This is a genomic window from Reyranella sp. (assembly GCF_030651995.1).
Taxonomy (GTDB): domain Bacteria; phylum Pseudomonadota; class Alphaproteobacteria; order Reyranellales; family Reyranellaceae; genus Reyranella.
On record NZ_JAUSBN010000072.1, the window covers coordinates 1 to 54,227 of the forward strand.

Sequence of the window (54,227 nt, forward strand, 5' to 3'; positions counted from 1 at the left end):
GCGCGAGGCCGGCGCCGCCGGCCAGGATCGCGGCGGCGGCACCATGGCGATCATGCACGGCCGGGTATTCGAGAAGGTCGGCGTCAACGTCTCGGCCGTGTTCGGCGAGTTCAGCCCGGAGTTCCGGAGCCAGATCCCCGGCGCCTCCCAGGATCCGCGCTTCTTCGCCGCCGGCGTCTCGCTGGTGGCCCACCTGCGCTCGCCCAAGGTGCCGGCGGTGCACATGAACACCCGCTTCATCGCCACGACACGCGCCTGGTTCGGCGGCGGCGGCGACCTCACGCCCATGGTGCCGCACGAACCCGATACGCGTGATTTCCACGCCGCGTTCAAGGCAGCCTGCGACAGGTACGACGCCTCCTACTATCCGCGCTTCAAGGAATGGTGCGACGAGTACTTCTTCCTGCCGCATCGCGGCGAACCTCGGGGCGTGGGCGGCATCTTCTACGACTATCTCGACAGCGGCGATCACGGCCGCGATCTCGCCTTTACCCGCGGCATCGGCGAGACCTTCCTCGACATCTACCCGAAGCTGGTGCGTCGCCACATGAACGACCCTTGGACCGAAGCCGAGCGCGCGCACCAGCTCGCGCGCCGCGGCCGCTACGTCGAATTCAACCTGCTGCACGACCGCGGCACGCGGTTCGGCCTGATGACCGGCGGTAACGTCGAAGCGATCCTGATGTCGCTGCCGCCCGAGGTGCGCTGGCCCTGACAGGCCGCTGAAATGAGCGGGACTCCGGGCGGATAAGCGAAACAAACGAAATAACTGAAACAAACGAATAGGGAATGGCACCCCCTTGAAGTCTTTCAGATCGAGATAGAATCACGGCCACCACCAACCTCATGCTGAGGAGGCCCGAAGGGCCCTCTCGAAGCATGTGAACGAGCACTACGTTTGTCCCCACCCTTCGAGACGCATCGCTGCGCGATGCTCCTCAGGGTGAGGTTATCGGGGCTGTTCATAGCCTCTTGTTTTGGCTGCATTCATTTCCGGCCAGCCTCTTAGGATGAGGGTGGGTGTGGATGCACTTGACGCGGAAAGACCCTGAATCTGGTGCCGTGATGCCCGTGGACGGATCAGGATTGCTCGCCCGTCCTTTTGAAAAAACCCGCTCCAACGACACGACGGAGCCTGCCCCGAGGGTTTCCGAGGGGGTGCTCCGGTCGGGACGACGGACTTAGATTCTACCGCGCCGGCCAGTTCCACATCGGGCGATCCTCGCCCTCGGCGACGGTCTCGCCCAGTTCCTTGGCCAGCGTGATCCGTCGCCCGCCCGCCGTGGTGAGGGCGGAGACGAGACGCTCAGCGTGCGAGACGACAATGATCTGCGAACGTTTCGCCGCGCCCGCGATGAGGCGGGCGAGCGGGGCCAGCAGGTCGGGGTGCAGGCTGGTCTCGGGCTCGTTCAGGATCATCAGCGACGGCGGCCGCGGCGACAGCAGCGCGGCCACCAGCAGGAGATAGCGCAGCGTGCCGTCGGACAGCTCGGTGGCTTTCAACGGCCGCAGCAGCCCGTGCTGCAGCATCTCGACTTCGAAGTAGCCGTCGCTCACGGCGACATCGACCGAGCCGCCGGGAAAGGCGTCGGCCACGGCGGCCTCAAGCTGACCTTCGATACCGATCTCCTGGATCGTCGCGATGGCGGCAGCGAGATCGGCGCCATCGCCCGCGAGCACGGGGGTGCGCGTGCCGATCTGGCGGCGGCGGGCCGGCGCCTCGCTGTCGGTGCGGAAGTGATCGTAGAAGCGCCAGTCGCGCAGCTGCTCGCGCAATGACAGCAGCTCGGCGCCGTCCTCGGGATTGGCGCAGTGGGTCAGCATGCTGTCGAAGGCCTGCAGGTGCGTATGGGCCTGACGGCGCTGTCCGTTGCGGTCGCGCAGCGTGACCGAAGGGCCGTGCCGTTCGGCGAAGGCGTTGGCGCGCTGCAGGACGAGCCCGGTCCACAGCGACTCGGTCTTGATCACCGGATCGCGGCCGAACAGTCCCCCCATCACCGGCAGGCCGAGATCGATCGCATACCCGTAGTCTTCGGAGGAGAAGCCCAGCTTCAGGCTGATCGATCCCTTGCGCACGGTCCCCTGCACCGCCTGCTCGCCGCGCTTCATGCCGCGCGAGAACTGCTCGGGACCGGCCCACAGAACGGAGGAGATTCCGCCTTCGATGGCCAGGGACTGGATGATCCGTCCCTGCGCGACGTCGGCCAGCAGCCGCAAGGCGCGATAGAGGCTCGACTTGCCGCTGCCGTTGGCACCGGTGACCACCGTGAGCGGCTCGACTTCGAGCCTGACGTCGCGCAGAGAGCGATAGCCCGAGATGCAGAGCCTCGAGACGATGCTCATGCCGGGCTCATCCTGGGCTCATCGACGCTTTGCCATCACCCAACCCGCCAGCAGCGGCGCCGCGAACAGCGCGAGCACCAGCAGCGGATAGGGCGCGCCCCACCAGAAGCCGAGACGATCGAAGAAGGCTTCGGCACCTTCCTCGTAGGTCACACGTGAGTAGGTGAAGCTCGCCAGCATCGTCGAGGTCGACCACAGCAGCGCCGCCAGCAACGCCGCCTCGAACCACTGGCTGCCGGTCGTGCGCCGCGCATGGATGATCGCCACCATCACGACATAGGGAATCGGCACCAGCGCCTTGTACCATTCGACCGCGCGCACCGAGAGGTTGGCCGCGATCCAGGTGTCGCCCACCAGGTCGTTCATCACGACGACGGCCGCAATCGCGCACCACAGCGCGAAGACGAGTCCCGGCCGAATCACGACGCGCGTACCTCCTTCTCGAGCTCGGCCAGGCAGGCCGCCCGATCCGCCGCGAAATCGCCGTCGATCCACCAGCGTTCGACCGCCTCGATCAAGGCGCCGACCTTGGGCCCGGGCTTCAGACCGAGCTTCAGCGCATCGCCGCCGCTCACCGGCAATTCGGGCGGCGCCCACGTGCGTGCCATCGCGAGCGCCGCGCGCCAGTCGCCCGGCGCGTTGATCGCGAGCAGCAGGCGATCGGCGTAGAGATTGCCGCCCAGCGCATAGATCTGCGCACGCCACGCTTTCGGACCGGCGGCCACGTCGATCGCCGGCTCGGCCGCCAGCATGACCTCGAGCCGCAGGGCTTCCTGTGTCGACAGCCTCAAGCGCTTGCCGATCACCGTCGCGTCCGCATCGGCCGTGAGGATCGATGCCAGACGCCGGACCGCATCGACCTTGTCTTCGCGCGCGATCAGCGCCCGCAGCCGCGCCGTGCCGTCGCATTCGGGCAGCCAGTGATCGAGGATGGCGGCTTCGCGCATCGCGGCGATCGTGTCGGCCGGCGCCGGCGCTTCGAGCAGACGCAGCAGCTCCTTGCGCACGCGCTCACCCGACAGGCCGCGCAGGCTGCCGGCATTGCGGCGACAGGCTTCGAAGCCCGCCGCATCGAACGGCGGCCGCCCGTACCAGGCATGGAAGCGGAAAAAACGCAGGATGCGCAGCCGGTCCTCGGCGATGCGCAGGTCGGGATCGCCGATGAAGCGCACGCGCGCTTCGGCGAGGTCGATCCGGCCATCGAACGGATCGTAGAGAGTGCCGTCGAGATCGGCATAGAGCGCGTTGAAGGTGAAGTCGCGGCGGCTCGCATCCTCCAGCCAGTCGTCGGTGAAAGCCACCACCGCATGACGTCCGTCGGTCTCGACGTCGCGGCGCAAGGTCGTTAGCTCCAGGGGCCGCCCGTCGATGACCGCCGTCACGGTGCCGTGCTTGAGGCCCGTCGGCACCACCTTGATCCGGGCCGCCTTGAGGGCGAGCATCACGGTTTCGGGCGACTTGTCGACGGCGAGGTCCGGTTCCTTGCTCAGGATCGTCACGCCCAGCACCGCATCGCGCACCCAGCCGCCCACGAAGCGCGCCGAAATGCCCGCACGGCCGAGGACATCGAACAACGTATCGACCGCCGCATCGGTCGACCACGGCGGCACCTCCAGACGCCCGACGGGCTTCATGAGGCGAAGAGTCCGCCGTAGCCCTGATCCTGGGTGAAGAACATGACCAGGAAGCCCACGATCGCGCAGGCGAAGCCCGCGATGCCGAGCCAGGTCATCGGCATGTCCTGCCACGTTGGCAGGGTGCCGGCGATCTTGCGCTCCTGCTTGATCTTCAACGCCCACGCCCAGAGGAAGAAGGCGCAGAAGGGCGCCAGTACGAGAATCAGGATCAGAAGGACGACGCGCATGGAGGCTCCCGGCCCGCGTCAGTCGCCGGCGGTCAGAATGAAGTGAAGGTTCTTCAGCATACCCGCCGTGGCGCCCCAGATGTAGCGCTCGCCGTACGGCATGGCGTAATAGCGCCGTTCGCGCCCCTGCCAGACCCTGCTGTCGATGCGGTGATTGCGCTCGTCGAGGAAATGATCCAGCGGCACCTCGAAGACATCGGCGACCTCGCGCGGATCCGCACGCATCGTGAATCCGGGCGTGACAATGCCCACAATGGGCGTGATCTGGTAGCCGGTACCCGTCCTGTAAAGGTCGAGCGATCCCACGACGTCGATGAAGTCGCGGGTCAGGCCGACCTCTTCCTCGGTTTCACGCAGCGCCGTCGCCGTCGCGTCGATGTCCTCGACTTGCCGACGGCCCCCGGGAAAGGCGATCTGACCCGCATGGCTCGGCATGTCCTCGGTGCGCTGCGTCAGCAGGACCGTGATTCCCGTCTCGCGCCGGATCAACGGCATGAGCACGGACGCAGGACGCCATACTTCGGGCATGGCCCCGACACCGTTCAGTGAGAAGTCGCTGCCGATCGGCGGCGATGCCACGCGCAATCCGGATGCCAAACGCCTGCTGCGCTCGGCCACCCTCCGCACAATTTCGTCAACCGTCATGCCCTTGTTCCGGCCTCAATTCTGGGCTTCCCTCAAACATATTCCCTCGACGACAGGAGCGCCCTGGTGGCCCCCGATACATCGACCGCAACCGACGCCGACGCGCAGGCCGCCCTCGCCGACATCGAAAGGCTGGGAGGGCAACTTCGCGCCGCCCGCACTTCCATCGGCAAGGTCATATATGGCCAGCAGGACGTGATCGATCAAACGCTGGTTGCCCTCCTGTCCGGCGGCCATCTTCTCCTGATCGGCGTTCCGGGTCTCGCCAAGACCAAACTGGTCGACACGCTGGGCGTCGTGCTCGGGATGGAAGCCAAGCGCATCCAGTTCACGCCCGACCTGATGCCGGCCGACATCCTGGGATCGGAAATCCTCGAGGAGGGCGAAGGCGGGCGCCGCTCCTTCCGCTTCCTGCAGGGCCCGGTCTTCGCCCAGCTGCTGATGGCCGACGAAATCAACCGCGCCAGCCCGCGCACCCAGTCCGCCCTGCTGCAGTCGATGCAGGAGCGGCATGTGACGGTGGCCGGCAAGCGCTACGACCTGCCGACTCCGTTCCACGTGCTGGCGACCCAGAATCCGCTGGAGCAGGAAGGCACCTACCCGCTGCCGGAAGCGCAGCTCGACCGCTTCCTGCTGCAGGTCGATGTCGGCTATCCCGACGAGGCGGCCGAACGCCAGATCATGATCGGCACGACCGGCGCCGATCAGGCCGTCGCCACGCAGGCCCTTTCGCCCGGCGACCTGATGGCCGCCCAAGCCCTGGTCCGTCGCCTGCCGATCGGCGAGAGCGTCGTCGACGCCATCCTGAAGCTGGTGCGCGCCGGCCGTCCCGAGCACACCGACCTCGACGTCGTGCGCCAGCGCGTCGCCTGGGGTCCCGGCCCGCGCGCCAGCCAGGCCTTCATGCTGGCCTGCCGCGCCCGCGCCATCATCCAGGGCCGGCTCGCGCCGTCGGTCGACGATGTCGTGGCGCTCGCGGGTCCGATCCTGCGTCACCGCATGGCCGTCAACTTCTCCGCCCGCGCCGAAGGCGTAACCGTCGAGTCCGTCATCGCCCAGATGTGCGCCCGCCTTGGGTAATCGTCTGGCCTAGGCATTGCACTGCGGGAATTCATGGCTGCGCCTTCAACCCTTCATCGGTCGCTCGAACTCGCCGGCACGCTGCCCGCCCTGATGGTGGCTGCCGATCGCGTGGCCGCGACCGTCATCCAGGGCGTGCACGGCCGTCGACGCGTCGGCCAGGGCGATGCCTTCTGGCAGTACCGGCCCTATCGCGACGGCGACAGCGCGAGCCAGATCGACTGGCGCCAGAGCGCGCGCAGCCGCAATCTCTTCGTGCGCGAGACGGAATGGGAGGCCGCGGCCAGTATCTGGCTGTGGCGCGACGCCTCGCCCTCCATGCAGTACGCCTCGCTCAAGAACGCCGACACCAAGGCGTTGCGCGCCGAATTGATCACGCTGGCGGTGGCCAGCCTGCTGGCCGATGCCGGCGAGCGCGTCGCCATCCTGGGCGGCGGCATGCGCCCCGCCTCCGGCCGGGTCGCCGTGCGCCGCGTCGCCGAGACCCTGCTCGACGAGTCGCGCGACACGACCCGCACACCCGCCAGCCTGCCGCCGATGGTGCCGCTACCCGCGCATGGCACGATCGTGCTCGTGTCCGACTGGCTCGATCCGCTGGAGAAGATCGGGGAGATCGTCCGCTACTACGCCAGCGTCGGCGTGCGCGGCCACCTCGTGCAGGTCCTCGATCCCGCCGAGGAAGAGCTGCCGTTCGACGGTCATGTGAAGTTCGAGGGCCTCGAATCCGAGGGCCAGCACACGATCCGCCGCGTCGAAGCCGTCCGCTCGGCCTACGGCGCTCGTCTCGCGGCCCAGAAGGAAGGGCTGCAGCGTCTCGCGCGGCCCGCGAACTGGACCGTGCATCTCCATCGCACCGACCGGTCGCCCCAGACCGTGCTCTTGTCGCTTTACCTCGCCATGGCCGACATGGGCCGGCTGAACCTGGCCTGACCGCATGCTGAGTCTCGGCGCATTCGCCTTCGCTGCCCCCGGCATGCTGGCCCTGCTGGTGGCCCTGCCGGCGATCTATTTCCTGCTGCGGCTGATCCCGCCGCTGCCCAAACTCGTGCGCTTCCCGGCGATCCGCCTGCTGGTCGGGCTGGAGCCGCCCGAGCAGACTCCGATGAAGATGCCGTGGTGGCTGCTGCTGCTGCGGCTCCTGCTGGCGACGGCGCTGATCCTGGCGGTCGCGCGCCCGCTCCTGAACCCGCAGGCCGAGCTGCCGGGCCGCGGTCCGCTTCTGCTGGTGATCGACGATGGCTGGTCGAGTGCCCCGGGCTGGGCGACGCGTACAGCCCATGCCGAGCGGCTGATCCAGCGCGCCGAACGCGCGAATCGCCCGGTCGTGCTGGTCGGCACCGCGCCGGCGCCGCTCGATGCGCCAGCAACCCGTCGCGGCGCGATACGTCCCGACGAGGCGCGCACCCTGCTGCGCGCCTTCCGGCCCAAGCCCTGGCCGACCGATCGCGCGGCGGCGGCAGCCGCCATCGACCAGATGCAACTCGACGCCGGCGCCTATGCGGTCTGGCTGAGCGACGGTCTCGACGACGAGGGCGCCACGCGTCTTGCCGAGCGCCTGCGCCGCTTCGACGGGTTGCAGGTGTTGCTGCCCGACCAGGCCACGACCCCGCTGCTGCTCCTGCCGCCGGCCGCCGAAGGCCGCGACCTCAAGGTGCGGGCGCTGCGTCCCGCCGCCGACGGTCCGCGCAAGGCCGCGATCCAGGCCTCCGACGAGCAGGGCCGCGTCGTGGCCCGGATCGATCTCGACTTCGCCGCGACCGCCACCCAGGGCGAAGGTGTGCTCTCCATTCCGGCCGAGCTGCGCAACCGCATGGCCCGCCTCGACATCGAGGCCCAGGGCGGGGCCGGCAGCACGATCCTGCTCGACGAGCGCCATCGCCGCCGCCCCGTGGCGATCCTCGGCGAGCGCGCCACGGCGGGCAACCAGCCGCTGCTGCAGGAAATCTACTTCCTCGAGCGCGCCCTCGATCCCTATGTCAGCCTGAGCATCGGCGACCGTGAAGCGGTGCTGACGCGCAACACTGCGGTGCTGCTGATCCCCGATGGTTCCACGCCGTCGGCCAACGACCGCGAGGAGATCGCGAAGTGGATCGAGCGCGGCGGCATTGCCGTGCGTTTCGCCGGCCCCAACCTCGCCGCCGGCGCTGACAATCTCGTGCCGACCCCGCTGCGCCTGGGCGACCGCGCGCTGGGCGGCATCATGAGCTGGGGCCAGCCGAGCGCGCTGGCCGAGTTCCCGCCCAACAGCCCCTTCCTCGGCATCCCGGTGCCGAAGGACGTGCGCATCTCCCAGCAGGTGCTGGCGGAACCGACGCCCGACCTCGCCGACAAGACCTGGGCGCGTCTGGCCGACGGCACGCCGCTGGTCACCGCCGAGAAGCGCGGTCAGGGTTATCTCGTGCTGATCCACACCACCGCCAATACCGGCTGGAGCAACCTGTCCCTGTCGGGCCTGTTCGTGAACATGCTGCAACGGCTGGTCACGCTTTCGCGCGGCGTCGCGGGCGACGGCGTCAACAAGGCGCTGAAGCCGTGGCGTACCCTCGACGGGTTCGGCCGCCTCGGCGCGCCGCCCGCCGGCATCCAGATGCTGCCAGCCGATGCCGCCGAAACCTTCCAGCCCCGGCCCTCTTCCCCGCCGGGCCTCTATGGCGACGAGAACGCCCAGGTGGCCTTCAACATCGGCGGCCGCATCGCGGCGCCCAAGCCGCTGGTGCTGCCGGGCGGCATCGCCACCGATCGGTTGTCCGAGGCCGGCGAGACCGACCTGTCACGCTGGTTTCTGCTGGCGGCGCTCCTCCTGCTGCTGGCCGACCTGCTGATCTCCCTGTGGCTGCGCGGCCTGCTGCCGAAGGCCGTCCGGTTCGGACGCGCCGCGCCGGCCGCTGTCCTGCTGGCTGCCCTGGCCTTCAGCGGCGCCCCCGACCTGCAGGCGCAGCAGCCCCCGCCGCCACAGCCCGGCACAGCGGCAACCGCGCCGGCCCGGCCAGGTCCGCCGCCGCTCACCGACGAGCAGGCGCTGAAGGGCTCGCTCGACATCCGCCTCGCCTACATCGTCACCGGCGACAAGGAAGTCGACGACATCAGCAAGGCCGGCCTCGAAGGGTTGAGCGAAATCCTGCGCAGCCGTACTTCGGTCGAGCCCGCCGATCCGGTCGGCCTCGATCTCGAGCGCGACGAGCCGCGCCTCTATGCGCTGATCTACTGGCCCGTGACCTCGACCCAGCCGGCCCTGTCGCCGCGCGCCCAGGCCGCGCTCGACCGCTACCTGCGGACCGGCGGCATCATCTTCATCGATACGCGCGACCAGCAGATGAGCTTCGACCGTCCGGCCGGCGGCAATCCCGACCTCAAGCGCCTGCTGGCCGGCGTCGAGACGCCGCCGTTGGTCGCCATGCCGCCGAACCACGTGCTCAGCAAGGCCTTCTATCTCCTCTCGGACATGCCCGGCCGCTGGCAGGGCGGAAAGCTCTGGATCGAGTCGGGAACCGGCCGCGTCAATGACGGCGTGACGACTATCCTGATCGGCTCCAACGACTATGCCGGCGCCTGGGCCGTCGACCAGCGGGGCCGCGGCCTGATGCCGGTGACGCCAGGCGGCGAGACACAGCGCGAGATGTCCTATCGCTTCGGCGTCAACCTCGTGATGCATGCGCTGACCGGCAACTACAAGGACGACCAGGTTCACCTGCAGGACATCATGCAGAGGTTGAGGCGATGAACATGACATCGGCCGTCTCGGTCGCCTTCGATCCGCTGCTGCCCTGGACGGTGCTGGCCGTGCTGGGCGCCGTCGGCCTGGTGCTGGTGCTGCTCGGCCTGCGCGCCGGCGCCCGCGGCACGATCTGGCGGCTCGGTTCGCTCGTCGTCGTGCTGGCGGCGCTGGCCAATCCTTCCCTGATCGAGGAGCAGCGCAAGCCCATCGCCGACGTGGCGCTCGTCGTCGTCGACGACAGCGATTCCATGGCGATCGGCGAGCGGCGCCAGCAGGTCCAGGCCGCGCGCGAGAGCCTGAAGCGCAAGCTCGGCCAGCAGGACGGGCTCGAAGTGCGCGAGGTCGTGCTGCCGCCGTCGCAGATCCAGCTCGGCAGCGAACGGCCGGGCGGCACGCGCCTGATCGACACGATGCGCTCGGCGCTGATCGAAATCCCGCAGGAACGCCTGGCGGGCGTGGTGCTGCTGAGCGACGGTCAGGTGCATGACGTGCCGGCCGGCGTGCCGCCGGAACTGGGCGGCGCGCCGGTGCACGCGCTGATCGCCGGCCGCAAGAACGAGCGCGACCGGCTGATCGTGCTCGAGCAGTCGCCGCGCTACGGCGTGGTCGGCCGCGAGGTAACGACCAAGTTCCGGATCGATGATCCCGCGGGCGGGACTGCGCCGGTGACGCTGTCCGTAGGCGGCGAGGTCGTGAAGCGCATCGACGTGCCGGTCGGCCGCTCGGTCGAGCTGCCGATCACCGTCGGCAATCCCGGCGCCAACGTCGTCGAGCTGGAAGTCGGCCCCGGCCCGAGCGAACTCACCCTCGACAACAATCGCGCCCTCTTCACCATCAACGGCGTGCGCGACCGCTTGCGCGTCCTGCTGGTGTCCGGCGAGCCCTACCAGGGCGAGCGGGCGTGGCGGAACCTTCTGAAGAGCGACCCTGCGGTCGATCTCGTGCACTTCACCATCCTGCGCACGCCGCAGAAGGACGACTTCACGCCGGTGCGCGAACTGTCCCTGATCGTCTTCCCGATGCGCGAGCTGTTCGAGCAGAAGCTGAAGGAATTCGACCTGATCATCTTCGACCGCTACGAGTCGGGGAACCTGATCACGCGCGATTACTTCCGCAACATCACCGAATACGTAAGGGGCGGCGGTGCGCTGCTCGTCTCGGTCGGCCCCGTGTTCGCGACCCAACGCTCGCTATACCGCACGCCGCTGGGCGCCATCCTGCCCGCCGCGCCGACCGGCGACGTGGTGGAGACCGGCTTCAAGCCCAAGGTCACCGAGATCGGCCAGCGCCATCCGGTGACGGCGAACCTGCCGCAGGCCGGCGACCCCAACAAGGAGCCCGAGTGGGGCCGCTGGTTCCGCCTCATCACCTCGCGCACCGAGCGTGGCAATGCCGTGCTGGCCGGCGCGGACGAGAAGCCGCTGGTGGTTCTCGACCGGGTCGGCGAAGGCCGCGTGGCGCAGCTTCTGTCCGATCACCTGTGGCTGTGGAATCGCGGCATCGACGGCGGCGGCCCGCAGCCCGAGCTGGTGCGCCGTGTCGCGCATTGGTTGATGAAGGAGCCGGATCTCGAGGAAGAGGCGCTGCGCGCCACCGCCGTCGGCGGCCGCATCGAGATCACGCGCCGCACGCTGGCCACCACCTTCCCGCAGGTCACCATGACCTCGCCGGGCGGCGCCACCCGCACGCTCGACCTGCGCCAGACCGCGCCGGGCCTCGGCCTCGCCGTTGTCGATGTCGACAAGCCCGGCCTCTACCGCTTCGACGACGGCACCATGCGCGCCGTCGCCGCCGTCGGCAGCCCCGATCCGCTGGAATTCTCCGACGTGCGCGCGACCGACGCGAAGCTGAAGCCGCTGGTCGAGGGTACCGGCGGCGGCCTTATGTGGATTTCCGACCAGTCCGAGCCCGACATCCGCACCGTCCGCCCCGGCCGCGCCGCCGGCGGCTCCGACTGGATCGGGCTGCGCCGCAACGAGGGCTACACGGTCGCCGGCATCAACCAGCTGCCGCTGCTGCCCGGCATCCTGGTGGCTCTCGCCTTCCTGATGGCCATCGCCAGCGCCTGGTGGCGCGAGGGTAGGTAGGCTGAGCGAAGCTCAGCCCGCGTAGCGGCAGGACATTGCCTTTGGCAATGTCCGGGAGCGCCGAAGGAAGAGCGACCAAACCTTCAATAAGTCGCCCTGCCACCCGAAATGTCGAAGACCGCGCCGGTCGAGAAGGAGCAGGCCGGCGAGGCCAGCCAGAAGGCCAGATCCGCGACCTCTTCGGGCCGAACCATCCGAGCCATCGGCACGTTGGCGAGCAGCTTGGCGCGCCGCTCGTCGGTGAGTTCGCCGAAGATCGCCGTCTCGGAGGCCGAGGGCGTGATCGCGTTGACCAGCACGCCCGAGGTCGCGAGTTCCTTGCCCATCGACTTGGTGAGCGCGATGACGGCGGCCTTTGATGCGACATAGGCCGCGACGTTGGGGTTGCCGTCTTTCCCTGCGATCGAGGCGATGTTGACGATGCGACCGTAGCCGCCCGCGACCATATCGGGCACCGCGGCCTGGCAGCAGCGGAACGTACCGTTCAGGTTGATGTCGATCACCCGGTGCCACTGATCCTCGGGATACGAAGCGATACCGGCCGAGGGACCGAGGATGCCGGCGCTGTTCACCAGGATCGACGGCCCACCGAGCGCGGACTTTGTGGCTGACCATGCCGTCCTCACCGCCGCCGTGTCGGTGATGTCGACGGCGAAGGGCGTGGCGAACGCACCGATCTCCGCGGCGGCGCGCTGCGCGCCGGCAAGATCGACGTCCCACAGCGCGACCCGGATGCCCTCTCGCGCGAGGCGATGCGCGATGGCGCGACCGAGGCCGCTGGCTGCGCCGGTGACGACGGCGACCTGCGTGACGGGGCTCATGGCTTGACGTTGGCCTGCTGCGCGATCTTGCGCAGGGTCGCGATATCCTTGGCCGTCTGCGCCTTGAGATCCTCGGGGCTGATGGTCGAGGCGGTCATGCCGAACTCGGCCCAGCGCGCCTTGACGTCCGGCATCGCTAAAATCTTCATCAACTCGGCATGCAGGCGATCGACAATCGGCTTGGGCGTGTTGATCGGCGCCATCAGATCGTAGCGCCAGACGAAGTCGAAATCGACACCCTGCTCGACGAAGCCCGGCACGTCGGGGAAGTTGATCGAGCGGCGCGTGCACGAGACCACGACCTTGACCTTGCCCGACTTGACCATCGGCACCGCCGACTGAACGTCGGAGAAGCCGAGCTTGATGTGGCCCGCCGCCACGTCGTTCAGCACCGGCGCCGCGCCCTTGTAGGGCACGTGGGTCATGTTGATGCCCGTGCCCGCACGGATGATCTCGGCGCAGAGATGGCCGGTGGAGCCGTTGCCCCAGGTCCCGTAGTTCACTTCGCCGGGCTTGGCCTTGGCGAGAGCGATCACGTCGCGCAGGTCCTTCACCGGATAGTCGGGGCTGGCCACCATCACGACGGTGGCCGAACCGATGTCGGCCAGATGCTCGAAATCCTTGACCGGATCGTAGGGCAGGTCGGGCATCACCGCCGGATTGACGACGACGGTGCTGGCCGATCCCAGGACCAGCGTATAGCCGTCCGCCGGCGCCTTCTGGGCCGCTTCCATGGCGATGACGCCCGAGGCGCCCGGCTTGTTGTCGACGATCACGGTCTGCCCGAGCGCGGTGCCGAGCTTCTCCGCCAGCGCGCGCGCCACCAGATCGGTGCCGCCGCCCGCCGCGAACGGCACGATCAGGCGGATCGGCTTGCTCGGCCATTTGGCGTCGGTCGTCTGCGCGACTGCGGGCGCCGTCACGCCCAGGGCCAGAGCCAGGGCGAACGCCCTTCGGAACATTCTCATTCTTTACTCCACGTGGTTCTTGATTACTTCGCCGTCGGCGGCGCACACGATTCGCGCAGCACGAGATCGACCGGCAGCAGCGCCCGCGACGGGCCCTCCCCCGTGCCCCGCAGCCGTTGCAGCAGCAGCTCCGCCGCCGCCCGGCCGACATCCTCCAGGCTCCAGCGCAGCGCCGTGATCGCCGGCGAATGCACGGCGGCGAGATCAGTGTCGCCGACGGCAATCACCGACAAGTCTGCAGGGATGGAAAGCCCGAGGTCGCGCGCGGCACGCAAGGCGCCGGCCAGGATGCGGGTGCCGAGCGCGATGATCGCCGTCGGGCGCTGGTCGCGGCGCAACAGCTCGAGTGCGTCGCCCTGCGCGAAATCCATCGACGATTCCTGGAGGCAGACGAGAGCGCCCGCAGGGTCGACATCGGCTTCGGCGAAGGCCGCCTTGAACCCGGCGATGCGCTCACGGCCCGGGCGCATGCGCGCGCCCGGCGTCAGCAATGCGATGCGGCGGTGCCCCAGTCCGATCAGATAGCGCGTCGCAGTCCGTGCGCCTTCGCGATGGTCGACCAGTACCGCCGGCCACGGCGTATCCTCTTCGTGCGGAACGTCGCGATCGAGGATCACGACCGGCGCGCCGCCGGCGGCGAGTTCGCGCCAGGCGCGGTCGTTCTCGTCGCTGCCGGGCGCGACCAGCATGCCGTCGAGCCGCCGGCTGCGGAACGCTGCCACCACCGCCCGCTCGCGCGCGGGATCGTTCGCTGTGTTGGCCACGACCATCAGAAGGCCGGCATCGCGCAGACGCGCCTCCGCCGCCTGAACGATGCTGGCATAGAGCGGATTGGCGACGTCGGAGACCAGGCAACCGACCATCCCGGTCGTGCGCGTCCGCAGGCTGCGTGCCTGGAGATCCGGCTGGTAGCCGAGCTTCTCCGCCGCGGCGGCGACGTCGCGCGCCACCCTCGCGCTGACGTTCTTGCCGCCGTTCAGCGCCCGCGACACCGACCCGACCGACACGCCGGCCTCCCGGGCCACGTCTCGAATGGTCATCCTGGAAACGATTTCTGCCACACGAGTCAGCATATTTGACATCTGTACCGCTACTTGCAAGGTTAAATTGGAAACGTTTCCACTTTTGCGGAGTTGGCGACCATGGGTGCTTCCGTTCCGGGGCGCGCGAGTACGAACGAGGCCGGCATCGAGTGCGATGTCGTCGTGGTGGGCGCCGGCTTCGGTGGCCTCTATGCGCTGCACAGGATGCGCGAGATCGGATTGGCGGTGCGTGGGATCGAGGCGGCTCCGGACGTCGGCGGCACCTGGTACTGGAACCGCTATCCCGGCGCGCGCTGTGACGTGCCGAGCCTGTTCTACTCCTACAGCTGGTCACCGGAACTGCGCCGCGAATGGCGCTGGACCAACCGGTACGCCGGCCAGGAGGAGATTCTCAACTACGCCCGGTTCGCGGCCGACCGGCTCGACCTGCGCAGGCTGATCCAGTTCGACACCAGGGTCGCCGGCGCGACCTTCGACGAACCGACCGCGCGCTGGGTCGTCGAGACCGATCGCGGCGACCGGCTGCGCGCCCGCTTCGTCATCATGGCGACCGGCGGCCTGTCGGTGCCCAACACGCCCGACATTCCCGGCGTCGCCGACTTCGCGGGTGAGATCTATCACACTGCGCGGTGGCCGCAGGAGCCGGTCGACTTCGAAGGCAAGAGGGTCGGAATCATCGGCACCGGATCCTCCGGCGTGCAGGCGATCCCGATGATCGCCAAGGCGGCCCGGCAGCTCGTGGTGTTCCAGCGCACGCCCAACTTCTCGGTGCCGGCGCACAACCGGCCGCTGACCGACGAGGACCACCGGGGCTTCGACGACGGACTCGATTCCTATCTCTCCAGCCTCGAGCAATCCGACTTCGGCCGCGTGCCGCCGACCGCCTTCACCGCCGAGGTGCCGCCGCGCGACGTCCAGTGGGCGCGCTACGAACAGCTTTGGCGAGAGGGCGGCAGCGGCGGCTTCCTGAAGGCCTTCCCCAACATCCTGGTCCATCCCGACGTCAACGAGGTCTGCGCCGACTTCGTACGCCAGAAGATTCGGGAGACAGTGAAGGATCCGAAGACGGCAGAGACTCTGTCGCCCTCGGGCTATCCGTTCGGCGTGAAGCGCCTGTGCGTCGATACCGACTATTTCGACACCTACAACCGGCCGAACGTCGAGCTCGTGAACCTGCGCGAGGAACCGATCGAGAAGATCACCGCGAACGCCGTCGACACGGCGGCGCGGCACTTCGATCTCGACGCGCTGGTCTTCGCGACGGGCTTCGATGCCGTGACCGGCGCATTGCTCGCGGTCGACATTCGCGGTCGCGAGGGCGCCACCCTCAAGGACGCCTGGTCGGAAGGACCCCGGACATATCTCGGCCTGACCGTGGCGGGCTTCCCGAACCTCTTCACGATCACCGGCCCGGGCAGCCCCTCGGTGATCGGCAACGTGATCACCAATTGCGAGTATCACGTCGACTGGATCGCCGAGTGCCTCACCCACATGCGGCGGCACGATCTCGCGACGATCGAACCCGACGGCGAGGCCCAGATCGCCTGGGGCCGGCATGTCGCCGAAGTCGCCGACCGCACGCTCTTCCCCAAGGCCAACTCCTGGTACCTGGGCGTCAACATTCCCGGCAAGCCGCGCGTCTTCATGCCGTATATCGGCGAAGGCTACCGCACGACCTGCAAGGAGATCGTGGCCGACGGCTACCGGGGCTTCCGCTTCGGCGGCTCGACGCGCGCGCTGGGGGAAGCCGGCAAATGAGCCGCCTGTTCGGACCGATCCGCCAGAACGGCTATGTCGTGCGCGACATCGAAGCGGCGATGAAGCACTGGATCGAGGTGCTGCAGGTCGGGCCGTGGTTCTACATCGAGCGCGTGCAGACCGACTGGTTCCGCCATCGCGGCAAGGACTCCACCGCCGAACTGAGCATCGCGCTGGCCAATTCCGGCGACCTGCAGATCGAGCTGATCCAGCAACGCAACGACGCGCCGTCGATGTACAAGGAGTTCCTCGACTCGGGCCGCGAGGGCCTGCAGCACGTGGCCTTCTGGTCGACCGACTACCAGGCGCTCTACGACCGTGCGCTGGGGTTGGGTTACAGGCTCGGCCACGAAGGCCAGATCGGCGGCGAGAGCGGGCGCTTCGCCTACTTCGACACCGGCGCGCCCGCCGATCCCCATGCCGGCACCGTCGTCGAGATCTCCGACATCAGCGGCAACAAGGGCCGCTTCTTCGAGTACGTCCGCAAGCGCGCCCAGGACTGGGACGGTGCCGATCCGATTCGTCCTGTGCAGGGCCGAGCGTAGCTCCGCCCCGTTACCAAGCAGAAACTTGATCCTCCTCGCTGTTACGCCATTTTTGGGGCCAGCAAGGAGAACATCATGATCGAGCTCAGACCCTTTGATAAATTGGGCAAGTCGGACCACGGCTGGCTCAAGGCCAACTTCCATTTCAGCTTCGCCGACTACCGCAACCAGGACCGCGTCCACTGGGGTTCGCTGCGCGTGTGGAACAACGACCGGATCGCACCGCAGTCGGGCTTCCCGCCGCATCCCCACCGCGACATGGAAATCGTGACCTACGTCATCAAGGGCGCGATCACGCACAAGGATCATCTTGGTAACGAGGGGCGGACCGAGGCGGGTCAGATCCAGGTGATGAGCGCGGGCAACGGCATCCAGCACGCCGAGTACAACATGGAGCAGGCCGAAACCGAGCTGTTCCAGATCTGGATCATTCCCAACAAGCAGGGCGTGCCGGCACGCTGGGAGACCGTGCAGTTCCCCGCCGACGCGCGTGACGGCAAGCTGGTGCCGCTGGCCTCCGGGCGCGGCGATGACGGGGCGATCCCGCTCTATGCCGACGGTTCGCTGATGGCCGGCACGCTGAAGGCGGGCCAGTCGACCCGCCAGACGCTGAACGGCAAGCCGACGTATCTCGTGCCGGCCAAGGGGAGGATCGAGGTGCGCGGCAGCGACGGCAAGGTCGTTACGGCAAATGCCCGCGACGGCGTGGCCGTGGTCGACCAGGATGAGATCGAGATCGTCGCGCTGGCGGATGCCGAGATTGTACTCGTCGAAAGCGACCGCTTGAACTGAGCCCTTCGTTCCGTGCGCTCTCTCCCGCTAGGATGCCCCGGCAGCCATGGGGAGAGAGCGTGAAGGAAGTCGAGTATTTCTATGCGGCACACTCCGCGTTCGCCTATCTCGGTTCGGAGCGCTTCAGGGCGATTGTGACGGCGGCCGGCCGGCGGATCGCGCACAGGCCGGTGGACCTGCGTCGCGTCGTGGCTGAAGGGGGTGCCGTACCTTTCGGCCGTCGCACCAGGGCGCACGCTGCATATTATTTCGGCCGCGAGATCGAGCGCTGGAGCGAGGAGCGCGGTGCGCCGTGGCTCGGCCGGATCCCCACCCATCACGCCAACGACATCACGCTGCCCAACTGCATGCTGATCGCAGGGCTGGTGCGCGGCATCGAGATCGATGGGCTGGCACATGCGATGCTGGAAGCGCATTGGCGGGACGACGCCGATCTGGCCGACCGGAACACCCTGGCCGCGATCGGGCGAGGTGCGGGTGTCGATCCAATGCCGCTGCTCGATCTTGCCCTCTCGCCCGAGGTGAAGACGATCTACCAGGCCAATACGGACGAGGCGATCCGCCGCTCGGTCTTCGGATCCCCGACCTATTTCGTCGATGGCGACATGTTCTACGGCCAGGATCGCCTCGACATGGTCGAACGGGCGCTGCGCAAGCCCTATGCGGGCGCCTGGCCGCCGCCGGAGTCGACCCCGCGCTGAGATCCAAGATCAATTGACGATAGAGACCGGGCGGGCTTTGATCCCGCCCGGTTTTGGTTTGGGAGAAACGCATGGCCTACAAGGGCTTCGATCTGACGGGCAAGGTGGCGCTGGTAACCGGCGGTAACGGCGGCATCGGCCTCGGCATGGCCGACGCGATGGCCCAGGCGGGCGCCGGCGTCTGCATCTGGGGCACGCGCAAGGAGAAGAACGACGCGGCCGTCGAGCAGCTCCGGAAGCATGGCGGCAAGGTCCACGCCCAGATCGTCGATGTCGGCGACGAGAAGCAGGTCGAAGCGGCCTTCGCCGAGACGGTGAAGGTGATGGGCCATGTCGACAATTGCGTCGCCAATGCCGGCGTCTCGGGCCGCGGCAAGGGCTCGATCCTCGAGATGGACTACGCCGAATGGCGCCGCGTGCTGCAGATCAACCTCGATGGCGTTTTCTTTACGTTCCGTGCGGCCGCCAAGCACATGGTCGAACGCGGCCAGGGCGGTTCGCTGGTGGCGATGGCCAGCACGGCGGCCATCGAAGGCGCGGCTCGCTCCAGTCACTACGGCGCCAGCAAGGGTGGCGTCACCGCCATGGTGCGCGCGCTCGCCGTCGAGCTCGCGCGCTACAAGATCACGGTGAACTCGATCTTGCCGGGCTGGATCGAGACCGAGATGACGGCCAATGCCGTGGCCAACCCGAAGTTCGCGGGCAACGTCCTGCCGCGCATCCCGGCCCGCCGCTGGGGCACCGGCGCGGATTTCGGCCCGCTTGCCGTCTATCTGGCGAGCGGCGCGACCGGCTATACGACGGGCCGCGACTTCGTTATCGATGGCGGCTATACGTTGTTTTAGCCCGTCGCCACTGCAGCATCAGACTTTGGGGAAACACTCATGATCAATCGGTTCGCAGCCAGCCTGGCCGTCCTCGTCGCCTTCGGCGCGCTTCCGGCGCTCGCGCAGCAACAGCAGCCCAAGCCGGCGGCCGCCGCGGCGACCCCGAAGGCCGACGAGGACCGCTATGTCGGCTACTACTATCCGAAGCCGACCGCGGTCGAGACCTACACCTCGCCGATGCAGACGATCGCCGGCGCCGAGCGCGCCCAGCGCGTGCAGTTCGCCACGGTCGTGTCGCAGGGCACGATCCAGTCGGCCTATCGCGTTCCCTACGCCGTCTTCGTGAAGGGCGAGAAGGCGGACAAGATGATCATCGTCGGCCTGCAGCCGGGCGAGATGAGCACGATCTTCCGGGCGCGTGCGATCCTCGCCAACATGACCACGATGTCGCGCCTGTCGCCGTTCTTCCAGGAGCGCACGATCGCCGAGGACGCGAACTTCTTCGACCTTCTGAAGCTGCTCGGCTTCCAGCAGATCACGATCAGCGACGGCGACAAGTTCACCCACCAGGTGAATATTAAGTAGGCGCGCTTAAGCGCGCCGGCGGGCGGCAGCGCTTGTAATCAAGCACGAGAGCCCGCACGGTCGGAATGGCGCACCTCTATCTTTTCTGCACGGCGCGGCGCCCGCGCTTCGGTCGCTGCGCTCCCTGCAACGCTATACGCCGCCGGCAGCTCCGCTTCGCGGAGCTGCCTAAATTGCATTCATGCCGCCGTCGATCACCAGTTCGGCGCCGGTCATGAAGCGGGACTCGTCCGAAATCAGGTAGAGCACGCCGTAGGCGATGTCCTCGGGTGTGCCGAAATGGCCGATCGGCACGCGCTGGCGCGTGCGCTCGCGCGCCTTCTCGCTCGGCAGGATGTGCTCCCCCATCGGCGTCATGATGATGCCGGGATGGACCGAATTGCAGCGCACCTTGTAGCCCTTGCGCGCGCAGTCCATCGCCACGGTCTTGGTGAACTGGCGGACCGCACCCTTGCTGGCGCCGTAGGCCGAGAGATCGGGCGTGCCGAGGAAGGCTGCCAGCGACGACATGTTCACGATCGAGCCGCCGCCCGAGGAGCGCAGCGCCGGCACGCCGTACTTGCAGCCGAGGAACACGCCCTCGACGTTGATCGACAGGATGCGGCGCCACTGATCGAGGCTCTCGCCCTCGAAGGAAGAGGGAAACGGTCCGGCGATGCCGGCATTGTTGACCAGCCCGTTCAACCGGCCTTCGCGCGCCAGGATGTCGTCGATGATGCGCTTCCAGTCGACTTCCTTCGACGTGTCCTGTTCCTCGAAGCGCGCCTTGCCCCCTATCTGTTGAACCGTCTCCAAACCGCCCGCGCGGTTGACGTCGGTCACGATCACCGTGGCGCCCTCCGCCGCCAGCAGCTTCGCCGACGCACGGCCGATGCCCGATCCGGCGCCCGTCACCAGCACGACCTTGTCTGCAACGCGGCTCATGCAATCCCTCCCCGAACTTTCTTGTCGCAAAGCTAGAAGCGGCGCAGGCTTGCTACAAGCAAGGAGGAACGCATGGCCCGCACGCTGGAATTCTACTTCGACTATGGCAGCCCCTACAGCTACCTGGCCGACACGCAGGTCGAGGCGATCGCGCGGCGCACGGGCGCGACCCTGGTGCGCAAGCCGATGCTGCTGGGTGGCGTGTTCAAGGCGACCGGCAATCATTCCCCGGCCGAGCTGCCGCAGAAGTCCGCGTGGAGCGGCTTCGACATGCCGATGTGGGCGCGCCACTACGGCGTGCCGTTCCAGCGCAATCCCTTCTTTCCGGTGAACACGCTGGCGCTGATGCGCGGCGCCGCGGCCGCCCAGCTGGATGGCCTGTTCGAGCGCTATCATCCGGCGGTCTTCAAGGCGATGTGGGTCGAGGGCCGCAACCTCAACGACATGAAGGAGGTGGCGGCCGTGTTGACCGCGGCCGGCCTCGATGCCGGGAAGTTCGGGGCCCGCATTCAGGATCAGGACGTCAAGGACCGGCTCAAGGCCACCACAGAGGAGGCGGTCGCGCGCGGCGTGTTCGGCGCGCCCACCTGCTTCGTGGACAAGATGATGTTCTTCGGCAACGATCGCCTCCCCTTCGTCGAATTGGCTCTCAAGGAAGAACTCAAATGAAGAAGATCGGTGTCCTCATCGCCGCCGGCCTGCTGTTCGCCGCGGCACCGTCCTTCGCACAGACGGTCGGTACCTGCCCGCGCGGCGGCGGCAGCAGCCAGCCGCAGCCGGTCCGAATCCTGTTCGCCCTCAACAGCTCCCAGGTGCCGCCGGCCGAGAAGCCGGCGATCGCCCAGGCGGTGAAGACCGCGAAGGATCGCCAGGTGTCGGCCATCTGCCTGATCGGCCACACCGACAAGCTGGGCGACAAGGCCTACAACGAGAAGCTCGCGCGGGCGCGCGCCCAGGCGGTCGCCGCCGAGATGATCCGCGACGGCTATCCGGCGAAGAACATCACCATCGTGGCCGACCCCGAAGCCTTCGGGAACATGAGCTTCGGCAGCGACAATGCCTCCGAGATCGACCGCAAGGTGACGATCTTCTACGCGCGGTAGATAAAGCCCCGTCGTCTCGACCGGAGCCTCGCCCCTCGAGTACCTCGGAGTAAACTCCACGAGGCGTAGTGGACCTTTTATCCCAGAATCGCCGACATTAGGTGGAGAGAAGGTCTCTCCACTCCGCGCTGCGCGCTCCAGTCGAGACGACGGGTTTTGTTAAGCCGACGTCATCTCGATCGCGACCTTGCCCACGACCTTGCGGTCCATCAGGACGCGGAAGGCCTCGGCGGCCCGTTCCATCGGGAAGCGGTGCGAAACGTGCGGGCGCATGACGCCCAGCGCCGCAAGCCGCGGCAGTTCCTCGACATAGTCGCGACCGAGCTCGGGCGAGAGGCGCAGAATGGTCTCGCCGGCGCGCACGCCCAGGACCGACAGGCCCTTGATCAGGATGTGGTTGGACATGAGCTTGCTCGGCCCACCCGAGGTGAAGCCCACCACCAGCAGCCGCGCGCCATAGGCGGCAGCCCGCACCGACTTCTCGAGGACCTCGCCGCCCACCGGATCGTAGATCACGTCGCAGCCCTTGCCGTCGGTCATCTCCTTCACGGCGGCGACGAAGTCGCCGGTCCGATAGTTCACGACCTCGTCGGCACCGCCCTGGCGCACGATCGCGAGTCGGGCGTCGTCGCTGCCGGTCGCGATCACGCGCGCACCGAGATGCTTGCCCAGCTGCACGGCGGCGAAGCCGACGCCACCCGAGGCGCCATGGACCAGCAGCGTTTCGCCCTTCTTCAGGGCCGCGCGATGGACCAGCGAGTGGAAGGCCGTCTGCGCAGCGACGCGGAAGCCCGAACCCTCGGCGAACGACCAATCGTCCGGCAGGCGCATGAGCTGGCCGCTCGCCTTCAGCTTTACGTACTCGGCGAAGGCGCCGGGACGGATGCCGAAGATCACGCGATCGCCGGGCTTCCAGTTGGTCACGTCCACACCGACGGCGTGAACCGTCCCCGCCCCTTCCATGCCGGGCACGAAGGGCAGCTCCGGCTTGTGCTGGTAGCCGCCGGCCACCATCAGCACGTCGGGGAAATTGACCGAAGCGGCGCCGACCTGAACGACGATCTCGCCAGGTCCGGCGTGGGGGATCGGGCGTTCCTCGATATGCAGAACGGAAGGATCGCCGAGGCGATCGCAGACGATGGCTCGCATGAGGGGGGCGCCCATGGAGAGCGCGCTAGTCGAGCTCGAAGGCGTTCTTGTAGTCGAGCTTGAGCGCCGGATCCTGGTCTTCCTTGCGCAGCAGACAGTTGCCGACCACCAGCACCTCGATCTCGCTGCCCATGAAGCAGCGCCACGCATCCTCTGGCGTGCAGACGATCGGCTCGCCGCGCACGTTGAACGAGGTGTTCACGATCACCGAGCTGCCCGTCTTCGCCTTGAAGGCCGAGATCAGGTCGTAGAACGGCTTGTTGGTCTCTTCATGCACCGTCTGGATGCGGCCCGAATAGTCGACGTGCGTGACCGCCGGAATGTCGGAGCGCGGCACGTTCAGCTTCTCGATGCCGAACAGCTTCTCTTCCTCCGCGGTCATCTTGCGGCGGCGCTGTTCGACGACCGGCGCGACCATCAGCATGTAGGGACTGTCGGTATGGAACTCGAAATACTTGTCGACGTCCTCGCGCAGCACCGCCGGCGCGAAGGGACGGAACGACTCGCGGTACTTGACCTTGAGGTTCAGCGTCTTCTGCATCGAGGGCGAGCGGGCATCGCCCAGGATCGACCGGGCGCCGAGCGAGCGGGGACCGAACTCCATGCGGCCCTGCATCCAGCCGACCGCCTTGTCGTCGGCCAGCGCCTGGGCGGTCTGGTCGATCATCTCCTCGCGCGTGAGGCGCGAGAATTTGGCGCCCACGGCCGTGAGGCGCTCGGCGATCTCGTCGTCGGTGAAGTCCGGGCCGAGATAGGAGCCGGCCATGCCGTCCATGTGGCCGTTGAGCTTGCGCGGCTGGCCGAGGAAGCCGTGATAGGCGGCATAGGCCGCGCCCACCGCGCCGCCGGCATCGCCGGCCGCCGGCTGCACCCAGATGCCGTCGAAGATGTTCTCGCGCAGCAGCTTGCCGTTGGCCACGCAGTTCAGCGCGACGCCACCCGCGAGGCAGATGTTCTTGACGCCGGTTTCCTTCTTCACCGACCGGCCGAGGCGGATCACGATCTCCTCGGTGACGGCCTGGATCGACGCCGCCAGATCCATGTGATGCTGCGTCAGCTGTTCCTCGGGCGTGCGACGCGCGCCGCCGAACAGCGCGCCGAACTTGTCGTTCGTCATGCGCAGGCCGGTGCAATAGTCGAAGTAGCTCTGGTCGAGGCGGAAGGTGCCGTCTTCCTTGAGGTCGACGATCTTGTCGAGGATCAGGTTCTTGAACTTGGGCTCGCCATAGGGCGCGAGACCCATGACCTTGTATTCGCCCGAGTTGACCTTGAAGCCGGTGTAGTAGGTGAAGGCCGAGTAGAGGAGCCCGATCGAGTGCGGGAAGTGAATCTCGCGTAGCATCTCGAGCTTGTTGCCGCTTCCCATGGCAAGGGACGTCGTCGCCCACTCGCCGACGCCGTCCATGCAGAGCACGGCCGCCTCTTCATAGGGCGAGGGGAAGAAGGCCGAAGCGGCGTGACTCTGGTGATGCTCGCCGAACAGCAGGCGCTTCTGCCAGTCGAAGTCCGGCTCCCACTTCTTCATCTCGTCGCGCAGCAGCACCTTCTGGAAAAGCTTCTCTTTCAGCCACAACGGCATGGCCATGCGGAAGGAATTGAAGCCGCGCGGCGCGTAGGCGAGGTAGGTCTCGAGCAGGCGCTCGAACTTCAGGAACGGCTTGTCGTAGAAGGCGACGTAGTCGACGTCCTGAAGCTTGATGCCGGCGCGGTCCAGGCAGAACTGGACCGCGTTCTGCGGGAAACCCGCATCGTGCTTCTTGCGGGTGAAGCGCTCTTCCTGCGCCGCGCTCACCAGGTGGCCGTCCTCGATCAGCGCGGCCGCGCTGTCGTGATAGAAGGCCGAGATGCCGAGCACCCGCATGGAACGTCCTACCCTTTAGAAGAGCGTGTAGATGAACGGCGCGATCGCCGAACCCTTGGTGAGAACGATCAGGCCGCCGAAGATCACCATCATGATCATGATCGGCAGCAGCCAGAACTTCTTGCGCTCGCGCATGAAGGCCCAGAGTTCGACGATAATGGAGCCCATGGATCGGTCCTTTCGGAATCAGAACTGGTTTTTCATCGATTGCGGCGGCGGCCCGGGCGGGCTGCGGTCGATCCAGTAGCTCTTGGCATTCCGATCGAGCTTCAGCCGCAGGAAATCCTTGCCGAAGGCACGCATCACCAAGCCGATCGGCATGATGGTGACAAAGAACAGCAGGCCCAGAACCAGCGGGTTCATGACCTTGTAGAGGAGCAGGCCGAACTTCAGCCACAGCCGGTTCAGCGGCCCGAGCGCCTTGGGATAGACGAGCGCCACGACAAGGAACAGCGCCGCCAGCGGCAGCATCCACTTCCAGGCCGCGGCGTGTTCGAATCCGTGGCTCCACAGGTTGATCGCGCTCAGGATTCCGAAGAATCCCGCGAACACGAACCCGAAGCCGCGATCGGTGCCCGCCTTGACGTGCTCCTCGCGGGAAAAGTCTTCATGAAGCTGGCTGGTCGCCATTTACCGGAGCGTTCTTCAGTTGATTGGGGCTCTTAACTCTCTGATCCCAAACGCCAAGTCAATCGGCGACCAGCAGGAGGTGGCTATTCCGCCGCAACCGAGGCGAAACGATGGGTCAGCAGCGCCTCCAGCGTCATGCGCCAGACCGCAGCGGCCCGCTCGAAGCTCAGCCCGTCCCGGCGACGCAGTACAATCCAGGCGTCGAGGGAGAGGGCCGCGCCGATGGCGTCCGCCAGTTCCTCGCGGGCCGGCTCGCCCAAGCTCGCGAATTCCGGGGCAAAAGCCTCGAAAGTGGACTTCCGCAGCTCCAGCTTGAAGGCGTTGCCACGCTCGATCAGGGCGGGATGGTCGACAAACTGGCCGGCGGCGACCCGCAGCGGGACGATCTTGTCGAAGACTTCGGCAAAGCCCTGCACAACGGAGGCGACCCGCTCCGCCAGCGGACGGGAGTCCGAGGCCTGCTGGGGGACCACGATATCCTGGCCGATGGCGTCCAAAACAGTTACGAAAAGTGACTCAACGTCGCCAAAATGCTGAAAAACCGAGCGGACGGAGACGTCGGCCCGCCGGGCGACGGCCACCACGGTCGGCGCCGTGCTGGTCTCGGCGATCATGATCTTGGCGGCCTCGATGATCTTGCGACGGGTCTCGGCGGCGCGACGATTGCGGCCATCGGGACGGGCCGTCCCCTTCGAGTCCGTTCCTGCTGCCACTACCGCCACTGCGTTGCCGCGCGGCATCACCGCTGCTTCGCTCATGTGCAAATTCCTAATCCGGAGTTCAGGCTTGGATGGTCAACGTCCGACCAGTCGCCTATGGAAGGCGTGAGATAAGGGCCGACTGCGGCAGCAACAAGGTAAAGACGGTCGCACCACCATGAATACGAGCCATGCAAAAGCCCCGCTCGCCGTCCTGTGGGACTTCGGGGGCGTGATCCTTTCCAGCCCCTTCGACGCGTTCAACCGCTACGAGGCCGAGGCCGGACTTCCCAAAGATTTCCTGCGCGGCCTGAATACGCGCAATCCAGATACCAATGCCTGGGCGAAAATGGAACGAAGCGAGGTTTCCCTCCAGGGATTCGTCGACCTGTTCGAGGAGGAAGCCCGCCTCCACGGACATCGCGTCGAGGGCTGGAAAATTCTGCAGGCACTGAGCGGCGACATTCGGCCGCAGATGGTCGAGGCCCTGCGCCGCTGCAAGGCCACGTTCCGGGTGGCCTGCATCACCAACAACATGAAGGCCGGCGAAGGGCCCGGCATGGCGCGCAGTCCGGAGAAGGCCAGAGCCGTGGCCGAAGTCCTGTCTCTTTTCGAGCATGTCGTCGAATCGAGCAAAGTCGGCCTGCGCAAGCCCGACCCGCGCATCTACCAGCATGCCTGTGAGCTGCTGGGCGTGCCGCCGGACCGCTGCATCTACCTCGACGATCTCGGCATCAACTTGAAGCCGGCCCGTGCGCTGGGCATGCGCACCATCAAGGTCGTCGATCCCGACGTTGCGATCGACGAACTGCAAACCATGGTGGGAATTCCGCTGCGGGGCTGATGCCGTGAAGCGCACCGCTTCCCCGATCACGGCGAAATATCTCCAGAATGCCGCCGTGTTCTATCTCGAGCGGTACGCCAGTTCGGCCGAAGGACTGCGTCGCGTGCTGCGTCGCCGGGTGTCCAAGGCCCGGCTGCTCGAGGCGCCTGTGATGGACAATGCCGAGGAGGCCATCGAAGCGGTCGTGCAGAAATTCGTGGTGGCCGGTCTGCTCGACGACAAGGCCTTCGCGCAGACCAAGGCGCGATCCCTGCACCGCCGCGGCGTCTCGGGCCAACTGACACGCCAGCGCCTGAAGGTGGCGGGCGTGGGGCGCGACGACGTCGATAGCGCCCTGGCTGCGCTGGACGAGGAACTCGGCACCGATCCCGCCCGGCGTGAAATCCAGGCCGCCGTGGCCTTCGCCCGCCGGCGCCGGCTCGGTCCCTTCCGCATGAAGGAGCGCGAGGAGAAGAAAGCGCGCGACCTTGCCTCGATGGCGCGCGCGGGCTTCGCCTACGACCTCGCCCGAAAGGTCATCGACGCGACCGATCCCGATTCTCTGGACGAAGCCTGAACGGCTCGCCATGGTTCGGCCAGAGAGGCACTCATGACCGTCACGATCTGGCACAATCCGCGCTGCAGCAAGTCGCGGCAGACTCTCGACCTGCTGAAGAGCAACGGCGTGGAGCCCACGATCCGACAGTACCTGAAGGAGCCGCCGAGCAAGGCGGAGGTTGAGAAACTCATCACGCTGGTCGGCGGCGATCCACGCGAGCTGATCCGTGACGGAGAGGCGGAATTCAAGGCGCTGAAGCTCCGGAAGGCGGACCTCACCAGGACCCAGATCGTGGACGCGATCGCCGCGCACCCCGTCCTGCTGCAGCGTCCGATCGTCGTGAAAGGCGCCCACGCCGTGATCGGCCGGCCGCCCGAAGCGGTCCTGCCTCTCCTGAATTGACGCCATGACCGGACGGCTTCGCCTCTGGTCGGGCTACGTTCTCTTCTTCTACGTCGTCACCCATCTCCTCAATCACGCGCTCGGCCTGATCTCGCTGCGCGTCCTCGAGGAAGGGCGGCACTGGTTCGCCTTCGTCTGGAACAATCCCGCCGGCCAGATCCTTCTCTACGGGTCGCTGCTGGGTCACTTCCTCCTCGCGCTGTGGTCGCTGTACCGTCGGCGCGCGCTGAAACTGTCGCGCTGGGAATGGGCGCAATGGATCCTCGGCGCAGCGATCATCCCGCTGGGCGTGATCCATGTCGTGGGCACGCGCCTCGCGGAGACGCTCTACGACGTCGAGTCGGGATATCCGTGGGTGCTGGGCTCGCTCGTCGCCGGCAGCTGGACGGGCATTCTGCGACAGTTCTCCCTGCCCCTCGTCGTCTGGATGCATGGCTGTATCGGCCTGCATTTCGCGCTGCGCCTCAAGCCCTGGTACCGCGACTGGCTGCCCCTCCTCTATGGCCTCGCCCTGCTGATCCCCGCCGCCAGCCTTGCTGGCGCCGCCGTCGCGTTGCGCGACGTCGCCGAGCTGGCGCAGCGTCCCGGCTTCCTCGAAGGCCTGTTCGAGCGCGCCCATGTTCCGGCCCCCGAGCAGGTCGCCCACCTCTATTCGATCGCGGCCGGGCTCGAATACACGGCCCTCGCCCTCCTGGCCGCGGCGATCGCCGCGCGCCCCTTGCGCGATCTCTGGGAGCGGCGCGCCGGCGTGGTGCGTCTCGACTACGGCGACCGTCGCAGCGTCACCCAGCCCGCCGGCCTCTCGATCCTCGAGATCAGCCGCGTCGCCGGCATTCCCCACGCCTCGGTCTGCGGCGGTCGCGGCCGCTGCTCGACCTGCCGCGTTCGCCTCTCGGGCGACGACCGCCACCGGCTGCCGCCGGCATCGCCGGAGGAAGCCAAGGTGCTGGCGCGCATCGGCGCCCCGGCCAACGTGCGCCTCGCCTGCCAACTGCGCCCGCCGCCCGGTCACTACCGGGTGGCGCTGCTGCTGCCGGCCGCCGCCGGCCCGGTCGAAGCCTATCGCCGCCAGCCGCAGGCCCATGGCGGCGAGCGCTATATCGCGGTGCTGTTCGCCGACATCCGCGGCTTCACGACGATCTCGGAAGGCAAACTTCCCTACGACGTCGTGTTCCTGCTCAACCGCTACTTCCGCGCCACCGGCCAGGCCGTCGAGGCGGCCGGCGGGAGTCTCGACAAGTTCATCGGCGACGGCGTGATGGCGATCTTTGGCCTCAACCAGGAACCGCAGGTCGCGTGCCGCCAGGCGCTCGATGCCGCGCGGCGCATGGCGCTGGCCCTTGCCGACCTCAACGAAGCGATGTCCGGCGATCTCGACCTGCCGCTGCGCATCGGCATCGGCATTCACGCCGGGCCCGCGATCGTGGGCGAGATGGGCTATGCGCGCGCCGCCCAGATCACCGCGATCGGCGACACGGTGAACACCGCGAGCCGGCTCGAATCGATGACCAAGGAGTTCGCCGTCGAACTCGTCGTGTCGCAGGAGCTGCTGGACCGCGCCGGGATCGATCTCGGCGAGGCGCCCCGCCACGAGGTCGAGATCCGCGGCCGGCAGGGCCGGCTCTCCGTTCGCGCCATCGCCAAGGCCGCCGAACTCACGGCAATGTCATAAGATATTCGTTGTCCAGCGCGTCGACCCAGAGAGAATCCCGAGACCTTCAGGAGGTAATTCAATGCGCGCCCTTTTCCTTGCCGCCGCGATGACCATGACCACCATTGGCCTGTCCCTGCCCGCTTCGGCTGCGGGCGGCGGCTCCTCGGAATCGACACCGGCCAAGCCCGTCGACGCCAATTTCACGCGCGCCAAGGCGATGATCCAGGCCCGGGACTACCAAGGCGCCCTGCCGCTGCTGCAGCAGGTCGTCACCAAGGACCCGAAGAATGCCGATGCCTACAACCTGATGGGCTTCGCCACGCGCAGTTCGGGCGACCCCAACGGCTCGCTGCGATACTATCAGCAGGCGTTGGCGATCGATTCCCGCCACATCGGCGCCTACGAATATCTCGGCGAAGCCTACCTGATGCTGGGCCGCCTGCCGGAGGCCGAGCAGCAGCTCGCCCGCCTCGACTCGCTCTGCACCTTCGGGTGCGCCGAGTACCGCCAGCTCAAGGCCGCCATCGCCGACTACAAGGCTGGCAAGCGTCCGAAGACGAACTAGCGGACGGACGCGGGCGCGGCGAAATTCGAATCGACGGAAGGCGTCGATAGGCTTTTCCGTCACCGGCTTCGCCCGCTATGCTGCGGCCAAATAAACGCCCATTCACGCCGCCGCACCGGAGGGCTCCCGCGATGAGCACCGTCACCCCAGTTCCGCTCGTATTCGGCGATTACGCCCTCGAGGATCGCTACCGCCTCGGTAAGGGCCGCGTCTACATGACGGGCATCCAGGCGCTGGTCCGCCTGCCGATGATGCAGCGCCAGCGCGACCTCGCCGCCGGCCTCAACACCGGCGGGTTCATCTCCGGCTATCGCGGTTCGCCGCTCGGCATGTACGACAACGCGCTATGGGGCGCGAAGCGGTACCTGAAAGAGAACAACATCCACTTCCAGCCCGGCCTCAATGAGGATCTCGCGGCGACGGCGGTGTGGGGCAGCCAGCAGACCAACCTGTTCCCGGGCGCCAAGGTCGATGGCGTCTTCTCGATCTGGTACGGCAAGGGCCCCGGCGTCGACCGCTCGATGGACGTGCTGAAGCACGGCAACGCCGCCGGCACCTCGCCGCATGGCGGCGTGATCGCGCTGGCCGGCGACGACCATGGCTGCCAGTCCTCGACCCTGCCTCATCAGAGCGAGCAGGTGTTCTCGGCGGCGATGATCCCGGTCGTCAATCCGGCGACGGTCCAGGAGTATCTCGACTACGGCATCCTGGGCTTTGCCCTGTCGCGCTACTCCGGCTGCTGGGTCGGCTTCAAGGCGATCTCCGAAACGGTCGAGAGCGGCGCCTCGGTGTGGGTCGATCCCGAACGCATCCAGATCGTGATGCCGACCGATTTCCAGTTGCCCCCAGGCGGGCTGGGCATCCGCAATCCCGATCCGCCGCTCGAGGCCGAGAAGCGCCTGCACGGACCGAAGATGGCGGCGGTCGCCGCCTTCGTGCGCGCCAACGGCTTCGACCGCACGGTGATCGAACCGACCGAGACCGGCACGCGCGCCCGCATCGGCATCATGACGACCGGCAAGGCCTACCTCGACACGCGCCAGGCGCTGGAGGATCTCGGCATCGACGACGCGCGCGCCCGGGCGCTCGGCATCCGCCTCTACAAGGTGGGCGTGACCTGGCCGCTGGAGGCCGAAGGCGCCCGCCGCTTCGCCGAAGGCCTGCAGGAAGTCATCGTCGTCGAGGAGAAGCGCTCGAACCTCGAGGACCAGCTGCTGCGCATTCTCTATCACCTGCCGGCCGACCGCCGGCCGGTGGTGATCGGCAAGGCCGACGAGACCGGCCGCATCATCCTGCCGAGCGAGGGCGAGCTGACCCCGACCGGCGTCGCCATGGTGATCGCCGGCCGCCTGATGAAGCACGAGGGCGAATCGCCCGAGCTGCGCCAGCGCCTCGCGCGCCTCGAAGGCAAGGAAAAGCTGCTGTCCGCGCCGCCGCCCAAGGTCGCGCGCACGCCGTTCTTCTGCTCGGGCTGCCCGCACAACACCTCGACCAAGGTGCCCGAAGGCAGCCGCGCCATGGCCGGCATCGGCTGTCACGGCATGGCAATCTGGATGCCCGAGCGCCGCACCTCGCTGATCTCCCACATGGGCGGCGAGGGCGTGGGCTGGGTGGGCCAGGCGCCGTTCCATTCCGACAACCACATCTTCCAGAACCTGGGCGACGGCACCTATTACCATTCGGGCCTGATGGCGATCCGCCAGTCGGCCGCCGCCGGCGTCAACATCACCTACAAGATCCTGTTCAACGACGCGGTCGCGATGACCGGCGGCCAGCCGCACGACGGTCCGCTGACGGTTCCCGAGATCACGCGGCAGGTCGAGGCCGAGGGCGCGAAGAAGGTCGTCGTCGTCACCGACGAGCCGGACAAGTACCCGATGAACGCCGGCTTCGCGCACGGCGTCACGATCCGCCATCGCGACGAGCTCGACGCCGTGCAGCGCGAGCTGCGCGAGATTCCGGGCCTCACCGTCCTCGTCTACGACCAGACCTGCGCCGCCGAGAAGCGCCGCCGCCGCAAGCGCGGCACCTTCCCCGATCCCGACAGGCGCGTCTTCATCAACGACGCGGTCTGCGAGGGCTGCGGCGACTGCTCCGAGAAGAGCAACTGCGTGTCGGTGAAGCCGCTCGAGACCGAGCTCGGCCGCAAGCGCCAGATCGACCAGAGCAATTGCAACAAGGACTTCTCCTGCGTGAACGGCTTCTGCCCGAGCTTCGTGTCGGTGCGGGGCGGCGTTCCCGCCAAGGCCCGCCGCCGCAAGCTCGAGGTCGTGGCGGAAGATCCCTTCGCCTCGCTGCCGATGCCGACCCTGCGGCCGCTCAGCGAAGCCTATGGCATCCTGGTGACCGGCATCGGCGGCACCGGCGTCATCACCGTCGGCGCTCTGATCGGCATGGCCGCCCACCTCGAAGGCAAGGGCTGCACGGTGCTCGACTTCACGGGCCTCGCCCAGAAGAACGGCGCGGTGATGAGCCATGTGCGACTGGCGCCCAAGCCCGAGGATCTCCATGCCGTGCGCATCGCCGCCGGCGGCGCCAACCTGGTGCTGGGCTGCGACATGGTCGTGGCCGCCTCGCCGGCCGCCCTGTCGCGCATCGAGCAGGGCATCACCAAGGCCGTCATCAACGGCCATGTCCAGCCGGTTGCCGCCTTCGTCATGAACGGCGACATGGATCTCGGTGCCGAGTCCATGATGAAGGCGATCCGCGATGCCGCGGGCGACGAGGCCACCTCGTTCATCGACGGCACCGGTCTCGCCACCGCGATCCTGGGCGATTCGATCGCGACCAACCTCTTCATGCTGGGCCATGCCTGGCAGAAGGGCCTTGTGCCGCTGTCGTTCGAGGCGCTGATGCGCGCCATCGAGCTGAACGGCGTCGCCGTCGAAAGCAGCAAGCGTACCTTCGACTGGGGACGCCTGGCGGCCCACAATCTCGCCGCCGTCCAGGCCGCAGCCAAGCCCGCGATGAGGGTCGAGAAGCCGGTCGCGCGCACCCTGCCCGAGATCGTTTCCCGGCGCGTCGAGCTGCTCACGGCCTACCAGGACGCGGCCTATGCCGAACGCTATCGCAAGCTCGTCGACAAGGTCGCCAAGGCCGAGAAGGACAAGGCGTCCGGCCGCCGTGGTCTCGCCGAAGCGGTCGCCAAGTCGCTCTACAAGCTGATGGCCTACAAGGACGAGTACGAAGTCGCCCGCCTCTACAGCGATGGCGAATTCCAGAAGAAGCTGCGCCAGCAGTTCGACGGCGACTACAAGGTCAGCTTCCATCTCGCCCCGCCTTTGTTCGCCGATCGCGATCCGGTGACGGGCGAGCTGAAGAAGAGCGAGTTCGGCGCCTGGATGATGCCGGCCTTCCGGCTGCTCGCGTCGCTGAAGGGGCTGCGCGGCGGCCGGTTCGACATCTTCGGCTACAGCGAGGAGCGGCGCATGGAGCGCCGGCTGATCGGTGAGTACGAAGCCACGGTCGAGACGCTGCTGGCCACGCTCGGCCAGGACAACCACGCCGTTGCGGTCCAGATCGCGTCCGTGCCCGAAACGATGCGCGGCTTCGGCCACGTGAAGGAGAAGAACGTGAAGGCCGCGAAGGAGCGCGAAGCTTCGCTGCTCGCCGCCTACAGGAGCCCCGCCGCCCAGTCGATCGCGGCCGAGTAAGCGGCAGTCGACGCGAAGTCGGGACGCCCGCATCCCCTTTTGGGGTTGGGGAAGGAACGCGGACGTCCCGGGTACGCTCCGTCGTCCGCGAAGGGAGGCAGGCGGTCGACGTACCTGCCGCTATAGGCCCGTTCGCCTGGGGAAGTTAAGTACAATCCTGGCGCGAGAACGCACACCTCATGCACCACAATGCATGCTTGTTGCCTGCAGTCAGAACGCGGCTACAAAATAGTCCGTCGTCTCGACCGAAGCCTCGCGCAGCGAGGCGTAGCGGAGAGACGACGGATTCTGCCCAGGCTGGCGAGGAGTCCGAGTTCATCAAACTCCAATCGAGTCAGGCGCGACCGGACTGGGGAGAGAAGGAGGCGAGGTCGAACTTGCCTCCGGGCAGGCCGCGGCCCAGCCGGTCGAGCGCACGCTGCCACTTGGCGGCGAGATCGGCATCGAACACCAGCTCCGCGTCGGCATCGACCACCAGCCAGGCATTGTCCTGCATCTCGCGGTCGAGCTGGCCGGGCGCCCAGCCGGAATGGCCGAGCGCGAGCCAGGCGTTCTTGGGACCGGTGCCCCCCGCCATGTCCTTCAGGATCTCGAGCGAGGCGGTAAGCGCCATGCCGCCTTCGATCAGCAGGGTCTCGTCGCGCTTGTAGTCGGCCGAGTGCAGCACGAGCCCGCGCGAGGTCTCGACCGGGCCGCCGAACAGCACCGGCAGATCCGCAGTCGTCTTGGGCACCTCGATGCCGAGCTGCTTGTAGACCTGGCCGAGCGGCAGGTCGTCGACCTTGTTGTTCACGATGATTCCCAGCGCGCCGTCGTCATCGTGCTTGCAGATGAAGACGACGCTCTTCTGGAAGCGCTCGTCCGGCATGGACGGCGCGGCGACCAGGAAGCGGCCGACCAACGTGGCGGCAGGAGAGCTGAACCCGGGCATGGCGTACTTTCTCCCATATCCATGGGGATTGTCCGGCCAAAGATCAAGGACCGGGGCCCGCCGCCTTTCCAGCAACGGGCCTTGCATGGACAAAAACCCAACCCCGGCCTAGGGTCCGCCGGTTCGTAAAGGCCGCGGTTGGGCGGCGTATTTGAGGAGCTAATAATGGCGAAAGTCGGAGACAAAGTCCCCAGCGCCACGCTGCGCATGATGGGCCCGGAAGGCCCCAAGGCCGTCACCACGGAAGAACTCTTCGCGCCGGGCAAGAAGGTCGTCGCCTTCGCGCTGCCGGGTGCCTTCACCCCCACTTGTTCAGCAAAGCACGTGCCCGGGTTCGTGGCCGAAGCAGCTGCTCTCAAGGCGAAGGGCGTCGACGCCATCGCCTGCATTTCCGTGAACGACGCGTTCGTGATGGGCGCCTGGGGCAAGGACCAGAAGGCTGGCGACCTGGTGATGATGCTGGGCGACGGCAATGGCGAGTTCACCCAGGCGATGGGCCTCACCATGGACGGTTCGAAGTTCGGCCTCGGCACGCGCAGCCAGCGTTACGCCATGGTCGTCGAGGACGGCACCATCAAGCACCTCTTCGTCGAGAAGCCGGGCGCCTTCGAGGTGTCCTCGGCCGAATACGTGCTCAAGAATCTCTAGCGCCGCGCATTCCAGACGGCCAAGATCGACGGCGGGGCGCAGGCCCCGCCGTTTTCTTTTGGGGGCTCATGAACCCGACAGACCCGCACCTCTTCGACGGCCTGTTCCAGGTCAATGGCGCCACGCGTCTTTACGGCACGATCGGCGATCCCATCCGCCAGCTGCGCATGACCGGCGTGATGTCCCAGGTCTTCGCCGCCACCGCCGTCAATGCCGTCTGGCTGCCCTTCGAGGGCGGCCCCGATCTGCTGCCGCTGATGCTCGACGCGCTCGCCAAGATGCGCAACCTCGGTGGCTTTACCGTCACCATCCCCCACAAGACCGCGATGCTCGACCTGGTGGGTCGCGCCACGCCCCGCGCGATGGCGGCCGGCAGCGTCAATCTGGTGCGCCGCGACCCCGACGGGGTGGTGGCGGGCGACAATGTCGACGGGCTGGGCTTCGTGCGCGGACTGGAAGCGCAGGGTCATCGCGTGAAGGGCGCCAGCGTCTGGCTGGTTGGCCTCGGCGGCGCCGGTGGCGCCATCGCGGCCGCGCTGTGCGAAGCCGGCGTCGGCCGCCTGCTGGTGACCGAACTCCAGGAAACGCGCGCCGGCAAGGCGATCGACCGGTTGCTGAGCCACTATCCCGACGTACCCGTCGCGGAAGTCGACACGCCTCCGAAGGGCATCCACATCGCGATCAACGCGACGGCACTCGGCCTGCGCCCCGACGACCCGCAAGCCTTTGACCCGATGACGCTCGACCACGACGTGGTCGTGGCCGACGTGATCATGAGTCCGGTCGAGACCCCACTGCTGACGCGGGCCCGCACCCACGGCCGCCGCATTCATTATGGCCGGCACATGCTCGACCACCAGGTACCGCTCTATCTCGACTGGTTCGGCATCGACACCAAGGGAATCGACATCATCCGGCTGGTGCGCTCGATCGGCTGACGGCTCGCCCCACCGCCGCGGGTTCGCCCACAGTCCCGCAACTCTCGCGCGAAGTCTTCCCGGCGGGACATCCGTACGAGACTCTGCCGACTCATGGCCCTAGAGTGAGTGCTCCGACTCCGCGCGACAGCCTCAAAAAGGGGCATGATGGCTCATACGATCAGGTTCAACAGAGACCTCGGCGTGATCGTGCTGCGCGCCAAGCAGAGCATGGATGTCGACGAGCTCGAACAGTCGTTCGACGAACTCGTGAATCTCCCCGGCTTCAAGGAGGGGCTCAGTCTCATCTTCGACTTCAGGGGAAGCACGACACCTCTCACCTCCGCCGATCTGCGCCGGCTGGCCATCTATGCGGAACGGACAGATGCGCGATGGGGCGATACCAGGTGGTCGTTCCTCGCCTCGACCGACGTGACCTTCGGGTTGAGCCGCATGTTCATGGCGCTCACGGCCAAGCACCAGGTCGAGACACACGTCTTTCGCACGCTCGTCGAGGCCAACGACTGGCTGGGCCTCGGCATGGATATCGACGAAATCCTGGTGCGAACGCCCGACTGATTGCCGGCGTGCGGACGGGCCTCAGTCCGTGGCTGAATCGAGGGCGTTGCGGACGTGCCTGGCGAGGTCCTGCTTGCGGAACGGCTTGGTCAGCAGACTGGATGCCACGGCGCCCTCGGAATAGCCCGACATGAAGGCAACGGAGGTTCCCGGCCACCGGCGCACCACCTCCTCGGCCAGGGCCCGGCCGTCCAGTGTGCCCGGCATCACGACGTCGGTGAGCAGCAGCGCATAGGGGGTCTCGACGGCTTCGCATGCCGCGAGAGCGGCCGCGCCATCGGCCGCCTCTGCTACGTCGTATCCCAAACTCCTGAGTTGTTGGGCGACCTGCCTGCGAACCTGCGGCTCATCCTCGACCACCAGAATCCGCTCGCTTCCTCTCGGCATCGCGGCCCCGGGGTAATTCGCTCCCGCTTCCACCTTCTGATCGCTGCGAGGCAGGTAGAGATTGACGACCGTACCCCGCCCGACTTCGCTGTCGATCGTGATGGCACCGCCCGACTGCTTGATGAAGCCATAGACCATGCTGAGACCGAGGCCGCTTCCCTTGCCGACGTCCTTGGTGGTGAAGAACGGCTCGAACACCTTGCTCAGCACGTCGGGCGGCATGCCGGTCCCGGTGTCCTCGACGCTCAGCCTGACATAGTCCCTGCCCTCGATGTCGGCACCTGCAGGCGCAGCGCCTGCGTCGTGGCCGATGTTTCTGGACTGGATGACCAGCCTGCCGCCGACGGGCGTCGCATCGCGCGCGTTGACACAGAGATTGATCAGGGCGTTCTCGAGCTGGGCGCGATCGATGTTGACCGTCCACAGATCGGGGGCGAGGTCGACGATGAGACTGATATGGCGACCCAGCGTACGGCGCAGCAGCTTGCCGGTCGTGGCGACAAGGTCGTTGAGATCGGTCGCCTTCGGATTGAGGGCCTGCTTGCGGGAAAAGGCCAGCAACTGACCCGTCAGTTCGGACGCCCTGAGCACGGCCTTGGCAATCTGCTCGAGGCGCGCCTTCACCCGGGAATCGAGACCCTCTTCCTCCTGGACTTCGTCGGCATTGGCGAGAATCACCGTCAGGAGGTTGTTGAAGTCATGAGCGACGCCGCCCGTGAGCTGGCCGACGACCTCCATCTTCTGCGCCTGACGCAGCTGTTCTTCGGCCACCTCGCGCGCCTGCTCCATCCGGAGGCGCTCGCCCACGTCGGTGACGATCGTGAGGGCGGCCGCTCTGTGCTGGTATTCGATCAGCCGCGCCGCCATCTCGACCGACATCAGACTTCCGTCCTGCCGGCGGTGGCGCACGCCCTGCAGGACGGTCGTGACGTCTGCCGAGAACTCGCGCCGCCGGCGCCTCATCGCCTGGCGATCCTCGGGGATGTAGAATTCCTCGGCCGTCAAGGCGAGCAACTCCTCCCTCGACCGTCCATAAAGCTTCACGGCCGCGTCGTTCGCCGCCAGCACGCGCAGCGTCTCGCGATCGGTGACCAGGGCGGCATAAGGAGCGGCCTCGAAGAGGGTGCGGTAGCGCTGCTGCGATTCGCGCAGCTCTTCCTCCGCGACCTGGCGCTCCTGCTCCGCCCTGATCTGCCCCGTAACGTTCTGCGTCATGACCAGCGTCGCCGGGACATCGCCGAACAGGATCGGACGAGACCTCAGTTCGACGTCGATGATCGTACCGTTCTTCCTGCGGTGTCGCTGCCCCGTGATGATATGATCACGGTTCGAGCCGCCGGCCTCGCGTATGGCCACCTCCTCGAGCACATTGCCCGGAGCGTAGAAGTCGCTGGCTGACATCCGAAGCGCTTCCTCCCTCGACCACCCGTACTCCTGCAGCGCCGCATCGTTCACAGCGAGCAGGTCGCGTGACGCGCGATCGAGAACGGCCATGGGGTAGGAGTTCGCGTCGAACAGCATCAGGTAGCGATCCTGCTCCGCGCGGCGCGCATTCCATTCGGCGACCAGCCAGATAGCAAGCCCGCACAGCGTCGCCAGCGAGATCGCCCATCCGGCGACGGCGAGGCGGGCGATGTGGCGCCAGGACTTGAGCGCCTGGTCCGCCGTCTGCGTCACGGTAATGATGAAGGTCGGAAAATCGGCAAGGCGACGGAAGGCGACCAGACGACGCTCGCCGTCGACGCGACTCGCAATTTCGAAGTTCCCCTGCATGCTTCCCGCGGTCGTCCGCCGCGTGAGTTCCGGGCTGAAGGTCGTGCCGCCCATGGCCTGCTCGGCGAAGGGGCTGCGCATGATCATCGCGCCATCGATCCGCCACAGCGCCGTGGCCTGACCCTTGATCGTATTCTCCACCGTCCAGACCCGGTCGAAGAACAGCGGATCCACGGAAGCAACGATGACGCCCGCGAATTCTCCGTTGGACAGGCGCACGCTGCGTGTGGCGGGAAGCAGCCACTCCCCGGTCGTCCGGGATCGGAGCGGCGTCCCGATCTGGAACTGCATCTCGGGATGACTCCGGCTGTCGACGAAGTAGGCCCGGTCCGAGAGATCGAGACCCACGACGCCTTTCTCGCTGCTGAAGAGAACGCGGCCCGCGCTGTCGAGCACTGTGACCGCCCTCAGGAAGGGCCGGCCTTCGATGAGACGACGCAATTCGGCGCCCAGTGAATTCGCATCGACGATCCCTAGGCGCATCGAGGCCAGGAGCTGCGCTTCGATTCCCTCCAACGTCTGTTCGACATTCTGGAAAGTCCGTGTCGTCTGTTCGTCGCTGAGCTGGGCGAATGCCGTCAGGGTGTGCTGTCGGGAGACGACGACGTCCGCCCGCAGTTGATACAGGATGACGGCGACCACCGAGGCGCTCATGGCGGCATATGTCGCCAACATCAGGATGATGCGTGTTCGGAAAGAAAGCCCTCGACCCGACGCCGGAAGGTTTTTTGCCAATGTGTTGCCTGCAGGCGCTCAGGATGCCCGGAGCGAATATCGGGCCGGGTCGGTCCGACTAGCTTGACAGCGCCTCGCTTACGCTCTGCGCGAGCTGATGTTTGCGATAGGGCTTTGCGAGGACCTGGGTGCCTGCGTCGAGCGTGCCGTCCCGGACCAGCGCGACTTCGAAGTAGCCGGACGTGAACAACACCTTGAGCCCGGGACGAAGACGTCGAGCCTCCACAGCGAGCTGGCTGCCGTTCATCCCGCCCGGCATGACCACGTCGGTCAGCAGCAGGTCGATGTCACCGACGCTGGAAAGGATATCCAGAGCCGCCGCGCCATCCGGAGCCACGATCGCCTTGTAGCCGAGGTTGGTCAGCTGAACGGCAACGGTCTCCAGGATCTCGGCATTGTCGTCGACAACCAGGATTTTCTTGCGTCCGGGCAGAGGAATCACCTTGCCCGGCCCCCCCGCGGCGAGCGTCGGCGCCGTCCGCGCGAGACCAGCGGCCTCCCGGATCAGGATACCGTAGCCCGACATGGGCTTCCCGGCGGGGTGAAGCGCGATCAGCGTGCTTCGAGCATCGAACGCGGTGCCGTTCTGGCGGACGCGACGGCCCACCTCCTCGTGGCGGCCGTGGAGTCTGGCCTGCTCTCGCGATGTCGCGGGCTTGGCCGCCGCGGCATCCTCCGCCGTATAGAGCGAGGAAAGGTTCCGGCCGACGATCTCGTCCGCTGAATAGCCCATGATCCTGCTCGCGCCGGCATTCCAGCTCAGGATCTTCCCGTCCACGTCGAGCAGACACATTGCATGATCGGGCAAACTGTCGACGAAGAGTTCCAGTAGTCCGCCGCGATCGATGTCGTTCATGCCGGTAGCGATCCTCCTGCGGTGATCTGTTCCACCGGGACGCCAACGAACGCCGATCGTAATGGTTGCCGAGTTTAGCGCTTTTCGTCGCCGACGTGCTTACAGCGTGACGCCGCCGTTCACGTGCAGCGTCTGGCCGGTGATGTAGCTTGCGGCCGGCGAGCACAGGAAGGCGATCAGGGCCGCCACTTCCGCGGGCTTGCCGTAGCGGCCCATCGGGATCGACTGGGTCACCTTCTCCATGCCGGCGCGCGGCACGGCGGCGTGAGCGTCGGGATCCTTCTCGATGAAGCCCGGCGCGACGCAGTTCACCGTGGCGCCCGAACCGGCGATGTCGACGGCAAAGGCCTTGGCGAAAGCCTCGACGCCGGCCTTGGCCACGGCCGAGGCCGGAAAGGTCATGAGGCCGCGCGCGAAGGCATGGGCGACGAAGGACGAGACGCCGACCAGGCGCCCCGCCGGCCCGGCCTTGACCAGCCATGGCTTGGCCGCCGTCGCCAGTTCGAAGAAGGCCGCCGTCATGGCGTTCTGGCTGGCGTCCCAGGCCGCGCGGTCGAGCTCGCCGACCTGCGCGCGGTTGGCAAAGCCCGCATTGCTCACGATCACGTCGAGATGGCCGAACGCCTCGACCGTGGCGTCGACCAGGCGCGCCGCCGTGCCGGACTGGGCGAGATCGCCTTCGAGGATCAGCGTTTGGGCGCCGGCGCCGGCGGCGAAGCCTGCCACGCGTTCGAGGCCGGTTCGGTTGCGGCGCGCATGCAGGGCGAGCGCCGTGTCGGGCGCGGCCAGCGCGCGGGCGGTTGCGGCGCCGATGCCCGAGGAGGCACCGGTGATGAGGATCACGCGGGACGGAGAAGCCATGGAGACAGGAGTAGAATCCCCCGCAGCTAGCGGCAAGTCTCGCGCACGACCGGTGCCAGCAGCGCCGCGAAGCGGCGCGCGCCCGCGGCGGAGAAGTGTCCCTCGTCGACGAAGTCGGCCGGGCCGAACGCGTCCTCCGGCAGGGCGACATAGGGATCGCCCAGCGCCCGCGCCGTCCGTTCCAGCGCCGCGTTGGACTGCTGCAGCAGGGGCCAGAGGTCGCGGTCGCGCACGCGCGGCAGCCAGCCGTAGAGGCCGTCGCCCTTCAGGCGGTCGCGATTGACCACCTGCCCGACCCAGATCGTCGGCGTGCCGCGGGCGCGGTTGACGGCGGAGATCGACCGGACATTGCGCTCGAAGATCGCCGCCGCGGCCGGATCGGGTCCGCTCGCGGGCGGCAGCGCATACGGGTCCTTGGCATAGCGCACCGTGTCGACCTCGGCGGCGACGAGCCGGGCCAGCACCGTGAGCAGCGGCGAGATCGTGACGTTGGAGCCGCCGATGCGCCGCACCTTCAGGGAATCCACCTGGCTCGGCATGTGGAAGTCGGCATAGCCGGCGTCGAGGTCGGGGATGTGCGCGTTGCGCAGGTCGTTCCAGCCCACGAAGTAGACGGCGCAACGCGGCGGCCTGCCGAACTTCTCGGGATAGAAGGCCGTCTGCAGCACATGCTCGGCGGTCGTGTAGCCCGGCACGCCATGATTGACGACGAGAAGCCCGTCGCCGCGCAGCGCCTCGTCCAGCCGGTCGGGCCAGGTATCGCCCTCCCCATTGCCGATGTCGTAGGTCGCCGATCCGCCGAAGGTCGCCACCACGCCGCCATCGGCCAGGCGCGCAGGATCGGGATCGCGGCCGCGCGTGCCCTGGGACGAATGGCGGATGGCGAGCCCCGTCGCACTGGTGAAGGCGAGGCCGGGCGCCGGCACGGCCTGCAGCAGCGGATGCCACTGGAAGCGCGCCGGCTCGGCGCTGACCGGCGGCAGCAGCGACGGCGAGCCGGGCGGCGCCAGGGCCCACGATCCCAGGCCCCAGGCGAATTCGAGGCAGGCCAGCACCAGCAGCGTCCCCGAGAGGCGCGGCCAGCGCGCCAGCCCGATCACGAGGACGAGCAGCGCCGCGAGATAGAGGAAATAATCGGCCCGCGGCCCCGCGACCTTCAGCTCGTCGATCCCGAAGAGCCAAATCGTTGCGCCGGCAACGACGAGGAGGCCCAGGAGGCCGGCGACACGAAGGAATTTGGACACGCGCCGCAAGTCTAGGCCGGCGCCCGCCGTTTGGACAGGCTGGAGCTTTGTGCCAATAAGGCGCCATGTCTCCCTTCCAGTGGTTGCTGGACGCCGCACGATCCGGCCGTCGCCGGCACGTGGTCTTCGACTACGGTTACCTTCCCCGGCAGCGGGACTGGAGCAAGTCGCCCGGCGTCCAGGCGTTGGCGCGGAAGGCTCTTGAATCGGCCGATGACTACAAGGCGCTGCTCGCGTACTTCGCAGGCCTCCGCCCGTGGTTCGAGAAGATTCCGGTGCGCGCCGCCGACGGCGACCGGACTCCTCGCTGGATGAACGGCTCCTTTCCCGGCCTCGATGCCGTGTCGCTCTACGGCCTGCTCGCCCGGCACAATCCTTCGATCTATGTCGAGATCGGCTCGGGCAATTCGACCAGGTTCGCCCGTCGCGCGATCGAAGATCATGGCTTGCGCACCCGGATCGTTTCGGTCGATCCGCACCCCCGACGCGACGTCGATGCGATCTGTGACGAGGTGATCCGCCGTCCGTGCGAAGACGTCGCCACAGGCTTCTTCGCCGATCTGCCGGGCGATGCCGTCCTGTTCGTCGACAACTCGCACCGGTCCTTCCAGAATTCCGACGTCACGGTCTTCTTCATGGAGATCCTGCCGGAGCTCGCGCCCGGCATCATCTGGGGCCTGCACGACATCTTCTTCCCCTATGACTATCCCGACGCCTGGCGCGGCCGCTTCTTCAATGAGCAGTACCTTCTGATGAGCTACCTGATGGGCGGTGGGGGCACCGACGAGATCCTCCTGCCGAACAGCCTCGTCTTCGGCAGTCCAGCGTTCCGGCCGTCAGTGACGGCGATCTTCGAGGGTCGGCATTTCGAAGGCGTCGAACAGCATGGCGGCTGCTTCTGGTTGCGGCGCGGGGGCGGCAGGAAGAGTTAGGCCGGGATCAGCCGCCCTTGTACGCGCCGATCGACGGATCGAGGAACTGGTTGTTCGCCTCCCGGATCCTTGCGGCAGCCTCATCGTAGAGGAACGGCAGGAAGGCGTAGCGGCGGCCGCGCGATACGGCCGAGACCGCATGCATCAAGGAGCATGAGAAGACGACGGCGCCGCCCACGGGCGGCTTGAAGCCGTGCGGACCGTATTCGGGGAAGCTCACCTCGCCGCCCTCGAAATCGTCGTTGAGGTTGATCGAGACCGCGAAGCGCCGATGCGCCGTGCCCTTGGTCGTGTTGTCGCGATGCGCCGTGAAGTGCCCGCCTTCCTCCGCCGTGTAGCAGCCGACGAGATAGCGTTCGATGCGCGTGGCGTCGAAGAAGAACAGGCGGGCGATCTCCGGCACGATGCGTCGCTTGATGCGCCCCTGCACCGCCAGGATGACGCTCTCCTCGTCGACGATGAAGTCGCGCCGGCGCTTGCGCCCGGGATCGAGCAGTTCGACGGTCTTTCCCCCGACGTCGCTCATGAAGCCCGTGTCGCGGCCGCCATCCGCCACGTGCAGGTCGATGAGGTGCCGGCAGAAGGCGGGCTCGAAGACGTTGGGCAGGACCAGGACCGGTGCCTGCAGGGGCTGGCCGGCATGCAGATGCAGCGGCGGCAGCGCGTCGAGACAGGCGAGCAGCTCGGCGCAGTCCGCCCCCTCCGGCTTGAACGATATGACGTCGAGCACGCGCAGGGTGGGATCGAGCACGACCCAGAACTGCCGGGCGCTGAAGGGCTCCCCGGCCACCGCCTCGCGCGGCACCGCGCCGTAGCTTCTGGAAACGCTGCCGTCGAAATCCCAGAAGTAGCGAATGCCGGGCAGGCTCTGCTGAACGCGGCCGCTGTCCTTGTCCCGCGAGTCGACGCTGACGCCGAAGAAGCACAGGCGCTCGTCGTCGAACCTGTGCCGGTTCTCGGCCACCGCCCGGAGCGCCGCGGCGGCGCCCGGCGTACCGCCTGACACGAAGAAGCAGAGCACGACGTAGCGGCCCCCCACCGTGTCGAAAATGTACTGTGGGTTGCTCTCGGTCGCGGCCTTGAACCGGGGGGCGGGATCGCCGCGCATCAGGTTGACGAAAGTCTGTTGCATCGATCAGCGCCCCTTTCCGCCGGCGCACGATCGAACGGTATCGCGCTTCACCAATTCGACAAGGGAGAAATCGCGTGCCCGAAGCAGTCGAACCGCCCGGGAGACGCGACCGAGCCGGAATGCCTGAAAATACTCCCGTCAGGAGAGGCAAGATCGAGGAAATCAACCAGATCCTGAGGCACCGATCGGGAGGCACACAACATCGAGTACCAGAACCTTCTGTTTCAGGAGGTGCGACTTTCACTTCGTTTGTTTCGTTTGTTTCGTTTGTTTCGTTTACGCGTCAACGTCCCCACCGACGGATCGAGGAACTGGTTGTTCGTCGCCCGGATCCTTGCTGCTGCCTCGCTATAGAGGAACGGCAGGAGGCGTAGGGGCGGCCGCGCGATACGGCCGAGACCGCATGCATCAGCGCGCAGGATAAGACGACGGCGCCGCCCACGGGCGGCCTGAAGCCGGCGAGGTCCTTTACGGGCCTCGCTGGCAATCCGACCTGGCCCGCGATCTCAAGGTGACGGACCGGACGGTGCGTCGCTGGGCCGCCGGCGCCGACGTTCCCGCCGGGGTGTGGGTCGAGATCCGCGAGCTGCTGAAGGCGCGCGGCGCCGCGATCGCCATCGTGCGCCGGAAGCTGCGCCGCGGCGCTTAGCTCCTCGAGGAGCGCGGCACCAGGCGCGGCGTGAAGCCCCGCGTTTCCCAGACGCCATGCCGCTCGGCCGGCTTGTCGGGATCGAGGACGTACCAGGCAAAGGCGATCTTCGTGTTCTGGCCCTTGTCTTCCATCTCGCGCACCAGCTCGGCCGGCCCGAGGTTGACCCGTCGCCTCGAGGCCCACACGCGCACGAGGTGGCGATCGAACAGCTCGCCGATCTGCGCACCCTCTTGCAGCAGCAGCCGCCCCAGCAGCACGACCAGGCGCGGCCGCAGCGAGACGGCATGGGCGGCGAACTCGTGCCACAACGAAAAGGGCGGATTGGTGACGATCACCGGCGCCAGCCGCCGCCGCGTCTTCAGGAAGTCGATGCCCGGCCGGCCGTAGCCCCAGGCCAGGAGATCCGTCGCCACGACCTGGACGCCGGTTCCGACCAGGACACGCGCCAGCCTTCCGTCACCGCAGGCCGGTTCCCACACGCGCGGCCCCAGCTCCTCGAGCTGGGGCACGGACTCCGATAGCGGTTCCTGTGTCGGATAGAAGTCGGACGGCGCGCGAACATAGGCGCCCTTGCGCCGGCGGCCGTCGAGCGTGCTCAACCGCCTCGCACGCCGGACTGTGTAGCGAAGCGAACCGGCCGTGGTCCGCTGCCAACCACCTTGTCGACGACGTTGATTTTCGTTCCCGGCGCCGGCGCTTGCGGCACCGGGCGCGCCGGCACGATCGCCTGCGCATGAGCTGGCAACCGGATCACCAAGGCACCGTCCGACGCCTCGTGTTCGACCACAATGCGGTCGACCTCTCGTTCCGGAAGCTGAGGCACGCGCCCGAGGTTCACCTGGTACGTGTCCTCGCCCTTCATCTGGCGCACAGTGAGCAAGCCCTGGTCGACTCTGGCCAACCGTAGCTTGCCGGCATGATCGGCAGCGCCAACGAACAGCGCAAGGCGATCGCCCTTCTTCCACCCCAGAGCGCCGACCACCGCGGCCGGCACCGTAACGGCCGCCCCGAACTTCTTGGAGACGCGATAGCGCACAAGACGCTTCATCGTGCCGGCCGCACCGCCGATCACGGGAGTTACTTCCTGCCAGCTCATCATGCTCCTCCGTTAGGCGGCTCAACGGCCGCGATCATCGCCGGCAGCTCGCGCCCGAGCTGGCTGTTGTAGAGGCCGGGATGGAAGCGGATGCAGCCCGGCACGTGCCCGAGCTGCGCCAGGCGCCCCTCGAGCCGATTGTCCAGGTACTCCCAGGCCGGCGTGCCCTTCCAGTCGGCCACGGTCTTCTCGTCGAACAGGAAGTGATAGCGCGCCTTGCCGCGGCGGTTGCGCTCGTCGCGCTCCTCTTTCCGTTGCGCCGCCCGCTGGCGCCGCTGCCGCAGCTCGCGGTTCTTCTCCGTCTCCGGCTCCACCTTGCCGCCGATGAAGTCGCGCGCCCAGCTCGCGCTGCATCGTCTCACGCACCTTCAACTGCGGGTTCTCAGGATCGGTGAGCATAAGTTCGTCGGCGCCAATAACTGGCAATGGCGCACCGGCGGCGGCGGCGGCGGCCCACTGTCGGCCACGCGGGGCGTCCAGCAGACGGCGGCGATCGCGATGCTCGACGCAGCCCGATACGCCTTCGATTCGATGTGCGCGTTTGTCGCCAATCATCCGGAGGACACCGTCGCGCTGCGCGAGCTGCACACGACGGTCGGAGTCTGGCTGCGCAATCTTCGGCGGCGCCGTCGTGCGCCTGGTGGACGCGCCGGCATGAACGGCTACGCCCCTCCGATTGCCGACGAGAAGCTGCCGGTACTGCTCACGTCGCGCGACATCGACAGGCTTTTCCGCCGGTTGCCCGGCTGGTTCGAGCGCGACCGGGTGCGCAAGCGGCTCTATGCCAAGGGCTTCCCGCATCCTGTCCAGGCCGGGCTCTGGTCGCCGATCGCCATCCACGCATGGATGACCGGCGTTGGTAGCAACCCCGACAACGTGCCGCCCAACGTGAAGCCGGCGCGACACGGTCGCCACAAGAAGGGCCGCGCCGTCAGCGGCTATGCCCCGACATGAGCGGCCCGAACCTCAGCCTGCACTTCCCGCGGGGCGACATTCAGATCGCGAGCGACGACCAGCTCGCCGACATCAAGCTCACCGTCAACGTCAAGGTGGGCGGCACCGTCTTCCGCGCCGGCACGTCGCTGCTGGCCCTCGTCAACCAGCACCGCGCCCTCTACGCGCAAGTCTATCCCAAGGGTGAACTCCTATGACCCGCCTCTGGCATCGCCGCATGACGCGGCTGCACAACCGCCTGCCGATCCCCCTGTCGCTGATTGCCATCGCCGCGGCGACGATCGCCGGCGCCCTGGTCGTCATCGACCGCTTCGCCAGCCTGGGCGCCCATGCCGCGAGGGCGCTGCTGTGATGGCCGATCTCGAGGAGCTGCAGGCCGATCGACCGATCAAGCCGCGGCGCATCCTGTCGGCAGAGCGCCGCGCCCTGAGCCGGGAGAACGTGGCCCGCGCGAACCTGCAGATCGCCGGCGCGCTCTACATCGTCCAGCGCGGCCAGTGCTTCCACTGTGGCGGGGCGCTGCCGCTGTTCGCCGGCCGGCGCCGGGACTTCGCCTGCAGTCGCGAGCATGCGCTGCCGCAGGAACGGCGCACAGGGCGGCCGCAGCACGACAACGCCTTCGTGCTGGCCCACGCGCTCTGCAACCACGACCGCGCCTCGCGGCCGTTCTCGATCACCGAATGGGCCCGCGCGGCCGAACTGTGGGAGAGCGCCCGCCGCCTCTGGATCGGCAGCAGCAATCCCTTCCCGGCCTGGATCGACCTGGCCAACGAGAAGCTGAAGGAGTCGACATGAGCAAGCAATCGTTGGGCGATGCCCCGATCGAACCGCGGTACTTTGAAGAAATGAACACGCTGGCGCGCGAGCTGGATCAGCGTTTCAACCATGGCGCCCTGCCGATCAGGCACACCGGCTTCGTGCTGCTGGTGTTCCCCTTCGGCAATCACGACGGCCGGTGCAACTACATTTCCAATGCCGACCGAGAGGACGTGATCGTCCTTCTCAAGGAACAGCTCGCGCGATTCCAGGGCATGCCGGAAGCGAAAGGGAGGGCGTGACATGGGCGAAGCACCAGGCAATCCGTTCGCCAGCCCGGACGGCAGGAAGAACATCTACACCTGCCGCACGTGCAGGGGTCACATCGTGACGCGTGACGTGGAGGAAGGCGTTACGCCGTTCATGATCGGCTGCAAGGCGACGCCCGACTGCAAGGGCATGATGAACTCCAGCATGTATCGCGTCTTCGACGGAACGATGGCGGCCTCTCACGAATGGTACAGGCCGGAGGTGGCGCAGGTGATGGAGCCCGGCGTGCGGCGCCACGTCGAGAAGGGCGGCCTGGTGCTGCGGAAGATCCGGCCGGCGCAGGAGTCGACATGACCCGGCGCGACCTCCTCGAGCTGGGCCGGCTCTGCCTGCGGGCCGTCTGCTATGGCGCCGTTGCCACCGTCGTGATCTTCGCCGGCATCCTCGCGATCGGATGGTGGCGCCAATGACCGCCGTTGCCCGCCGCCTGCACCTGGTGCAGCCTCGCGCCGTGACAAAGGTCGACGCTCCCTATCTGACATCGCGACCCGGCGCGCTGCGGCCGGACGGGTCGCGTGCCGTGCGCTGGTTCTTTCAACCGCCGTCTCGAGACGTGGCCAAGGGCTGGACGGCGCTGCGCCTGCACGACCAGCACGAGCGACCGATCGTCGATGCGCTCGAGGCGGCCGCCGCCTGCCGCCCGCTCGCCGAGATCTACACGAAGTGGCGCGACGGCGTGGAAGGCTTCGGCCCGCACATGATCGACAAGCTCGGCCGCGTCGTGGCGATCGAGAAGAAGACGAAGAAGATCCGGCGCGAGGAGAAGCGCAACCGCAACTTCAGGCCGGGCACGATCGGCGCCATGGTCCACGACTTCCAGAAGCACGACATCTGGAAGGAGCTGGGCGACAAGACCCAGCTCGAGTACCAGACCTATCTCGGCATGTTCGTCGACAAGTTCGGCGACACCGCCTGGAACAAGCTGGCGCCCGGCACGGTGCGCGCCTGGCTGCTGCAGCACGGCACGGACAACGGACCAGCCGGCGCGCATTCGCTCTACAGGACGGCGCGCGCGTTCCTGGGGCAGGTGCGGCTCTGCTACGACAGCGTCGACCATCCGGGCTTCGTGCCCGAGAACGCCAACCCGCTGGCCAAGCTCAAGATGCCGATGCCGAAGGCCACGCTGCTGGCCTGGCCGCGCGAGGCCGTCGACGCCTTCGTGGCCCTGGCCGACGAAGCGGGCGAGCCCTCGATCGGCGACGCCCTGGTGATGATGTCCTGGCTGGGCGTGCGCCGGCAGGACTGGCTGGAATGGCCGGCCGACTTCTTCGAGCGCGAGCTGCTGGCCTTCAGCCAGGAAAAGACCGGCGTGCCCAACGTGCTGCCCTGGTCGATCGTGCCCGCCCTGGTCGAGCGCGTCGCGGCCGCGAAGGCGCGGCGTCCGGCGGACGCTGTCACCTCGGCCCGCTTCTTCCACGATCGCCTCGGCCGTCCCTGGAAGGATGCCGAAGCCTTCCGCGACGCCTTCAACGTGCTGCGCGCCAGGCTCGCCGAGAAGCACCCGAGCTTCGCCACGCGCTACTATGTCGGCCTGGTGCCGGGCAATCCGCTGGCCGTGCCCACCGCCAGGCTCACGATGCGGACGATGCGGCACACCTGCGTCACCCTCAACGCCGACACCGGCATGCCGTCCAACCTGATCGGCGGCATCACCGGCCACAGCCAGAAAGAGATCGACGAGATCCTGGCCTGCTATCGCGCGCGCACCGCCGAGCAGGCGGCCGCCGCCCTCAACTGGCGCATCGACTACGAAGCGAAGGAAGCGACGGGATGAGCGTCGGAGTCTAACGACTATGGCGTCGTTAGACTTTCGTTAGACTCCGTGCCCCATCCGTTCTCGCCTGTTGGCGAAAAGAAAAGCGGGCCGAATTGCTGGCCCGCTTGATCTTTATGGCTGAGAGAGAATGGCGCGCCCGGAAGGAGTCGAACCTCCAGCCTTCTGATTCGTAGTCAGATGCTCTATCCAGTTGAGCTACGGGCGCACGGCCGAGCCCCGAGGGGTCCGGCGAAGGGGCGCACCCTAGTGAAACTGCCCCGCCGATGCAAGCCGAGTCGACGGGGCATCGCGGGCTGCGACCGGGCGCCGCTCCACCCTTCGAACTGGCCGTGAATCCGCCGCGGCACCGAAGGCCGGACGGCGCCAAGTCGTTCAACGGACTGGCAAAAAGCCCCGTCGGTTTTGCTTGCTTTCAAACGGCATGACTGCCATCTGGATTTGGGGCATGTGCCCCGAGTCGGCCCTGTTTCGTTCGGGTGCCGCGTCGGAGCACCAGAACGATGATATCGGGGCGGGTTCGAGGCCAAAGATGGCGCTAAGAGTTCCACGATCCGCGCTTCTCCTGGCAGCGATCGTCCTGAGCGGTTGCGCCCAGAGCAGCGTCTTCGCGCCCCCCGCCAGCACCGCTCCGTCGAATGCCAACCCCGCCATCACCCAGACCGGCACCCAGACGGTCCGCAAGACCATCGAGCAGCTGCGTAGCGACCAGGCGGCGCTCAACAGCGGCATCGCCGCCCAGCAGGCCCAGTTCAACGCGACGCGCGGCCAGCTCGCCGGCGACACGCGGGCCTATTCCGGTCTGGTGAGCGGCATCACCTCCCGCCTGCAGGCCGGCACCACACCGGGCAACCCCGACCTGGTGAACCAGTGGAACGCCGCGCAGGGCCGGCTGGACGCCGTGACCCTGGCCGTCGGCACCCTGAATTCGCTGGCCAGCCAGGTCACCACCCAGGCCTCCGTGGCCGGCTACCTGCTCGAGAACGTGCGACTCACCTTGATGGTGGGTGGCGCGACCGACGCCGATCATCGCAACCTGCGCGCCATCGAGAGCGAGACGCGGCGCTCGATGCAGGCGATCGACCGGCTGATCGCCGATCTCAACGCCGAGATCGCCCGCGAGAACACCTTCCTCGGCCGCGAGCGCACCAACCTGGCGGCCCTCTCCTACAACGTGAACATCGGCCGCCTCGGCGCCGCCCCGGGCGCCGGCCAGCGCCCCGCCGTCACGCCCCAGCCGACCCGGCGAGCCGTTCCGCTCCAGTAACGATCCGCCGGCCGACACGCCGATCGGCCGTCAACGCGGTCGCGTATCGGGGACTGGGGGCGTAACATGCCGCGCATGGTCCTTCGCCTCTTCGCCCTCCTCGGCACGATGCTCGCTTTGGCGCTGCCGGCGCAGGCGCAGGTGTCGGCGGCGGACCAGACCGCCATCCGCGAGGTGATCGAGGGCCAGGTCGAGGCCTTCCGCCGCGACGATGGCGCCGCCGCCTTCGGGTATGCCTCGCCCAGCATCCAGGGAATGTTCGGCACGGCCGAGACCTTCATGGACATGGTGCGGCAGGGCTACCGGCCGGTGTACCGGCCGCAGGTCTTCGAGTTCCGCGAGATCGTCACCCTGCAGGGAATGGTGACGCAGAAGGTGCATGTGATCGGCCCCGATGGCCGGCCGGTCACCGCCTTCTATCCGATGACGCAGCAGCCCGACGGCAGCTGGCGCATCGAAGGCTGCTATCTGCAGGCGCCCGAAGACCACCAGGCCTGATCGCCCGCATCCTCCATGTCTCGCGTTTCGCCCAAGGTGCTGGCGCTGCTCGGCACCCTGACCCTGATGTGGGGTACGAACTGGCCGCTGTTCCGGATCGCGCTCGCCGAGCTGCCGGTCTGGACCTTTCGCACCCTCGTCCTGCTGGCGGGCGCGACCGTCCTGACGGCGATCCTGCTGGTGCGGCGCGAGACGTTCGCCGTCCCCCGGGACAAGTGGCCGGCGCTCCTGCTCGCCTCGACCATGAACATCGGCATCTGGAACATCGCGACGTCGCTGGCCGTGCTCTACATCCCCTCCGGTCATGCCTCGGTGCTGGCCTATACGATGCCGCTCTGGGTCGCGGTGCTGGGCTTCACCCTGTTCGGCCAGAGGCTGACGGGCCGGCTGCTCGCGGCCATCGTGATCGGCGCCGCCGCCGTCGCCGCCCTGATGATCCCCAACTTCCAGAGCTACGCCACGGCGCCGCTCGGCCTGTTCTGGGGCCTGCTGGCGGGCTTCTGCTGGGCCGTCGGCACGCTGGTCATGAAGCGCACGAGCTGGCCCGGCATGGGCCTGTCGCTCACCTTCTGGCAGATCGTGCTGATGCTGCCGCCGATCGCCCTGGGCGCGCTGGTTTTCGACGGGCTGCCGACGCACTGGCCTTCCACCAAGGCGCTGGTCGCCACGATCTACACCGGCGCCATCCCGATGGCGATCGGCACCATGATCTGGTTCACCCTGGTGAAGCTGCTGCCGGCGCAGGTCGCCGCGCTCTCCTCCATCGCCATCCCGATCGTGGCGATCGTGAGCGGCATCGCGATCCTGCAGGAGCCGCTGTCGGCCCTGCAGGCCGTCGCGATCGCCTCGACGGCCATCTCGCTCTGGCTCGCCCTGGTGCCCGGGCGACAGCGGTAACAGACAACGAGAGTTGCCTCCGGCCCCCCCAATTCCCACATGGGGGTTGGGTATTGGAGGCCCGGGTTCATGACGAGAGGCGATCCACGAGACTGGATGTGGTCGGAAGCGCTGCAGATGCTGGCGCAGGCCGAGCGGCTGCATCAGCAGGTTTTCCGGCCGCAGACCGCGGGCCGCCTGCGTCCCAGCTGGGAGCCGCCGGTCGACGTGCTCGAGACCGAGCGCGAAGTCCTGATCCTGGCGGCACTGCCCGGCGTCGACGTGCAGAAGGTCGAAGCCGTGATCGAGAACGGCACGCTCGTCCTGTCCGGCGAGCGCACGGTTCCGGCCGAGTTCAGAACCGCGAAGATCCATCGCATGGAGCTGCCGCAGGGCCGCTTCGAGCGCCGTATCGGCCTGCCGCCCGGCGTCTATGGCGAGGTGCGGCGTTTCGAGGTGAACGGATGCCTGGCCGTGACCCTGGCCAAGGCCGGTACGCGGAGGCAGCCATGAGCCCGCAGGATGACGTGATCCAGCCCGTGACCGCGAAGCCCGAGACCGCGCCGGAGGCAAAGCCCCTGCCGTCCGATGCGCTGATCGTCGTGCCGGTGCGCGACCTGGTGCTGTTTCCCGAGATGGTGTTCCCGGTGAGCGTCGGGCGCCCGTCGTCGGTCGCCGCCATCCAGCAGGCCGTGCGCGAGCAGCGCCAGATCCTGCTGGTGCTGCAGCGCGACCCCGCGAAGGAAGAGCTGGTGCCCGCCGATCTCCACGCGGTCGGCACGGTGGTGAACATCCTGCGCTACGTCACGACGCCCGACGGCAACCACCACATCGTCTGCCAGGGCGTTCAGCGCTTCAGCATCACCGACGTGGTCGAAGGACACCCGTTCCTGCTGGCGCGCGGCCTGCACCTCACCGAGCCGACGACGACCGGACCGGAGATCGAAGCGCGCTTTCTCATTCTGAAGCAGCAGATCCGCGACACGCTGGAGCTGCTGCCGCAGGTCCCGCAGGAACTGCGCCAGACCGTCGAGAACACGACGTCGGCCGGCGCGCTGGCCGATCTCGCCGCCTCCTATCTCGATTCCAAGCCCAGCGAGAAGCAGGAGATCCTGGAGGCGCTCGACCTCGTGCCGCGCCTCGACAAGGTGACGCAGCTCCTGTCCAAGCGCCTCGAAGTGCTGCGCATCAGCAGCGAGATCGGCAAGCAGACCAAGACCTCGCTCGATGCCCG

General features: G+C 67.4%; 59 protein-coding genes and 1 tRNA gene (1 of these 60 running past the window's edge). 36 read left to right on the plus strand and 24 right to left on the minus strand.

Annotation, left to right across the window (positions count from 1 at the left end):
* The coding region (gene hemF, locus Q7V45_RS22425; RefSeq protein ID WP_304856295.1) for an oxygen-dependent coproporphyrinogen oxidase at positions 1-715 on the plus strand (715 nt) is incomplete at its 5' end.
* Between the two features lie 473 nt (positions 716-1,188).
* On the opposite strand, the gene Q7V45_RS22430 is transcribed toward hemF, so the two are convergent.
* From Q7V45_RS22430 to Q7V45_RS22450, 5 genes are read right to left on the minus strand one after another with little or no spacing between them, the layout of a single operon-like run.
* A complete protein-coding gene (locus Q7V45_RS22430; RefSeq protein ID WP_304856407.1) occupies positions 1,189-2,337 on the minus strand; it encodes an AAA family ATPase in 1,149 nt (382 codons plus the stop codon).
* 24 nt (positions 2,338-2,361) lie between these two features.
* Complete coding sequence (locus Q7V45_RS22435) at positions 2,362-2,766, minus strand: hypothetical protein (RefSeq protein WP_304856296.1); 405 nt, start codon at positions 2,764-2,766, stop codon at positions 2,362-2,364.
* Positions 2,763-3,977 (minus strand): CCA tRNA nucleotidyltransferase, encoded by a 1,215-nt coding sequence (locus Q7V45_RS22440; RefSeq protein WP_304856298.1) that lies wholly within the window; start codon positions 3,975-3,977, stop codon positions 2,763-2,765. The genes Q7V45_RS22435 and Q7V45_RS22440 overlap by 4 nt, the downstream gene beginning before the upstream one ends.
* Positions 3,974-4,207, minus strand: a complete 234-nt coding sequence (locus tag Q7V45_RS22445) for a hypothetical protein (protein ID WP_304856299.1) — start codon at positions 4,205-4,207, stop codon at positions 3,974-3,976. The genes Q7V45_RS22440 and Q7V45_RS22445 overlap by 4 nt, the downstream gene beginning before the upstream one ends.
* Before the next feature lie 18 nt (positions 4,208-4,225).
* Positions 4,226-4,786, minus strand: coding sequence for a CoA pyrophosphatase (locus tag Q7V45_RS22450; RefSeq protein WP_304856300.1), 561 nt, complete (start codon positions 4,784-4,786; stop codon positions 4,226-4,228).
* A 132-nt stretch (positions 4,787-4,918) separates the two neighbouring features.
* On the opposite strand from Q7V45_RS22450, the gene Q7V45_RS22455 reads away from it, so the two are divergent.
* The 4 genes from Q7V45_RS22455 to Q7V45_RS22470 are packed head-to-tail and all read left to right on the plus strand — an operon-like array spanning position 4,919 to position 11,734.
* A complete protein-coding gene (locus Q7V45_RS22455) occupies positions 4,919-5,932 on the plus strand; it encodes a MoxR family ATPase (RefSeq protein ID WP_304856302.1) in 1,014 nt (337 codons plus the stop codon).
* Positions 5,933-5,965: 33 nt separating this feature from the next.
* Positions 5,966-6,862 carry a DUF58 domain-containing protein gene (locus tag Q7V45_RS22460; protein WP_304856303.1) on the plus strand — a complete coding sequence of 299 codons (897 nt, stop codon included), beginning with the start codon at positions 5,966-5,968 and terminating at the stop codon, positions 6,860-6,862.
* A 4-nt stretch (positions 6,863-6,866) separates the two neighbouring features.
* Entirely contained in the window at positions 6,867-9,653 is a 2,787-nt protein-coding gene (locus Q7V45_RS22465) for a DUF4159 domain-containing protein (RefSeq protein WP_304856306.1), read from the plus strand.
* Between the two features lie 2 nt (positions 9,654-9,655).
* On the plus strand, positions 9,656-11,734 hold the full coding sequence (locus Q7V45_RS22470; protein WP_304856307.1) for a hypothetical protein: 2,079 nt from the start codon (positions 9,656-9,658) through the stop codon (positions 11,732-11,734).
* Between the two features lie 83 nt (positions 11,735-11,817).
* On the opposite strand, the gene Q7V45_RS22475 is transcribed toward Q7V45_RS22470, so the two are convergent.
* Genes Q7V45_RS22475 through Q7V45_RS22485 form a run of 3 tightly spaced genes read right to left on the minus strand, consistent with a single transcriptional unit; the run spans position 11,818 to position 14,563 of the window.
* The gene (locus Q7V45_RS22475) at positions 11,818-12,555 is read right to left on the minus strand and encodes an SDR family NAD(P)-dependent oxidoreductase (RefSeq protein ID WP_304856308.1); all 738 of its coding nucleotides are present in this window, start codon (positions 12,553-12,555) and stop codon (positions 11,818-11,820) included.
* Entirely contained in the window at positions 12,552-13,523 is a 972-nt protein-coding gene (locus Q7V45_RS22480; RefSeq protein WP_304856310.1) for a tripartite tricarboxylate transporter substrate binding protein, read from the minus strand. Before Q7V45_RS22480 ends, Q7V45_RS22475 begins: the two co-directional genes overlap by 4 nt.
* Positions 13,524-13,546: 23 nt before the next feature.
* The gene (locus Q7V45_RS22485) at positions 13,547-14,563 is read right to left on the minus strand and encodes a LacI family DNA-binding transcriptional regulator (protein WP_304856312.1); all 1,017 of its coding nucleotides are present in this window, start codon (positions 14,561-14,563) and stop codon (positions 13,547-13,549) included.
* Between the two features lie 102 nt (positions 14,564-14,665).
* Between Q7V45_RS22485 and Q7V45_RS22490 the strand changes: the two genes are divergently transcribed.
* The 6 genes from Q7V45_RS22490 (at position 14,666) to Q7V45_RS22515 (ending at position 19,774) form a co-directional block, all read left to right on the plus strand.
* Positions 14,666-16,324, plus strand: a complete 1,659-nt coding sequence (locus Q7V45_RS22490) for an NAD(P)/FAD-dependent oxidoreductase (RefSeq protein ID WP_304856313.1) — start codon at positions 14,666-14,668, stop codon at positions 16,322-16,324.
* Complete coding sequence (locus Q7V45_RS22495; RefSeq protein ID WP_304856315.1) at positions 16,321-16,869, plus strand: VOC family protein; 549 nt, start codon at positions 16,321-16,323, stop codon at positions 16,867-16,869. The genes Q7V45_RS22490 and Q7V45_RS22495 overlap by 4 nt, the downstream gene beginning before the upstream one ends.
* 75 nt (positions 16,870-16,944) lie before the next feature.
* The gene (locus Q7V45_RS22500; RefSeq protein WP_304856317.1) at positions 16,945-17,661 is read left to right on the plus strand and encodes a pirin family protein; all 717 of its coding nucleotides are present in this window, start codon (positions 16,945-16,947) and stop codon (positions 17,659-17,661) included.
* 59 nt (positions 17,662-17,720) lie between these two features.
* Positions 17,721-18,362 (plus strand): 2-hydroxychromene-2-carboxylate isomerase, encoded by a 642-nt coding sequence (locus Q7V45_RS22505; protein ID WP_304856318.1) that lies wholly within the window; start codon positions 17,721-17,723, stop codon positions 18,360-18,362.
* Between the two features lie 71 nt (positions 18,363-18,433).
* Positions 18,434-19,207: an SDR family NAD(P)-dependent oxidoreductase gene (locus Q7V45_RS22510; RefSeq protein WP_304856321.1), complete on the plus strand. Its 774-nt coding sequence runs from the start codon at positions 18,434-18,436 to the stop codon at positions 19,205-19,207.
* Positions 19,208-19,246: 39 nt separating this feature from the next.
* A complete protein-coding gene (locus Q7V45_RS22515) occupies positions 19,247-19,774 on the plus strand; it encodes a hypothetical protein (protein ID WP_304856322.1) in 528 nt (175 codons plus the stop codon).
* Between the two features lie 168 nt (positions 19,775-19,942).
* Here the strand turns inward: Q7V45_RS22515 and Q7V45_RS22520 are convergent, their stop codons facing one another.
* Positions 19,943-20,698, minus strand: a complete 756-nt coding sequence (locus Q7V45_RS22520) for a glucose 1-dehydrogenase (RefSeq protein WP_304856323.1) — start codon at positions 20,696-20,698, stop codon at positions 19,943-19,945.
* 72 nt (positions 20,699-20,770) lie between these two features.
* Here Q7V45_RS22520 and Q7V45_RS22525 point away from each other — a divergent pair, with 72 nt between their 5' ends.
* Together Q7V45_RS22525 and Q7V45_RS22530 are read left to right on the plus strand one after the other, a co-directional pair.
* Positions 20,771-21,367, plus strand: coding sequence for a 2-hydroxychromene-2-carboxylate isomerase (locus tag Q7V45_RS22525; protein WP_304856326.1), 597 nt, complete (start codon positions 20,771-20,773; stop codon positions 21,365-21,367).
* Entirely contained in the window at positions 21,364-21,801 is a 438-nt protein-coding gene (locus Q7V45_RS22530; protein WP_304856327.1) for an OmpA family protein, read from the plus strand. Before Q7V45_RS22525 ends, Q7V45_RS22530 begins: the two co-directional genes overlap by 4 nt.
* A 159-nt stretch (positions 21,802-21,960) precedes the next feature.
* Here Q7V45_RS22530 and Q7V45_RS22535 read toward each other — a convergent pair whose 3' ends face one another.
* The 5 genes from Q7V45_RS22535 to Q7V45_RS22555 form a co-directional block, all read right to left on the minus strand.
* Complete coding sequence (locus tag Q7V45_RS22535) at positions 21,961-22,965, minus strand: NADPH:quinone oxidoreductase family protein (protein ID WP_304856330.1); 1,005 nt, start codon at positions 22,963-22,965, stop codon at positions 21,961-21,963.
* 10 nt (positions 22,966-22,975) lie between these two features.
* A complete protein-coding gene (locus Q7V45_RS22540; RefSeq protein WP_304856332.1) occupies positions 22,976-24,811 on the minus strand; it encodes a carbamoyltransferase in 1,836 nt (611 codons plus the stop codon).
* Between the two features lie 15 nt (positions 24,812-24,826).
* Entirely contained in the window at positions 24,827-24,979 is a 153-nt protein-coding gene (locus Q7V45_RS22545) for a DUF5989 family protein (protein ID WP_296379768.1), read from the minus strand.
* A gap of 18 nt (positions 24,980-24,997) precedes the next feature.
* Entirely contained in the window at positions 24,998-25,441 is a 444-nt protein-coding gene (locus Q7V45_RS22550; RefSeq protein WP_304856338.1) for an SxtJ family membrane protein, read from the minus strand.
* A gap of 83 nt (positions 25,442-25,524) precedes the next feature.
* A complete protein-coding gene (locus Q7V45_RS22555) occupies positions 25,525-26,199 on the minus strand; it encodes a TetR/AcrR family transcriptional regulator (protein ID WP_304856341.1) in 675 nt (224 codons plus the stop codon).
* 118 nt (positions 26,200-26,317) lie between these two features.
* On the opposite strand from Q7V45_RS22555, the gene Q7V45_RS22560 reads away from it, so the two are divergent.
* The 6 genes from Q7V45_RS22560 to Q7V45_RS22585 all read left to right on the plus strand — a co-directional run bounded on the left by Q7V45_RS22560 (position 26,318) and on the right by Q7V45_RS22585 (position 33,795).
* Positions 26,318-26,983, plus strand: coding sequence for an HAD-IA family hydrolase (locus tag Q7V45_RS22560; RefSeq protein ID WP_304856343.1), 666 nt, complete (start codon positions 26,318-26,320; stop codon positions 26,981-26,983).
* A 4-nt stretch (positions 26,984-26,987) separates the two neighbouring features.
* Positions 26,988-27,539 (plus strand): regulatory protein RecX, encoded by a 552-nt coding sequence (locus Q7V45_RS22565; RefSeq protein ID WP_304856344.1) that lies wholly within the window; start codon positions 26,988-26,990, stop codon positions 27,537-27,539.
* Between the two features lie 33 nt (positions 27,540-27,572).
* Positions 27,573-27,923, plus strand: coding sequence for an arsenate reductase (glutaredoxin) (gene arsC / locus Q7V45_RS22570; protein WP_304856347.1), 351 nt, complete (start codon positions 27,573-27,575; stop codon positions 27,921-27,923).
* A gap of 4 nt (positions 27,924-27,927) precedes the next feature.
* The gene (locus Q7V45_RS22575; RefSeq protein ID WP_304856349.1) at positions 27,928-29,595 is read left to right on the plus strand and encodes an adenylate/guanylate cyclase domain-containing protein; all 1,668 of its coding nucleotides are present in this window, start codon (positions 27,928-27,930) and stop codon (positions 29,593-29,595) included.
* A gap of 61 nt (positions 29,596-29,656) precedes the next feature.
* Positions 29,657-30,142 carry a M48 family metallopeptidase gene (locus Q7V45_RS22580; RefSeq protein WP_304856351.1) on the plus strand — a complete coding sequence of 162 codons (486 nt, stop codon included), beginning with the start codon at positions 29,657-29,659 and terminating at the stop codon, positions 30,140-30,142.
* A gap of 131 nt (positions 30,143-30,273) precedes the next feature.
* Positions 30,274-33,795, plus strand: a complete 3,522-nt coding sequence (locus Q7V45_RS22585; protein ID WP_304856352.1) for an indolepyruvate ferredoxin oxidoreductase family protein — start codon at positions 30,274-30,276, stop codon at positions 33,793-33,795.
* A gap of 334 nt (positions 33,796-34,129) precedes the next feature.
* Here Q7V45_RS22585 and Q7V45_RS22590 read toward each other — a convergent pair whose 3' ends face one another.
* Positions 34,130-34,726 (minus strand): YqgE/AlgH family protein, encoded by a 597-nt coding sequence (locus Q7V45_RS22590; RefSeq protein WP_304856354.1) that lies wholly within the window; start codon positions 34,724-34,726, stop codon positions 34,130-34,132.
* Positions 34,727-34,891: 165 nt separating this feature from the next.
* On the opposite strand from Q7V45_RS22590, the gene Q7V45_RS22595 reads away from it, so the two are divergent.
* From Q7V45_RS22595 to Q7V45_RS22605, 3 genes are all read left to right on the plus strand, one after another.
* The gene (locus Q7V45_RS22595) at positions 34,892-35,374 is read left to right on the plus strand and encodes a peroxiredoxin (RefSeq protein ID WP_370692650.1); all 483 of its coding nucleotides are present in this window, start codon (positions 34,892-34,894) and stop codon (positions 35,372-35,374) included.
* Positions 35,375-35,442: 68 nt separating this feature from the next.
* Positions 35,443-36,312 (plus strand): shikimate dehydrogenase, encoded by an 870-nt coding sequence (locus tag Q7V45_RS22600; protein WP_304856356.1) that lies wholly within the window; start codon positions 35,443-35,445, stop codon positions 36,310-36,312.
* 144 nt (positions 36,313-36,456) lie between these two features.
* Positions 36,457-36,870, plus strand: coding sequence for a hypothetical protein (locus tag Q7V45_RS22605; protein ID WP_304856358.1), 414 nt, complete (start codon positions 36,457-36,459; stop codon positions 36,868-36,870).
* A gap of 21 nt (positions 36,871-36,891) precedes the next feature.
* Here the strand turns inward: Q7V45_RS22605 and Q7V45_RS22610 are convergent, their stop codons facing one another.
* The 4 genes from Q7V45_RS22610 to Q7V45_RS22625 form a co-directional block, all read right to left on the minus strand.
* Entirely contained in the window at positions 36,892-39,705 is a 2,814-nt protein-coding gene (locus Q7V45_RS22610; protein WP_304856360.1) for a PAS domain S-box protein, read from the minus strand.
* A gap of 118 nt (positions 39,706-39,823) precedes the next feature.
* Positions 39,824-40,621 carry a response regulator gene (locus tag Q7V45_RS22615; RefSeq protein WP_304856361.1) on the minus strand — a complete coding sequence of 266 codons (798 nt, stop codon included), beginning with the start codon at positions 40,619-40,621 and terminating at the stop codon, positions 39,824-39,826.
* 99 nt (positions 40,622-40,720) lie between these two features.
* Entirely contained in the window at positions 40,721-41,482 is a 762-nt protein-coding gene (locus Q7V45_RS22620) for an SDR family NAD(P)-dependent oxidoreductase (protein WP_304856362.1), read from the minus strand.
* 26 nt (positions 41,483-41,508) lie between these two features.
* Positions 41,509-42,726 (minus strand): GDSL-type esterase/lipase family protein, encoded by a 1,218-nt coding sequence (locus tag Q7V45_RS22625; protein ID WP_304856365.1) that lies wholly within the window; start codon positions 42,724-42,726, stop codon positions 41,509-41,511.
* Positions 42,727-42,791: 65 nt separating this feature from the next.
* Between Q7V45_RS22625 and Q7V45_RS22630 the strand changes: the two genes are divergently transcribed.
* The gene (locus Q7V45_RS22630; protein ID WP_304856367.1) at positions 42,792-43,658 is read left to right on the plus strand and encodes a class I SAM-dependent methyltransferase; all 867 of its coding nucleotides are present in this window, start codon (positions 42,792-42,794) and stop codon (positions 43,656-43,658) included.
* A gap of 7 nt (positions 43,659-43,665) precedes the next feature.
* On the opposite strand, the gene Q7V45_RS22635 is transcribed toward Q7V45_RS22630, so the two are convergent.
* Entirely contained in the window at positions 43,666-44,790 is a 1,125-nt protein-coding gene (locus Q7V45_RS22635) for a redoxin domain-containing protein (RefSeq protein ID WP_304856369.1), read from the minus strand.
* A gap of 511 nt (positions 44,791-45,301) precedes the next feature.
* Here Q7V45_RS22635 and Q7V45_RS22640 point away from each other — a divergent pair.
* Positions 45,302-45,439 (plus strand): hypothetical protein, encoded by a 138-nt coding sequence (locus tag Q7V45_RS22640; protein ID WP_304856370.1) that lies wholly within the window; start codon positions 45,302-45,304, stop codon positions 45,437-45,439.
* On the opposite strand, the gene Q7V45_RS22645 is transcribed toward Q7V45_RS22640, so the two are convergent.
* From Q7V45_RS22645 to Q7V45_RS22655, 3 genes are read right to left on the minus strand one after another with little or no spacing between them, the layout of a single operon-like run.
* Positions 45,436-46,041, minus strand: coding sequence for a hypothetical protein (locus Q7V45_RS22645; protein WP_304856371.1), 606 nt, complete (start codon positions 46,039-46,041; stop codon positions 45,436-45,438). The two genes, Q7V45_RS22640 and Q7V45_RS22645, sit on opposite strands and share 4 nt — an antisense overlap.
* Positions 46,038-46,541, minus strand: coding sequence for a hypothetical protein (locus Q7V45_RS22650; RefSeq protein WP_304856372.1), 504 nt, complete (start codon positions 46,539-46,541; stop codon positions 46,038-46,040). Before Q7V45_RS22650 ends, Q7V45_RS22645 begins: the two co-directional genes overlap by 4 nt.
* Positions 46,538-46,900, minus strand: a complete 363-nt coding sequence (locus tag Q7V45_RS22655) for a hypothetical protein (protein WP_304856374.1) — start codon at positions 46,898-46,900, stop codon at positions 46,538-46,540. The genes Q7V45_RS22650 and Q7V45_RS22655 overlap by 4 nt, the downstream gene beginning before the upstream one ends.
* Between Q7V45_RS22655 and Q7V45_RS22660 the strand changes: the two genes are divergently transcribed.
* The 7 genes from Q7V45_RS22660 (at position 46,863) to Q7V45_RS22690 (ending at position 50,352) form a co-directional block, all read left to right on the plus strand.
* Positions 46,863-47,492, plus strand: a complete 630-nt coding sequence (locus tag Q7V45_RS22660; RefSeq protein WP_304856377.1) for a hypothetical protein — start codon at positions 46,863-46,865, stop codon at positions 47,490-47,492. The genes Q7V45_RS22655 and Q7V45_RS22660 overlap by 38 nt on opposite strands.
* On the plus strand, positions 47,489-47,689 hold the full coding sequence (locus Q7V45_RS22665; protein WP_304856379.1) for a hypothetical protein: 201 nt from the start codon (positions 47,489-47,491) through the stop codon (positions 47,687-47,689). Before Q7V45_RS22660 ends, Q7V45_RS22665 begins: the two co-directional genes overlap by 4 nt.
* Positions 47,686-47,844, plus strand: coding sequence for a hypothetical protein (locus Q7V45_RS22670; RefSeq protein ID WP_304856380.1), 159 nt, complete (start codon positions 47,686-47,688; stop codon positions 47,842-47,844). Before Q7V45_RS22665 ends, Q7V45_RS22670 begins: the two co-directional genes overlap by 4 nt.
* The gene (locus Q7V45_RS22675; RefSeq protein ID WP_304856381.1) at positions 47,844-48,287 is read left to right on the plus strand and encodes a hypothetical protein; all 444 of its coding nucleotides are present in this window, start codon (positions 47,844-47,846) and stop codon (positions 48,285-48,287) included. Before Q7V45_RS22670 ends, Q7V45_RS22675 begins: the two co-directional genes overlap by 1 nt.
* A complete protein-coding gene (locus tag Q7V45_RS22680) occupies positions 48,284-48,550 on the plus strand; it encodes a hypothetical protein (protein WP_304856383.1) in 267 nt (88 codons plus the stop codon). The genes Q7V45_RS22675 and Q7V45_RS22680 overlap by 4 nt, the downstream gene beginning before the upstream one ends.
* Position 48,551: 1 nt before the next feature.
* Positions 48,552-48,872, plus strand: a complete 321-nt coding sequence (locus tag Q7V45_RS22685; protein WP_304856384.1) for a hypothetical protein — start codon at positions 48,552-48,554, stop codon at positions 48,870-48,872.
* 112 nt (positions 48,873-48,984) lie between these two features.
* Positions 48,985-50,352, plus strand: a complete 1,368-nt coding sequence (locus Q7V45_RS22690; protein WP_304856386.1) for a hypothetical protein — start codon at positions 48,985-48,987, stop codon at positions 50,350-50,352.
* Between the two features lie 131 nt (positions 50,353-50,483).
* Here Q7V45_RS22690 and Q7V45_RS22695 read toward each other — a convergent pair.
* Positions 50,484-50,560, minus strand: a tRNA-Arg gene (locus tag Q7V45_RS22695).
* Positions 50,561-50,884: 324 nt separating this feature from the next.
* Between Q7V45_RS22695 and Q7V45_RS22700 the strand changes: the two genes are divergently transcribed.
* The 5 genes from Q7V45_RS22700 to lon all read left to right on the plus strand — a co-directional run.
* Positions 50,885-51,619, plus strand: a complete 735-nt coding sequence (locus Q7V45_RS22700) for a hypothetical protein (protein WP_304856389.1) — start codon at positions 50,885-50,887, stop codon at positions 51,617-51,619.
* Positions 51,620-51,685: 66 nt separating this feature from the next.
* The gene (locus Q7V45_RS22705) at positions 51,686-52,117 is read left to right on the plus strand and encodes a DUF4864 domain-containing protein (RefSeq protein ID WP_304856390.1); all 432 of its coding nucleotides are present in this window, start codon (positions 51,686-51,688) and stop codon (positions 52,115-52,117) included.
* A gap of 15 nt (positions 52,118-52,132) precedes the next feature.
* Entirely contained in the window at positions 52,133-53,014 is an 882-nt protein-coding gene (locus Q7V45_RS22710) for a DMT family transporter (RefSeq protein ID WP_304856393.1), read from the plus strand.
* Between the two features lie 69 nt (positions 53,015-53,083).
* The gene (locus Q7V45_RS22715) at positions 53,084-53,506 is read left to right on the plus strand and encodes an Hsp20/alpha crystallin family protein (RefSeq protein WP_304856396.1); all 423 of its coding nucleotides are present in this window, start codon (positions 53,084-53,086) and stop codon (positions 53,504-53,506) included.
* Positions 53,503-54,227, plus strand: the start of a protein-coding gene (lon, locus tag Q7V45_RS22720) for an endopeptidase La (protein WP_304856397.1). It continues 1,678 nt past the right edge of the window; the window shows 725 of its 2,403 coding nt (coding positions 1-725); it begins with the start codon at positions 53,503-53,505; its stop codon lies off the right edge, out of view. Before Q7V45_RS22715 ends, lon begins: the two co-directional genes overlap by 4 nt.

Bases quoted from the DNA above. Each gene is read 5' to 3' on its own strand.
- Q7V45_RS22440 (WP_304856298.1), bottom strand. From the start codon at position 3,977: ATGAAGCCCGTCGGGCGTCTGGAGGTGCCGCCGTGGTCGACCGATGCG.
- Q7V45_RS22445 (WP_304856299.1), bottom strand. From the start codon at position 4,207: ATGCGCGTCGTCCTTCTGATCCTGATTCTCGTACTGGCGCCCTTCTGC.
- Q7V45_RS22460 (WP_304856303.1), top strand. From the start codon at position 5,966: ATGGCTGCGCCTTCAACCCTTCATCGGTCGCTCGAACTCGCCGGCACG.
- Q7V45_RS22465 (WP_304856306.1), top strand. From the start codon at position 6,867: ATGCTGAGTCTCGGCGCATTCGCCTTCGCTGCCCCCGGCATGCTGGCC.
- Q7V45_RS22470 (WP_304856307.1), top strand. From the start codon at position 9,656: ATGACATCGGCCGTCTCGGTCGCCTTCGATCCGCTGCTGCCCTGGACG.
- Q7V45_RS22475 (WP_304856308.1), bottom strand. From the start codon at position 12,555: ATGAGCCCCGTCACGCAGGTCGCCGTCGTCACCGGCGCAGCCAGCGGC.
- Q7V45_RS22480 (WP_304856310.1), bottom strand. From the start codon at position 13,523: ATGAGAATGTTCCGAAGGGCGTTCGCCCTGGCTCTGGCCCTGGGCGTG.
- Q7V45_RS22485 (WP_304856312.1), bottom strand. From the start codon at position 14,563: ATGACCATTCGAGACGTGGCCCGGGAGGCCGGCGTGTCGGTCGGGTCG.
- Q7V45_RS22490 (WP_304856313.1), top strand. From the start codon at position 14,666: ATGGGTGCTTCCGTTCCGGGGCGCGCGAGTACGAACGAGGCCGGCATC.
- Q7V45_RS22495 (WP_304856315.1), top strand. From the start codon at position 16,321: ATGAGCCGCCTGTTCGGACCGATCCGCCAGAACGGCTATGTCGTGCGC.
- Q7V45_RS22500 (WP_304856317.1), top strand. From the start codon at position 16,945: ATGATCGAGCTCAGACCCTTTGATAAATTGGGCAAGTCGGACCACGGC.
- Q7V45_RS22510 (WP_304856321.1), top strand. From the start codon at position 18,434: ATGGCCTACAAGGGCTTCGATCTGACGGGCAAGGTGGCGCTGGTAACC.
- Q7V45_RS22515 (WP_304856322.1), top strand. From the start codon at position 19,247: ATGATCAATCGGTTCGCAGCCAGCCTGGCCGTCCTCGTCGCCTTCGGC.
- Q7V45_RS22520 (WP_304856323.1), bottom strand. From the start codon at position 20,698: ATGAGCCGCGTTGCAGACAAGGTCGTGCTGGTGACGGGCGCCGGATCG.
- Q7V45_RS22525 (WP_304856326.1), top strand. From the start codon at position 20,771: ATGGCCCGCACGCTGGAATTCTACTTCGACTATGGCAGCCCCTACAGC.
- Q7V45_RS22530 (WP_304856327.1), top strand. From the start codon at position 21,364: ATGAAGAAGATCGGTGTCCTCATCGCCGCCGGCCTGCTGTTCGCCGCG.
- Q7V45_RS22535 (WP_304856330.1), bottom strand. From the start codon at position 22,965: ATGGGCGCCCCCCTCATGCGAGCCATCGTCTGCGATCGCCTCGGCGAT.
- Q7V45_RS22540 (WP_304856332.1), bottom strand. From the start codon at position 24,811: ATGCGGGTGCTCGGCATCTCGGCCTTCTATCACGACAGCGCGGCCGCG.
- Q7V45_RS22545 (WP_296379768.1), bottom strand. From the start codon at position 24,979: ATGGGCTCCATTATCGTCGAACTCTGGGCCTTCATGCGCGAGCGCAAG.
- Q7V45_RS22550 (WP_304856338.1), bottom strand. From the start codon at position 25,441: ATGGCGACCAGCCAGCTTCATGAAGACTTTTCCCGCGAGGAGCACGTC.
- Q7V45_RS22555 (WP_304856341.1), bottom strand. From the start codon at position 26,199: ATGAGCGAAGCAGCGGTGATGCCGCGCGGCAACGCAGTGGCGGTAGTG.
- Q7V45_RS22560 (WP_304856343.1), top strand. From the start codon at position 26,318: ATGAATACGAGCCATGCAAAAGCCCCGCTCGCCGTCCTGTGGGACTTC.
- arsC (WP_304856347.1), top strand. From the start codon at position 27,573: ATGACCGTCACGATCTGGCACAATCCGCGCTGCAGCAAGTCGCGGCAG.
- Q7V45_RS22575 (WP_304856349.1), top strand. From the start codon at position 27,928: ATGACCGGACGGCTTCGCCTCTGGTCGGGCTACGTTCTCTTCTTCTAC.
- Q7V45_RS22580 (WP_304856351.1), top strand. From the start codon at position 29,657: ATGCGCGCCCTTTTCCTTGCCGCCGCGATGACCATGACCACCATTGGC.
- Q7V45_RS22585 (WP_304856352.1), top strand. From the start codon at position 30,274: ATGAGCACCGTCACCCCAGTTCCGCTCGTATTCGGCGATTACGCCCTC.
- Q7V45_RS22590 (WP_304856354.1), bottom strand. From the start codon at position 34,726: ATGCCCGGGTTCAGCTCTCCTGCCGCCACGTTGGTCGGCCGCTTCCTG.
- Q7V45_RS22595 (WP_370692650.1), top strand. From the start codon at position 34,892: ATGGCGAAAGTCGGAGACAAAGTCCCCAGCGCCACGCTGCGCATGATG.
- Q7V45_RS22600 (WP_304856356.1), top strand. From the start codon at position 35,443: ATGAACCCGACAGACCCGCACCTCTTCGACGGCCTGTTCCAGGTCAAT.
- Q7V45_RS22605 (WP_304856358.1), top strand. From the start codon at position 36,457: ATGATGGCTCATACGATCAGGTTCAACAGAGACCTCGGCGTGATCGTG.
- Q7V45_RS22610 (WP_304856360.1), bottom strand. From the start codon at position 39,705: ATGTTGGCGACATATGCCGCCATGAGCGCCTCGGTGGTCGCCGTCATC.
- Q7V45_RS22615 (WP_304856361.1), bottom strand. From the start codon at position 40,621: ATGAACGACATCGATCGCGGCGGACTACTGGAACTCTTCGTCGACAGT.
- Q7V45_RS22620 (WP_304856362.1), bottom strand. From the start codon at position 41,482: ATGGCTTCTCCGTCCCGCGTGATCCTCATCACCGGTGCCTCCTCGGGC.
- Q7V45_RS22630 (WP_304856367.1), top strand. From the start codon at position 42,792: ATGTCTCCCTTCCAGTGGTTGCTGGACGCCGCACGATCCGGCCGTCGC.
- Q7V45_RS22635 (WP_304856369.1), bottom strand. From the start codon at position 44,790: ATGCAACAGACTTTCGTCAACCTGATGCGCGGCGATCCCGCCCCCCGG.
- Q7V45_RS22650 (WP_304856372.1), bottom strand. From the start codon at position 46,541: ATGATGAGCTGGCAGGAAGTAACTCCCGTGATCGGCGGTGCGGCCGGC.
- Q7V45_RS22660 (WP_304856377.1), top strand. From the start codon at position 46,863: ATGAAGTCGCGCGCCCAGCTCGCGCTGCATCGTCTCACGCACCTTCAA.
- Q7V45_RS22665 (WP_304856379.1), top strand. From the start codon at position 47,489: ATGAGCGGCCCGAACCTCAGCCTGCACTTCCCGCGGGGCGACATTCAG.
- Q7V45_RS22670 (WP_304856380.1), top strand. From the start codon at position 47,686: ATGACCCGCCTCTGGCATCGCCGCATGACGCGGCTGCACAACCGCCTG.
- Q7V45_RS22675 (WP_304856381.1), top strand. From the start codon at position 47,844: ATGGCCGATCTCGAGGAGCTGCAGGCCGATCGACCGATCAAGCCGCGG.
- Q7V45_RS22680 (WP_304856383.1), top strand. From the start codon at position 48,284: ATGAGCAAGCAATCGTTGGGCGATGCCCCGATCGAACCGCGGTACTTT.
- Q7V45_RS22685 (WP_304856384.1), top strand. From the start codon at position 48,552: ATGGGCGAAGCACCAGGCAATCCGTTCGCCAGCCCGGACGGCAGGAAG.
- Q7V45_RS22690 (WP_304856386.1), top strand. From the start codon at position 48,985: ATGACCGCCGTTGCCCGCCGCCTGCACCTGGTGCAGCCTCGCGCCGTG.
- Q7V45_RS22700 (WP_304856389.1), top strand. From the start codon at position 50,885: ATGGCGCTAAGAGTTCCACGATCCGCGCTTCTCCTGGCAGCGATCGTC.
- Q7V45_RS22705 (WP_304856390.1), top strand. From the start codon at position 51,686: ATGCCGCGCATGGTCCTTCGCCTCTTCGCCCTCCTCGGCACGATGCTC.
- Q7V45_RS22710 (WP_304856393.1), top strand. From the start codon at position 52,133: ATGTCTCGCGTTTCGCCCAAGGTGCTGGCGCTGCTCGGCACCCTGACC.
- Q7V45_RS22715 (WP_304856396.1), top strand. From the start codon at position 53,084: ATGACGAGAGGCGATCCACGAGACTGGATGTGGTCGGAAGCGCTGCAG.